42 protein-coding genes, 1 tRNA gene and 1 pseudogene (2 of these 44 running past the window's edge) are annotated in these 57,671 nt (G+C 58.7%); 14 read left to right on the forward strand and 30 right to left on the reverse strand.

The features are described 5' to 3' along the window. Positions 1 to 762: the 5' portion of a PAS domain-containing protein gene (locus tag PSEUDOMOFG3G_RS08885; RefSeq protein ID WP_139049658.1), read on the reverse strand. 1,776 nt of this gene lie to the left of the window's left edge; only the first 762 of its 2,538 coding nucleotides appear in the window; the start codon lies at positions 760 to 762; its stop codon lies beyond the left edge, outside the window. Between the two features lie 134 nt (positions 763 to 896). On the opposite strand from PSEUDOMOFG3G_RS08885, the gene PSEUDOMOFG3G_RS08890 reads away from it, so the two are divergent. Further along, the gene (locus PSEUDOMOFG3G_RS08890; RefSeq protein ID WP_047227842.1) at positions 897 to 2,015 is read left to right on the forward strand and encodes a PilT/PilU family type 4a pilus ATPase; all 1,119 of its coding nucleotides are present in this window, start codon (positions 897 to 899) and stop codon (positions 2,013 to 2,015) included. Between the two features lie 150 nt (positions 2,016 to 2,165). On the opposite strand, the gene PSEUDOMOFG3G_RS08895 is transcribed toward PSEUDOMOFG3G_RS08890, so the two are convergent. The 4 genes from PSEUDOMOFG3G_RS08895 to PSEUDOMOFG3G_RS08910 all read right to left on the reverse strand — a co-directional run bounded on the left by PSEUDOMOFG3G_RS08895 (position 2,166) and on the right by PSEUDOMOFG3G_RS08910 (position 8,218). Then, positions 2,166 to 4,121, reverse strand: coding sequence for an acetoacetate--CoA ligase (locus tag PSEUDOMOFG3G_RS08895; RefSeq protein WP_139049659.1), 1,956 nt, complete (start codon positions 4,119 to 4,121; stop codon positions 2,166 to 2,168). A gap of 203 nt (positions 4,122 to 4,324) precedes the next feature. Then, on the reverse strand, positions 4,325 to 5,101 hold the full coding sequence (gene hbdH, locus PSEUDOMOFG3G_RS08900; RefSeq protein ID WP_076384048.1) for a 3-hydroxybutyrate dehydrogenase: 777 nt from the start codon (positions 5,099 to 5,101) through the stop codon (positions 4,325 to 4,327). Positions 5,102 to 5,109: 8 nt separating this feature from the next. Continuing rightward, entirely contained in the window at positions 5,110 to 6,501 is a 1,392-nt protein-coding gene (locus PSEUDOMOFG3G_RS08905) for a GntP family permease (RefSeq protein WP_047227845.1), read from the reverse strand. A 301-nt stretch (positions 6,502 to 6,802) separates the two neighbouring features. Then, on the reverse strand, positions 6,803 to 8,218 hold the full coding sequence (locus PSEUDOMOFG3G_RS08910; protein WP_139049660.1) for a sigma-54-dependent Fis family transcriptional regulator: 1,416 nt from the start codon (positions 8,216 to 8,218) through the stop codon (positions 6,803 to 6,805). 222 nt (positions 8,219 to 8,440) lie between these two features. On the opposite strand from PSEUDOMOFG3G_RS08910, the gene PSEUDOMOFG3G_RS08915 reads away from it, so the two are divergent. Together PSEUDOMOFG3G_RS08915 and PSEUDOMOFG3G_RS08920 are read left to right on the forward strand one after the other, a co-directional pair. Further along, positions 8,441 to 8,656 carry a TIGR02450 family Trp-rich protein gene (locus tag PSEUDOMOFG3G_RS08915; protein WP_139049661.1) on the forward strand — a complete coding sequence of 72 codons (216 nt, stop codon included), beginning with the start codon at positions 8,441 to 8,443 and terminating at the stop codon, positions 8,654 to 8,656. A gap of 167 nt (positions 8,657 to 8,823) precedes the next feature. Next, positions 8,824 to 10,158, forward strand: a complete 1,335-nt coding sequence (locus tag PSEUDOMOFG3G_RS08920) for a methyl-accepting chemotaxis protein (protein WP_139049662.1) — start codon at positions 8,824 to 8,826, stop codon at positions 10,156 to 10,158. Positions 10,159 to 10,170: 12 nt separating this feature from the next. Here PSEUDOMOFG3G_RS08920 and PSEUDOMOFG3G_RS08925 read toward each other — a convergent pair whose 3' ends face one another. The 6 genes from PSEUDOMOFG3G_RS08925 to PSEUDOMOFG3G_RS08950 all read right to left on the reverse strand — a co-directional run bounded on the left by PSEUDOMOFG3G_RS08925 (position 10,171) and on the right by PSEUDOMOFG3G_RS08950 (position 17,108). After that, positions 10,171 to 11,745: an ABC transporter ATP-binding protein gene (locus PSEUDOMOFG3G_RS08925; RefSeq protein ID WP_139049663.1), complete on the reverse strand. Its 1,575-nt coding sequence runs from the start codon at positions 11,743 to 11,745 to the stop codon at positions 10,171 to 10,173. A gap of 27 nt (positions 11,746 to 11,772) precedes the next feature. After that, positions 11,773 to 12,795: an ABC transporter permease gene (locus PSEUDOMOFG3G_RS08930; RefSeq protein WP_047227850.1), complete on the reverse strand. Its 1,023-nt coding sequence runs from the start codon at positions 12,793 to 12,795 to the stop codon at positions 11,773 to 11,775. Then, the gene (locus PSEUDOMOFG3G_RS08935; RefSeq protein WP_139049664.1) at positions 12,795 to 13,853 is read right to left on the reverse strand and encodes a microcin C ABC transporter permease YejB; all 1,059 of its coding nucleotides are present in this window, start codon (positions 13,851 to 13,853) and stop codon (positions 12,795 to 12,797) included. Before PSEUDOMOFG3G_RS08935 ends, PSEUDOMOFG3G_RS08930 begins: the two co-directional genes overlap by 1 nt. Continuing rightward, entirely contained in the window at positions 13,853 to 15,721 is a 1,869-nt protein-coding gene (locus tag PSEUDOMOFG3G_RS08940) for an extracellular solute-binding protein (RefSeq protein ID WP_139049665.1), read from the reverse strand. The genes PSEUDOMOFG3G_RS08935 and PSEUDOMOFG3G_RS08940 overlap by 1 nt, the downstream gene beginning before the upstream one ends. A 130-nt stretch (positions 15,722 to 15,851) precedes the next feature. Beyond that, positions 15,852 to 16,133, reverse strand: coding sequence for a peptidylprolyl isomerase (locus PSEUDOMOFG3G_RS08945; protein ID WP_007898306.1), 282 nt, complete (start codon positions 16,131 to 16,133; stop codon positions 15,852 to 15,854). A gap of 96 nt (positions 16,134 to 16,229) precedes the next feature. Further along, positions 16,230 to 17,108, reverse strand: coding sequence for a triacylglycerol lipase (locus PSEUDOMOFG3G_RS08950; RefSeq protein WP_047227853.1), 879 nt, complete (start codon positions 17,106 to 17,108; stop codon positions 16,230 to 16,232). Between the two features lie 326 nt (positions 17,109 to 17,434). Here PSEUDOMOFG3G_RS08950 and PSEUDOMOFG3G_RS08955 point away from each other — a divergent pair, with 326 nt between their 5' ends. Continuing rightward, positions 17,435 to 18,496 carry a hypothetical protein gene (locus PSEUDOMOFG3G_RS08955; protein ID WP_257220686.1) on the forward strand — a complete coding sequence of 354 codons (1,062 nt, stop codon included), beginning with the start codon at positions 17,435 to 17,437 and terminating at the stop codon, positions 18,494 to 18,496. A 31-nt stretch (positions 18,497 to 18,527) separates the two neighbouring features. Here PSEUDOMOFG3G_RS08955 and PSEUDOMOFG3G_RS08960 read toward each other — a convergent pair whose 3' ends face one another. Next, positions 18,528 to 19,595, reverse strand: coding sequence for a 3-deoxy-7-phosphoheptulonate synthase (locus PSEUDOMOFG3G_RS08960; protein WP_139049666.1), 1,068 nt, complete (start codon positions 19,593 to 19,595; stop codon positions 18,528 to 18,530). A gap of 692 nt (positions 19,596 to 20,287) precedes the next feature. Between PSEUDOMOFG3G_RS08960 and PSEUDOMOFG3G_RS08965 the strand changes: the two genes are divergently transcribed. The 5 genes from PSEUDOMOFG3G_RS08965 (at position 20,288) to PSEUDOMOFG3G_RS08985 (ending at position 24,049) form a co-directional block, all read left to right on the forward strand. After that, positions 20,288 to 20,722, forward strand: a complete 435-nt coding sequence (locus tag PSEUDOMOFG3G_RS08965; RefSeq protein WP_076384052.1) for an N-acetyltransferase — start codon at positions 20,288 to 20,290, stop codon at positions 20,720 to 20,722. A gap of 127 nt (positions 20,723 to 20,849) precedes the next feature. Further along, entirely contained in the window at positions 20,850 to 21,491 is a 642-nt protein-coding gene (gene uvrY, locus PSEUDOMOFG3G_RS08970) for a UvrY/SirA/GacA family response regulator transcription factor (protein WP_024781217.1), read from the forward strand. 2 nt (positions 21,492 to 21,493) lie between these two features. Further along, positions 21,494 to 23,317: an excinuclease ABC subunit UvrC gene (gene uvrC / locus PSEUDOMOFG3G_RS08975; RefSeq protein ID WP_139049667.1), complete on the forward strand. Its 1,824-nt coding sequence runs from the start codon at positions 21,494 to 21,496 to the stop codon at positions 23,315 to 23,317. Between the two features lie 32 nt (positions 23,318 to 23,349). Then, positions 23,350 to 23,910 (forward strand): CDP-diacylglycerol--glycerol-3-phosphate 3-phosphatidyltransferase, encoded by a 561-nt coding sequence (gene pgsA, locus PSEUDOMOFG3G_RS08980; RefSeq protein WP_047227859.1) that lies wholly within the window; start codon positions 23,350 to 23,352, stop codon positions 23,908 to 23,910. A gap of 63 nt (positions 23,911 to 23,973) precedes the next feature. Beyond that, positions 23,974 to 24,049 (forward strand) — tRNA-Gly (locus PSEUDOMOFG3G_RS08985). A 111-nt stretch (positions 24,050 to 24,160) separates the two neighbouring features. Here PSEUDOMOFG3G_RS08985 and PSEUDOMOFG3G_RS08990 read toward each other — a convergent pair. Both PSEUDOMOFG3G_RS08990 and PSEUDOMOFG3G_RS28330 read right to left on the reverse strand, forming a co-directional pair. Beyond that, a pseudogene (locus PSEUDOMOFG3G_RS08990) lies at positions 24,161 to 24,406 on the reverse strand (type II toxin-antitoxin system RelE/ParE family toxin); the annotation flags it as partial. Between the two features lie 206 nt (positions 24,407 to 24,612). Next, positions 24,613 to 24,732 (reverse strand): helix-turn-helix domain-containing protein, encoded by a 120-nt coding sequence (locus PSEUDOMOFG3G_RS28330; RefSeq protein WP_139049668.1) that lies wholly within the window; start codon positions 24,730 to 24,732, stop codon positions 24,613 to 24,615. Between the two features lie 263 nt (positions 24,733 to 24,995). On the opposite strand from PSEUDOMOFG3G_RS28330, the gene PSEUDOMOFG3G_RS09000 reads away from it, so the two are divergent. Then, positions 24,996 to 25,250: a hypothetical protein gene (locus PSEUDOMOFG3G_RS09000; RefSeq protein WP_218938997.1), complete on the forward strand. Its 255-nt coding sequence runs from the start codon at positions 24,996 to 24,998 to the stop codon at positions 25,248 to 25,250. Between the two features lie 677 nt (positions 25,251 to 25,927). Here the strand turns inward: PSEUDOMOFG3G_RS09000 and PSEUDOMOFG3G_RS09005 are convergent. After that, entirely contained in the window at positions 25,928 to 26,821 is an 894-nt protein-coding gene (locus PSEUDOMOFG3G_RS09005; RefSeq protein WP_139049669.1) for a hypothetical protein, read from the reverse strand. 4 nt (positions 26,822 to 26,825) lie between these two features. Continuing rightward, complete coding sequence (locus PSEUDOMOFG3G_RS09010) at positions 26,826 to 29,018, reverse strand: AAA family ATPase (protein WP_139049670.1); 2,193 nt, start codon at positions 29,016 to 29,018, stop codon at positions 26,826 to 26,828. A 478-nt stretch (positions 29,019 to 29,496) separates the two neighbouring features. Between PSEUDOMOFG3G_RS09010 and PSEUDOMOFG3G_RS09015 the strand changes: the two genes are divergently transcribed. From PSEUDOMOFG3G_RS09015 to PSEUDOMOFG3G_RS09025, 3 genes are all read left to right on the forward strand, one after another. Continuing rightward, positions 29,497 to 32,466 (forward strand): DEAD/DEAH box helicase, encoded by a 2,970-nt coding sequence (locus PSEUDOMOFG3G_RS09015; protein WP_139049671.1) that lies wholly within the window; start codon positions 29,497 to 29,499, stop codon positions 32,464 to 32,466. 497 nt (positions 32,467 to 32,963) lie between these two features. After that, complete coding sequence (locus tag PSEUDOMOFG3G_RS09020; protein ID WP_218938998.1) at positions 32,964 to 33,938, forward strand: hypothetical protein; 975 nt, start codon at positions 32,964 to 32,966, stop codon at positions 33,936 to 33,938. After that, positions 33,910 to 34,203, forward strand: a complete 294-nt coding sequence (locus PSEUDOMOFG3G_RS09025) for a hypothetical protein (protein WP_218938999.1) — start codon at positions 33,910 to 33,912, stop codon at positions 34,201 to 34,203. Before PSEUDOMOFG3G_RS09020 ends, PSEUDOMOFG3G_RS09025 begins: the two co-directional genes overlap by 29 nt. A 116-nt stretch (positions 34,204 to 34,319) precedes the next feature. Here PSEUDOMOFG3G_RS09025 and PSEUDOMOFG3G_RS09030 read toward each other — a convergent pair whose 3' ends face one another. From PSEUDOMOFG3G_RS09030 to PSEUDOMOFG3G_RS09095, 14 genes are all read right to left on the reverse strand, one after another. Then, complete coding sequence (locus tag PSEUDOMOFG3G_RS09030; RefSeq protein ID WP_218939000.1) at positions 34,320 to 35,678, reverse strand: hypothetical protein; 1,359 nt, start codon at positions 35,676 to 35,678, stop codon at positions 34,320 to 34,322. Next, positions 35,675 to 41,983 carry an AAA domain-containing protein gene (locus PSEUDOMOFG3G_RS09035; protein ID WP_139049672.1) on the reverse strand — a complete coding sequence of 2,103 codons (6,309 nt, stop codon included), beginning with the start codon at positions 41,981 to 41,983 and terminating at the stop codon, positions 35,675 to 35,677. The genes PSEUDOMOFG3G_RS09030 and PSEUDOMOFG3G_RS09035 overlap by 4 nt, the downstream gene beginning before the upstream one ends. Before the next feature lie 14 nt (positions 41,984 to 41,997). Further along, positions 41,998 to 42,642, reverse strand: coding sequence for a 4Fe-4S single cluster domain-containing protein (locus PSEUDOMOFG3G_RS09040; RefSeq protein ID WP_139049673.1), 645 nt, complete (start codon positions 42,640 to 42,642; stop codon positions 41,998 to 42,000). A 2-nt stretch (positions 42,643 to 42,644) separates the two neighbouring features. Then, the gene (locus tag PSEUDOMOFG3G_RS09045) at positions 42,645 to 44,477 is read right to left on the reverse strand and encodes an AAA family ATPase (protein WP_139049674.1); all 1,833 of its coding nucleotides are present in this window, start codon (positions 44,475 to 44,477) and stop codon (positions 42,645 to 42,647) included. 845 nt (positions 44,478 to 45,322) lie between these two features. Then, positions 45,323 to 46,159 carry a CmcI family methyltransferase gene (locus PSEUDOMOFG3G_RS09050; RefSeq protein ID WP_257220688.1) on the reverse strand — a complete coding sequence of 279 codons (837 nt, stop codon included), beginning with the start codon at positions 46,157 to 46,159 and terminating at the stop codon, positions 45,323 to 45,325. Positions 46,160 to 46,170: 11 nt separating this feature from the next. Further along, positions 46,171 to 46,923 carry a trans-aconitate 2-methyltransferase gene (locus PSEUDOMOFG3G_RS09055; RefSeq protein WP_139049676.1) on the reverse strand — a complete coding sequence of 251 codons (753 nt, stop codon included), beginning with the start codon at positions 46,921 to 46,923 and terminating at the stop codon, positions 46,171 to 46,173. Beyond that, complete coding sequence (locus PSEUDOMOFG3G_RS09060; RefSeq protein WP_139049677.1) at positions 46,920 to 51,158, reverse strand: ATP-binding cassette domain-containing protein; 4,239 nt, start codon at positions 51,156 to 51,158, stop codon at positions 46,920 to 46,922. Before PSEUDOMOFG3G_RS09060 ends, PSEUDOMOFG3G_RS09055 begins: the two co-directional genes overlap by 4 nt. After that, on the reverse strand, positions 51,146 to 52,024 hold the full coding sequence (locus PSEUDOMOFG3G_RS09065) for a TauD/TfdA family dioxygenase (protein ID WP_139049678.1): 879 nt from the start codon (positions 52,022 to 52,024) through the stop codon (positions 51,146 to 51,148). The genes PSEUDOMOFG3G_RS09060 and PSEUDOMOFG3G_RS09065 overlap by 13 nt, the downstream gene beginning before the upstream one ends. Next, positions 52,021 to 52,719, reverse strand: a complete 699-nt coding sequence (locus tag PSEUDOMOFG3G_RS09070) for a bifunctional 2-polyprenyl-6-hydroxyphenol methylase/3-demethylubiquinol 3-O-methyltransferase UbiG (RefSeq protein WP_139049679.1) — start codon at positions 52,717 to 52,719, stop codon at positions 52,021 to 52,023. Before PSEUDOMOFG3G_RS09070 ends, PSEUDOMOFG3G_RS09065 begins: the two co-directional genes overlap by 4 nt. Beyond that, a complete protein-coding gene (locus PSEUDOMOFG3G_RS09075; RefSeq protein ID WP_139049680.1) occupies positions 52,720 to 53,205 on the reverse strand; it encodes a hypothetical protein in 486 nt (161 codons plus the stop codon). 896 nt (positions 53,206 to 54,101) lie between these two features. After that, the gene (locus PSEUDOMOFG3G_RS09080) at positions 54,102 to 54,506 is read right to left on the reverse strand and encodes a nuclear transport factor 2 family protein (protein WP_139049681.1); all 405 of its coding nucleotides are present in this window, start codon (positions 54,504 to 54,506) and stop codon (positions 54,102 to 54,104) included. Next, a complete protein-coding gene (locus tag PSEUDOMOFG3G_RS09085) occupies positions 54,496 to 54,867 on the reverse strand; it encodes a Rid family hydrolase (protein WP_139049682.1) in 372 nt (123 codons plus the stop codon). The genes PSEUDOMOFG3G_RS09080 and PSEUDOMOFG3G_RS09085 overlap by 11 nt, the downstream gene beginning before the upstream one ends. A 64-nt stretch (positions 54,868 to 54,931) precedes the next feature. Further along, positions 54,932 to 55,543, reverse strand: a complete 612-nt coding sequence (gstA, locus tag PSEUDOMOFG3G_RS09090; RefSeq protein WP_139049683.1) for a glutathione transferase GstA — start codon at positions 55,541 to 55,543, stop codon at positions 54,932 to 54,934. 156 nt (positions 55,544 to 55,699) lie between these two features. Continuing rightward, entirely contained in the window at positions 55,700 to 56,626 is a 927-nt protein-coding gene (locus PSEUDOMOFG3G_RS09095) for a LysR family transcriptional regulator (RefSeq protein WP_171061345.1), read from the reverse strand. Here PSEUDOMOFG3G_RS09095 and PSEUDOMOFG3G_RS09100 point away from each other — a divergent pair. Then, on the forward strand, positions 56,613 to 57,671 hold the 5' portion of the coding sequence (locus PSEUDOMOFG3G_RS09100; protein ID WP_139049684.1) for an MFS transporter. 429 nt of this gene lie beyond the right edge of the window; 1,059 of the gene's 1,488 nt are visible here — the first part of the coding sequence; the start codon lies at positions 56,613 to 56,615; its stop codon lies beyond the right edge, outside the window. The genes PSEUDOMOFG3G_RS09095 and PSEUDOMOFG3G_RS09100 overlap by 14 nt on opposite strands.

The following is a 57,671-nucleotide window of genomic DNA, read 5'->3' on the forward strand; positions in this document are numbered from 1 at the left end:
ACGGTACTCCTCGGCGTATTCAGTGCTGTGGGTGATGCAATGCTTGATGCTGCGGGTGACCATGGCCCGGTCCTGGGGATGCACGCCTTCAAGGTAAGCGCTGATGGGCAACTGGCGCGACAGGTTCGGGTCGACGCCATGCAGCACCGCGAAGTGCTCGTCGGCAACAAAGCGGTCTTCGCTGATGTCCCAATCCCAGGTGCCTAGCGTATCGGCAGCGGCCAGGGCCAGTTGCAGGCGTTCCTCGCTTTCCTGCTGGGCCTTGAGGCTGGCTTCTGAGCGTCGCTCGAACTCCAGGGCCAGGCGTCGTCGTTCACCGGTCTCGATGGCTGTGACCAGAATACCGGCCACGGCGCCGTCTTCATCGCGCACGGGGCTGTAGGTCAGGTCCAGCCAGACATCGCAGAGGCGGCCGGCGAAGGGCACTCGCCATTGCTGATCGCGACAGGTGTGCATGTGGCCTTGCAACACGCGGTGATAAATCGGCCCGCTCAGATCTTCGAGTTCGGGCCATGCTGAATGGGTCGGCTGGCCGAACGCCTGGGGGTGTTTGTCGCCCGTCAGTCGGGTAAAGGCGTCGTTGTAGAAATGAATCAGCTGTGGCCCCCACAGCACGGACATCGGCAGCGGCGAGTGGAGCACGATGTCCAGGGCGGTACGCAGGCTCTGGGGCCAGGTTTGGGCAGTGCCCAGCGGGCTGTTGGCCCAGTCACGTCGGGCCAACAGGCTCTGTACGTCAATGCCGGCGGGTGTTGCGTTCATCACGCTAGCCCTGCAAATCGTGTCGCAGTCACGGTGTCTACTATCCTCTGAAGAAGGTAAGCGCGGGTTGGTCTGAAAGGTTTGCTCATCGGGTCAGCTTGTTTCATTGAAGTCTCGCGGAAGTCAATCAGGCCATGGAAATCGATCCCTTGTTACGCATCCTGGCGAGCCAGGATGGCTCCGACCTCTATATGTCCACCGGTGCGCCGCCGTGCGCGCGTTTCGAGGGGGTGCTCAAACCCTTGAGCAACCAGCCCTTCAAGGTGGGCGACATCGCCGGGCTCGCCGAGTCTTTGATGGACGCCGAACAGCGGCTTGAGTTCGATCGAGAACTGGAAATGAACCTGGCTATCTCCCTGGCTGGGGTCGGGCGGTTTCGCGTCAATATCTTCAAGCAGCGCAATGACGTGTCCATGGTGATCCGCAACGTCAAGCTCGACATCCCGCGGTTCGAGGACCTGAAACTGCCAAATGTGTTGCTGGACACCATCATGCAGAAACAGGGGCTGATGCTGTTCGTCGGCGCGACAGGGTCGGGCAAGTCGACTTCCCTGGCGGCGCTGATCGATTACCGTAATCGCAACAGCAGCGGCCATATCATCACCATCGAAGACCCGGTGGAGTATATCCATCGACACAAGAAATCGATCATCAATCAACGGGAAGTCGGTGTCGACACCCGCAGCTTTCATGCCGCCCTGAAGAACACCTTGCGCCAGGCACCGGACGTGGTGCTGATCGGCGAAATTCGTGATCGCGAAACCATGGAGCATGCCCTGGCATTCGCCGACACCGGGCACCTGGTGATCTCCACCCTGCATGCTCACAATGCCAACCAGGCGCTGGACCGGGTGATCAATTTCTTCCCGGAAGAACGCCGGCCGCAGCTGCTCAATGATCTGGGCAACAACCTCAAGGCGTTCGTGTCGCAACGCCTGGTGCGCACTCGCACCGGCCAGCGCCGGGCCGCGGTGGAGGTCATGCTGGGCTCGCCCACGGTGGCCGACCTGATCCGCCGCAATGAGTTCGGTGAGCTCAAGGGCATCATGGAAAAGTCAGAAGAACTCGGGATGCAAACCTTCGATCACGCCCTGTACAACCTGGTGGTGGAGGGTGCTATCGATGAGGAGGAAGCCCTGAAAAACGCCGACTCGGCGAACAACCTGCGGTTGCGCCTGAAGTTGCATGCCGAGTCGGGGGCAGCGGTGCCCCCGGCCGATCCGGCGGCGGGTGAGTGGGGGTTGATGGATTGATGGTTCTACAGGCTACCGCGTTGTCGTTCATCGCGAGCAGGCTCGCTCCCACAGGGAATCGATGGTGATTGCCAATCCTGTGTTCACCACCGACCAATGTGGGAGCGAGCCCGCTCGCGATGAGGCCAGATGGCCCATAAGGCTTTAACCTCAGGTGGTCAGTTCCAGCCGATCCCTGAACTGCTCCAGCGCTTCGGGATTGGCCAGGGCATCGGTGTTTTTCACCACCTGCCCATGCACCACGTTGCGCACCGCCAGTTCCACCACCTTGCCGCTGATGGTCCGCGGGATGTCGCTGACTGCCAGGATCTTCGCCGGCACATGACGCGGCGTGGTATTGGCGCGGATCACCTGGCGGATCTGTTGCTCCAGGGCCTCATCCAGGGTCACGCCGTCGCGCAGGCGCACAAACAGCACCACGCGCACATCACCCTGCCATTGCTGGCCGATGGCAACGCTGTCCAGCACCTGCTCGACCTTTTCCACCTGCCGATAGATTTCCGCCGTGCCGATGCGCACGCCACCGGGGTTGAGCACTGCATCCGAACGCCCGTGGATCAAGAAACCGCCGTGAGGCAGTTCCTCGGCGTAGTCCCCCTGGGCCCACACACCGGGGAACTGGCTGAAGTAGGAGGCCCTTAGCTTTTCCTGCTGCGGATCATTCCACAGGCCAATGGGCATGGCCGGGAAGTGCCGGGTGCAGACCAGTTCACCCTTCTCACCGATGACCGCCTGGCCTGCCTCGTTCCAGACCTGCACCGCCATGCCCAGGCTCTTGCCCTGCATCTCGCCACGGCGAACGGCGGACAACGGATTGCCATTGACGAAGCACGACACAATGTCGGTGCCACCGGACATCGAGGCCAGGCACACCTGGGTCTTGAAGTCGCGATACACGTAGTCGTAGCTATGGGGCGCCAGGGCCGAGCCGGTGGACAGGATGGTTTTCAGGCTGCCCAGGTCATGGGTCTGTCGCGGTTTCAAACCCTGGCTTTCCAGGGCCGCCAGGTATTTGGGGCTGGTGCCGAATACGCTGATGCGCTGCTGGTCGATCAGGTCCAGCAGGCGCTCGGGACCAGGGTGAAAGGGCGAGCCGTCGTAGAGCACCACCGCACTGCCGACGGCGAGGGCCGACACCAGCCAGTTCCACATCATCCAGCCACACGTGGTGTAGTAGAACAGGCGATCTTCGGGGCCGAGGTCCACATGCAGGCCATGTTCCTTGAGGTGTTGCAACAGCACGCCGCCGGTGCTGTGGACGATGCACTTCGGCACGCCGGTGGTGCCACTGGAATAGAGGATGTACAGCGGATGATCGAACGGCACGTCAACGAACGCCGGTTCGCCGCCACAGCGGTAGAAGTCGCTCCACAACGCGACGCTGGCCGTTGTCTTGAAGTCTTCGGCGCGGGCGTCAGGGCATGCGTAGGGCAGGATGATCAATTGCTGCAGCGAAGGCAGGCGCTCGAGGATTTCGTTGACCTTGGCTCGCTGGTCGATGACCTTCCCGGCGTAGCGGTAACCGGCGCAGGTAATCAGCAACTTGGGCTCGATCTGGCCGAACCGGTCGATGACCCCGTGGGTGCCGAAGTCAGGCGAGGAGCACGACCAGATCGCCCCCAGGCTGGTGGTGGCGAGCATGCCCACCAGGGTCTGCCAGGTGTTGGGCATGCACGCGGCTACCCGGTCGCCCTTGCTCACACCTGCCGCTTGCAGGCTTTTTTGCAGGCCAGCGACGTGGGCGGCAAGTTCGGCCCAGGTCAGTTGTTCTTGCCCGCCACTTTCGTCGAGGGCAACCACGGCCACGGCGTCATCGCGCCGGCGCAGCAGGTGTTCGGCAAAATTCAGTGTCGCCCCGGGAAACCACCGGGCGCTGGGCATTTGCTCACCTTCGACCAGCACATCGCTGGGCGCCTGGTGAAAACGGATCTCGAAGAAGTCGACGATGGCCTGCCAGAAGGCTTCACGCTGGTCGATGCTCCAGGCGTGCAGCGCCGGATAATCGCTCAGTTGCAGCTGATGCCGTTCGTTGATGAACCGGCGAAAGGCGTCCATGCGTGACTGGGCGATGCGATCGGGGGTGGGTTGCCAGAGGATGTCGGACATGGGGTGCCTCTTTTTCTTTTATGTACACACGAACTATAGAGCGACCCAATCATGTGGCGAGGGGATTTATCCCCGACTTGTGGGAGCAAGGCTTGCCTGCGATGAACGAAAACGCGGTTTAGCTGTTAAACCGCGGTGCGGCCATCGCGGGCAAGCCTTGCTCCCACAGATAAGTCCCCTCGCCACAAGGGATCGCAAGCGATTTACTGAGCCAGCCACCCACCATCAATATTCCACGCCGCGCCGCGTACCTGGCTGCCGGCTTCGCTGCACAGAAACAGCACCAGTTCCCCCAGTTGCGGCGGGGTGACGAATTCCAGGGAAGGCTGTTTTTCGGCCAGCAGGTCATGCTGTGCCTGTTGCGGGTCGATGCCCGTGGCAATGCGGTCGTCGATCTGTTTCTGCACCAGCGGTGTCAGCACCCAGCCAGGGCAGATGGCGTTGCACGTCACGTTACTGGTGGCGGTTTCCAGGCCGACCACTTTGGTCAGACCGATCACCCCGTGTTTGGCCGCGACGTAGGCGGCCTTGCCCACCGAGCCGACCTGGCCGTGCACCGAGGCAATGTTGATGATCCGCCCCCAGCCCTTGGCGCGCATGCCCGGCAGGCTCAAGCGCGTGGCATGGAACACCGAGGACAGGTTGATGGCGATGATCGAGTCCCAGCGCTCCACCGGAAAATCTTCCACGGCGGCCACATGCTGGATACCGGCGTTGTTCACCAGAATGTCCACGCCGCCGAACTCCCGTTCGGCGTAAGCGAGCATGTCGGCGATCTGCGCCGGATCACTGACATCGGCCGGATGATGGCCGACCTTGCCGCCGAACTGTTTCACCTCGGCGATCACCGTCGAGGCATCGCCGAAGCCGTTGAGGATCAGGTTGGCGCCGGCCTTGGCAAGGCTCAGGGCGATGCCCAGGCCGATGCCGCTGGTAGAGCCGGTGACCAGGGCGGTCTTGCCCGAAAGAGGGGTTGTCATGGGGAGCCTCACACAATGCCAGTGGCGTAGAACACAGCGATCACGAAGAACACCGCGAGGGTCTTGATCAGCGTAATGCAGAAAATGTCTTTGTAGGCTTCACGGTGGGTCAGACCGGTCACCGCCAGCAGGGTGATCACTGCGCCGTTGTGGGGCAGGGTGTCCATGCCGCCGCTGGCCATGGACGCGACCCGGTGCAGCACTTCCAGGGGAATGTTGGCGGCGTTGGCGGCGCTGATGAACGTTTCGGACATCGCTGCCAGGGCGATGCTCATGCCGCCCGAGGCTGAACCGGTGATGCCCGCCAGCAGCGTCACGGTCACGGCTTCATTGACCAGTGGATTGGGGATGTTTTTGAGCCAGTCGGCCAGCACCAGAAAACCCGGCAAGGACGCGATGACCGCGCCAAAACCGTATTCCGAAGCGGTGTTCATTGCCGCCAGCAGCGCACCGCCCACCGCGCTCTTGCTGCCTTCGGCCAGCTTGCTGCGAATGGTGCTGAAGGCGAACAGCAGCACCAGGACAATGCCCACCAGCAACGCGGCCTGCACGGCCCAGATCGCGGTGAGCTTGGCGATGTCGCTGGTCACCGGTGTGGTCATGCCCGGCAGCGCCAGGCTGTGGGTCTTGCCATACCACTGGGGAATCCACTGGGTGAACAGCAGGTTCATGATCCCGACCGCCAACAGCGGCGAAATGGCGAGCCAGGGATTGGGCAGCTTGATGTCTTCGGCAGTCTCCGGCTCGTTGCGCAGTTCGGTGCCGTAGCCTTCGCCTAGGCGCTGGGCCTTGTTGCGCTGGCGTTGCAGGAACAGCATGCCGAAGCTGAACACGAAGATCGTGCCGATCACACCCAGCCAGGGCGCGGCCCAGGCGGTGGTGTTGAAGAAGGTGCTGGGGATGATGTTCTGGATCTGCGGTGTGCCGGGCAGGGCGTCCATGGTGAACGAGAACGCGCCAAGGGCAATGGTGGCTGGGATCAGCCGCTTGGGAATATTGCTCTGGCGGAACATCTCGGCGGCGAACGGATACACCGCGAACACCACGACGAACAGCGACACGCCGCCATAGGTCAGCAAGGCGCATACCAGCACGATCACCAACATGGCCTGGCGCGTGCCCAGCAGGCGAATCGCCGCCGCGACGATGGAGCGGGAGAAACCCGACAGCTCGATCAGTTTGCCGAACACCGCGCCGAGCAGGAACACCGGGAAATACAGTTTGATGAAGCCGACCATCTTCTCCATGAACACCCCGGTGAAAGCAGGCGCGACGGCGGAAGGGTCAGTGAGCAGGACGGCGCCGAGGGCGGCGATGGGGGCAAAAAGGATAACGCTGTAGCCACGGTAGGCGGCCACCATCAGCAGCGTGAGGGCTGCCAAGGCAATGATCACACTCATGGTGTGTCTCCTGGATTGTTATTTTTGTGGTGAAGCGGTGCGGAGGGCTTTAGCGAGTTTTGTGCCAGGTATGTAATTTATTGAAATATAAGGAAATTATTGATTTTGGTGGGAGTGGTTCGAGGGTTTTGTCTCCGTTTGGAGATTTTTAGGGGCTGTGCTGGCCTCATCGCGAGCAGGCTCGCTCCCACAGGTTGACCGAGTTCGTCAGTAAAGTACGGTCCACTGTGGGAGCTAGCCTGCTCGCGATGAGCGCGAAGCGCTCAAAAGGAGCTGTCTATATCTAGAGATATGCGTCTCTTTATTGAGACTCGGCAATCCCCAGCGCCACCATTTTCTTATACAAGGTCGACCTCCCCAGCCCCAACCGCTCGGCCGCTTCAACTACCTTGCCGCCGCATTGCGCGAGGGTGGTTTCGATCAAGTGGCGGTCGAATCGTGCCCGGGCCTGGCTGAAGGTTTCTTGCGGCAGCGGTTCCTGATGTGGATTCAACGCCCGGGTGACCGGCGTGAAAGTCCCAATGGCCGCTCGAATATCGGCGGCAGTGAGCAGCAGGTCGTCGCTGAGCAGCGCGGTTCGTTCCAGCACATTGCGCAACTCCCGGATGTTGCCCGGCCAGGCGTGTTGCCCCAGCAGGTCGAGTGCGTCGCGGTCCAGTTCGTGCTGGCTGCGCAGTTCTTCGAGGATCGCCTCGCTCAGGGCCGGCAAATCATCCAGGCGTTCGCGCAGCGGAGGGACCTGGATCGGCAACACATTGAGGCGGTAATACAGGTCGGCGCGAAATTCTCCGCGTTTGATCGCCGCTTCCAGATCCATGGACGTGGCAGCGATGATCCGCACGTCGCTTTGCAGCACCTCGTTGGAGCCCACGGGTTCGTATTCTTTTTCCTGCAAGACCCGCAGCAGTTTGCTTTGCAGCGGCAGTGGCATGTCGCCGATTTCGTCCAGGAACAGTGTGCCGCCCTGGGCGATCTGCAGCTTGCCGGCGCGGCCTTTGCGGTCGGCGCCGGTGAAGGCGCCCGGGGCGGTGCCGAAAAACTCGGCTTCCAGCAGGGCCTCCGGGATCGCCGCGCTGTTGATGCTGACGAACGCCTTGTGCGCCCTCGGCGAAGCACCGTGGATTGCCTGGGCCAGCAGTTCCTTGCCGGTCCCGGTTTCGCCGAGCAACAGCACCGGCGAATCGGCGCTGGCGCTGCGCCGGGCACGACGCTTGACCTCCAGGCTGGCGCTGCTGGTGCCGATGAAGTGGGCGAAGTTGTACCGAGTCTGCCGTGCCCGCAACAGCGAGCGGGTGGAGGCCAGTTCCTCCTGCATGCTCAGGTAGCGCTTGAGCATCGGCGACAGACTGCGCAATTCATCGAACAGGGCAAAACCGATGGCGCCGATCACCGCGCCCGCGCTGTCGTGGATCGGCAGGCGCATCACCACCAGCGGCTCCTTGGGCGTGTCCTGCATGTCCAACAGAATCGGTCGGCCAGTACGTACCACTTCGCGCAGCAGGCTGCTGGGGATCACGCTCTCGCACGCCCGGCCGATGGCTTCTTGCGCCGAGTTCAGGCCGAAGCGCCGGGCGTAGCGTTCGTTCATCCAGACGATGTTTGCGTCACGGTCGACAATCACCGTGCCTTCGCTGGACTGTTCGATGATCTCGAACAACGAACGGATCGCCAGCGTGCGCACGCGCTTGTAATCCTTGAGGCTTTCGGTGGGGTTCATCGGGCATTTCCAGAAGGTGGGATTTGCCGGCATCCTCCGATCAAAGGGGTTGCCAAAGAGCGGCATTATGCCGGGAGGGGCCGGCCGAGCACTACTTCGCCCGCATTCTTTGCCGTGGCATATCAATGGCAAGCCCTAAGCCTTAGTGGATCTGCTCAGTGGTGGGCAGTCTGATAAACTTGTACAGTTTTCACTAATATGTACATTTTTCTGAGAGCGCTCATGAATAAATTCAACCCTCGCAAGCTGCAGCTCTCCAAATGGACGGCCTGTGCGCCGACTGATCGGGAAAAGCATTTTCTCGTCACCAAGCTGCTCTGTGATGAGGAGGGGATACCCATTCAGATTGAGCTTGAGGCTGTATACAGCGCTCGTGTGACGTTGCTCGACTGGCGCGAGTTGCGCGACAGCAAGCATTGGAAAATGGGCTGGTGCTGAATGTCTTGGGCTGTGCCATAGAGATCCGTATGACTTCTGATAGTTATACATAATCATAAAGTTGTACAAGTTTTCCTGCGATAGTGGCTTAATGCAGCTATCTAGCGATGGCATCTCTGCCTTCGTGTGGCTACAGCCACGCATTCACGCCTCCGGGAGCGCCACCCATGTTCATTCGTACTCGCAAGCATCAGGACGCCTTGCACGAAATCCAGGCCAGGCAGGCTTTTCTCGAAGCCGAACGGACGGCCTTGCAGCAATGCATGGCGATCATCGAGTTCACCCCGACGGGCGAGGTGCTCGACGTCAGCCCGGCTTTTTTGAAAATGATGGGGTATTCACTCAGCGAAACCCTCGGTCAGCATCATTCGATGTTTTGTGAGCCTGCCTATTCACGCAGCGCCGAGTGCTCAGCGTTATGGCGGCAGTTGGGGCAGGGCTCTTCTGCCGACAGCCAATTCCTGCATTTGCGGCGTGATGGAAGCTGGTTGTGGGTGCAAGCAAACTACGTTCCTGTGCTGGATCACCATGCAAAGGTGCAGCGCATCATCTTGATCGTTCGCGATATCAACGAGCGGGTGTTGCGCGCCCAGGCCGAAACCAGCTTCATGCAAGCGATCGACCGCTCCATGGCGGTTATCGAATTTGATCTGAGCGGTCAGGTCGTGAATGCCAACGAGAATTTCATGAACGTCATGGGGTACCGCCTGCAAGAAATTCGGGGCCAGCATCACCGGATTTTCTGCAAACCCAGCGAGGTCCAGAGTGAGGCTTATCGTGGCTTCTGGGCCGGGCTCAATCGCGGTGAATACAGGACCGGCCTTTTCGAGCGCGTCGACAATCGAGGCGCGACTGTCTGGCTGCAGGCTACCTACAACCCTCTCTACGATGCACGGGGGCGCTTGTATGGCGTGGTCAAGTTCGCCACTGACAGCACTCGCGAAGTCGAGCAGCGCCAAAGTGAATCAAAAGCGGCCGGACTTGCTTTCGAGACGTCCCGGCAGACCGATGAGCAAACCCGGCTCGGCACGTGTGTGGTTCAGCAAACCGTTACGGTGGTGCAAAGTATCGCCGATGAGCTTCAGCAGGTGTCAGCCGGGATAGGTGCCCTTAGCGCGCAGTCAGAGGAAATCGGCAGCATCGTCGATGCCATCCGGGGCATTGCCGAACAGACCAATCTGCTTGCCCTCAATGCCGCCATCGAAGCGGCTCGCGCCGGGGAGCAGGGACGCGGCTTCGCGGTGGTGGCCGATGAGGTGCGCAATCTGGCGCGACGTACAAGTCAGTCAACCGTGGCCATTACTCAGGTCGTCGCCAAGAACCGTGAATTGGCCAGGCAAGCGGTGAGCAGCATGCAATCGAGCACGCTCAAGGCAGAGCAGGGCGTGAAACTGGCTAACCAGGCCGGCACTGTCATTCTGGATATTCATCGAGGCGCGCAGCAGGTTGTGGAGGTGATGGGTGAATTCGCTCAAGCGCTGGATCAACGACGTGGTGCCTGAGCGAGCCCGGGATTACTGCGGTTGAGCCGCCGCCAACAGCTCCTTGGTGTAGGGATGCTGGGGCGAGTCGAACACCTCATGGCTGGCGCCGTGCTCCACCACTTTACCGTCCTTGATCACGATCATGTCGTGGGCCAGGGCGCGGACCACTGCCAGATCATGGCTGATGAACAGGTAAGTCAGGCCATGCTTTTCCTGAAGCTGGCGGAGCAGGGCGACCACTTGCTTTTGCACGGTGCGGTCCAGGGCTGAGGTCGGTTCGTCCAGCAGAATCAGGGCCGGCTTGAGCACCAATGCCCGGGCGATGGCGATGCGTTGGCGCTGGCCACCGGAGAATTCGTGGGGGTAGCGGTGGCGGCTCTGCGGGTCGAGGCCGACTTCCTGCAGCGCCTGGATCACCTGCGCTTCACACTGCTCGGAACTGGACGAGCTGTGGACCTCAAGGCCTTCACTGATGATCTGCTGCACCGACATGCGAGGGCTGAGGCTGCCGAACGGGTCCTGGAACACCACCTGCATCTGCTTGCGCCACGGTCGCAGGTCTTTCTGCGACAGATGATCGAGGGCTTGTCCCTGGAAGTGGATGCTGCCTTCGGATTCGATCAATCGCAGGATCGCCTGGCCGAGGGTGGATTTGCCGGAACCGGATTCACCGACGATGCCCAGGGTCTTGCCGCGCTGGATCGTCAAGCTGATGCCGTCCACGGCGCGCAGGTATTCCTTGCGCCGGAACAGCCCGCCGCCCAAGGCAAAGCTGACGCGCAGATCCTGCACTTGCAAGACGTCTTCGCGTTCGTCACGGGGCAGGGCTTCGCCTTCCGGTTCGGCGTGCAGCAACTCGCAGCTGTAGGGATGCTTCGGCGCGCTGAAGAGCGTTTCGCACGGCGCCTGTTCGACGATTTCCCCGGCCTTCATCACGCACACCCGTTGCGCGATGCTGCGCACCAGGTTCAGGTCGTGGCTGATCAGCAGCAGTGACATGCCGAGTCGTTGCTGCAGGGACTTGAGCAGCAGCAGAATCTTGCGCTGCACCGTCACGTCGAGCGCGGTGGTCGGTTCGTCGGCAATCAACAGTTCCGGTTCGCAGGCCAGGGCCATGGCAATCATCACCCGCTGTCGTTGGCCGCCGGAGAGTTGATGCGGGTAGGCCTTGAGGCGTTCGGTGGGTTTCTGGATGCCCACCAGGGCCAGCAACTCCAGAATGCGCTGGCGCGCGGCCTTGCCGCCCAGGCCCTTGTGCAGCATGAGGGTTTCGCCAATCTGCTTTTCGACGCTGTGCAGCGGGTTCAGCGAGGTCATGGGCTCCTGGAAGATCATCGCGATCCGGTCCCCGCGCAGTTCGCGCAGGACCCTGGCCTCGGCGTCCACCAGTTCCTGGCCGCGATAGCGAATGCTGCCGGTGGTACGGCTGCCGGTTTGCGGCAGCAGTTGCAGGATCGAATGGGCCGTTACCGACTTGCCGGAGCCTGACTCGCCCACCAGGGCCAGGCATTCACCGGGGCGGATATCCAGGCACAGGTTGCGCACCACGGTTTGGTCGTTGAAGGCCACGCTCAAGTCGCGGATTTCGATCAGGTTGTCGCTCATCTCAGGGTTCCGCTTCATGGCCGTGGATCAGGATCGGGGGTCGAATGCATCGCGCAACGCCTCGCCAATGAACACCAGCAGAGAAAGAATCAGCGCCAGGGTGAAGAACGCCGTCAGGCCCAGCCACGGCGCTTGCAGGTTCTGTTTGCCCTGGCCGATCAACTCGCCCAGCGACGCGCTGCCCGCCGGCATGCCGAAGCCGAGGAAGTCCAGGGCGGTGAGGGTGGAAATCGCCCCGGTGAGGATGAACGGCAGATAACTCAGGGTGGCGTTCATCGCGTTGGGCAGGATATGCCGCACAATCACCTTGCGGTCGGACAGGCCCAGGGCTCTGGCGGCTTTGACGTATTCAAGGTTGCGTCCGCGCAGGAACTCGGCGCGCACCACATCCACCAGGGCCAGCCAGGAAAACAGTGCCATGATTCCCAGCAGCCACCAGAAATTCGGCTCGACAAAGCCGGACAGAATGATCAGCAGATAGAGCACCGGCAGCCCGGACCAGACTTCCAGCAGGCGTTGCCCCAGCAGGTCCACCCAGCCGCCGTAATACCCCTGCAAGGCACCGGCGCTGATACCGATCAGCGCGCTGATGGCCGTCAGGGCCAGGGCGAACAGAATCGACACCCGTGCCCCGAAGATCACCCGGGCCAGCACGTCCCGGGCCTGATCATCGGTGCCCAGCCAGTTCACCGACGAGGGCGGGCTTGGGGTCGGCTGGTTCAGGTCGTAGTTGGGTGTGTCGTCGCTGAACGGGATCGGCGGGAACAACAGCCAGCCGCCGTCCTTGTGGATCAGATCCTGCACGTAGCTGCTGCGGTAATCGGCCTGGAACGGCAACTGCCCGCCAAACTCCTGTTCGGTGTAGCGCTTGAACACTGGGAAATACAGCGACCCCTGGTAACTCACCAGCAACGGCTTGTCGTTGGCGATCAATTCGCCGCCCAGGGTCAGCATGAACAGGCCGATGAACAGCCACAGCGACCACCAACCCCGGCGATTCTTCTTGAAACGCTCAAAACGCCGGCGGCCCAAGGGTGACAACTTGAACATCAGGCGTTCCTCGCGGCGAAGTCGATACGCGGGTCCACCAGGGTGTAGCACAGGTCGCCGATGAGTTTGATCAGCAAGCCGAACAGCGTGAAGATGAACAGCGAACCGAACACCACCGGATAGTCCCGGGACACCGCGGCTTCATAGCTCATGCGTCCCAGGCCATCGAGGGAGAAGATCACCTCGATCAGCAAGGAGCCGGCGAAAAACACGCTGATGAACGCCTGGGGAATCCCTGACACCACCAGCAGCATCGCATTGCGGAACACATGGCCATACAGCACGCGTCGTTCGCTCATACCCTTGGCTCGCGCGGTGACCACGTACTGGCGGGTGATTTCGTTGAGGAACGAGTTCTTGGTCAGGATCGTCAAGGTGGCGAAACCGCCAATCACCAGCGAAGTGACCGGCAGGACCAGGTGCCAGAAATAATCGGTGATCTTGCCCAGTGTCGACAGCGACTCGAAGTTGTCCGACACCAGCCCGCGCACCGGAAACCAGTTCAACGACGTGCCGCCGGCAAACATCACGATCAGGAACATGGCGAACAGAAATGCCGGCATGGCGTAGCCGATGATGATCGCCGTGCTGCTCCACACATCGAAGGCCGAGCCATGGCGCACGGCCTTGCGGATGCCCAGGGGAATCGACACCAGGTAGGTGATCAGCGTGGCCCAGAGCCCGAGGGAAATGGTCACCGGCATCTTCTCCAGGATCAGGTCGGTCACCGTGGCGCCGCGAAAGAAACTCTTGCCGAAGTCCAGTCGGGCGTAGCTGCTGAGCATCAACCACAAACGCTCATGGGCCGGTTTGTCGAAGCCGTATTGTTTTTCAATGTACTTGATCAGCTGTGGATCGAGGCCGCGACTGGCTCGCGAACTGCCGGTCATGGCAGTGCCCGAACTGCCGACACTGGCGCCGCCGATGCCTTGCAGGTGAGCGATGGCCTGTTCCACCGGCCCGCCCGGAGCGGCCTGCACGATGACGAAGTTCACCAACAGGATGATGACCAGCGTCGGAATGATCAGCAGCAAGCGCCGCGCGATATAGGCCCACATCAATGCCGCCCTCCAGGGGAGCCGCGTTTGAGGCGTTCGGCGGCCATCTGCTCGTTGGTCAGCGGTGTGGTGCTCATTTCCCACCAGCTTTCGATGGCTTCGTCATTGCTGGCCTGCACTTTGGGTCTGCCAAAGCGGTTCCACCAGACGGTCGAACTGCCCGGCGGGTAGTAGTTGGGGATCCAGTAGTAATTCCATTGCAGCACCCGGTCCAGGGCGTGGGCATGGCGGAGCATGTCGCGCTGGGTGGTGGCTTTGACCAGTCCGTCGATCAGGGCATCGACGGCCGGATTCTGCAAGGCCATGTAATTGTTGGCGCCCGGATCGTTGGCCGCCGCCGAGCCGAAATAGTTATAGAGCTCCATGCCCGGCGAAGTGCTGACGGGATAGCCGGTGATGATCATGTCGTAGTCGCGACTCATCAGGCGATTGACGTATTGGGAGGCGTCGATGCGCCGGATGCTCATGTCGATGCCGATCTGTGCCAGGGTGCGCTTGTAGGGCAGCAATAGCCGGTCGAGGCCGTTCTGGCTGATCAGGAACGTGAAGCTCAGCGCTTCCCCCTCGGCATTGACCAGGCGGTCGCCGTCGGGTTTCCAGCCGGCCTGTTGCAGCAGTGCCAGGGCTTGCAGTTGTTTGTCACGGATCACGCCGCTGCCGTCGGTTTTCGGTGCGTGGAAGACCTGGCTGAAGACTTCCTCTGGGACTTTGCCGCGCAACGGCTCGAGAATCGCCAGTTCGTCGGCATCGGGCAGTTGCCGGGCGGCCAGGTCGGTGTTGGAGAAAAAACTCTGCTGGCGCACATAGAGGTTGCGCATCATCTGGCGGTTGCTCCACTCGAAATCCCAGAGCATGGCCAGGGCTTGGCGGACACGCCGATCCTGGAACTGCGGTTTTTGCAGGTTGAACACGAAGCCTTGGGCCGTTTGGGGAGCCTCGGTGGCCAGGTGGGCCTTTTGCAGGCGACCGTCATGCAGGGCTGGGCTGTCATAGCCGATGGAATAACCGGTGGCGGAGAACTCGCGATTGTAGTCATAAGCGCCGCCACGCAAGACCTGCCGCGCCACATCGGTATCGCCGAAATACTCGATGCTGAAATGGTCGAAATTGTAGAGCCCGCGACTGACCGGCAGGTCCTTGCCCCACCAGTCGGGGTTGCGCTCGAAGGTGATGCTGCGTCCCGAGTCGATCCGGCCCACCCGATAGGGGCCACTGCCCAGCGGGGCTTCGTAGCCACCTCCACTGGCAAAATCGCGGGTTTTCCACCAGTGCTCGGGAAAGACCGGCAGTGTGGCGATGTCCAGAGGCAGGGTACGGTTCTCGTTGTTCTTGAAGTCGAAGCGAACGGTGCGCTCGGATTCCACTTCGACGCCTTTGACGGCGGCGAACTGGGTGCGATACCGCAGGCTGCCCTGGGTCATCAACAGCTCGAAGGTGTAGCGCACGTCCTCGGCGGTGATGGGCCTGCCATCGGCAAACCGGGCCTTGGGATTGAGGTAGAAGCGCAAGGACAGGCCATCGTCGGCGCGTTCCATCTTCTGCGCCACCAGGCCATAGACGGTGTAGGGCTCGTCCAGCGAGCGCTGAGCCAGCGGCGAATACAGCATTCCATCGATCTGGCTGACGCCGATGCCTTTGTCGATGTAGGGCAGGACGTGGTCGAAATGGCCGATCTCGATGGCCGAGCGGCGCATGGTGCCGCCTTTGGGGGCCTGGGGATTGGTATAGGCGAAGTGGCTGAAGCCCTGGGGGTACTTGGCTGGTTCGCCATACACCGTCAGGGCATGTTGCGGTGTGGCATCCACACCGGCGGCACCTGTCAGCAGGACCACGGCAGTGAACAGCAGTGAAGGGAACGCCAGTCGCATTGTCAGCCTTAAAGCCGGGTGATAGATGACCACGATTTGTACGCGAGCTACGCCTTGATCGCTAGCCCCTTGGCCTGACACAAACACAACGGCCCACCGAAGGGCGGGCCGTTATGTCGATAAGCCGGGATCAGTCCTGGCGGCTGGTCACTTCCAGCAGGTGATAGCCGAACTGGGTCTTGACCGGACCCTGCACCACATTGATCGGGGCACTGAATACCACGGTGTCGAATTCCTTGACCATCTGGCCTGGACCGAACGAACCCAGGTCGCCGCCCTGACGGCTGGACGGGCACGAGGAGTTGGCCTTGGCGACTTCAGCGAAATCGGCGCCGGCTTCGATCTGAGCCTTGAGTTCGTTGCACTTCTCTTCGCTGGAAACCAGGATGTGGCGGGCAGTGGCTTTGGCCATGGGTAAAATTCCTTTCAATAGCTTTAAAGGTGTTGAGCCTACCGGAATCACTGACCGGTTGTTGTCAAAAATGCGTCAAAACCTTGAGTCTGTCGATCAAAGGCCGGCTTTGCGCAGGCGTTCGGCGTGGCGCACGTAAAGCTCCACCGGGTCTGTACCCTTGCGGCTGCAACCGGCTGTCTGGTTGATGGCGTCCATGTGGTCCAGTGGATAGTCAGAGCGAATGACCTTGCCCAGGTGCGAGCTGAAGCGTCCCACCAGGCCGTCGTTCTGCCCGGCTTCGGTGATGAAATACTCGGAAAAGGCCCGGCAGAAACCCTGCAGTGGGTCCATCGCATTGCATGCTCCGTTCTCGGAGTCCGGCAACGTGCCGCTCCATGAGTAGTAGCGCACCCCGTTGACCCTTTGTGCTCCGTTGCCGCCCCAGTGTTTGGGCAGGCCTTGGGGGTATTTGTCATTGAACGCGCCTACGCCTTCGGTGGTCAGCGCCGCCAGTGCTGCGATGGCCGCGTGTGGCAGTTGCGCCTGGCCGCCCAGCAGCGAGATGAAGTCAGCAAAAAGCGTGGCGACTTTATCCGCCACATGCTCTGGTAGGCGCCCCGGGGTCAGGGCTTTGTAGAGGAAATCTATCAGTTCGGAGCCATGATTGGGGCCGCTGACCGAGGTCACCGAGGCCACCCTGTCGGGGGCAACAGCGCCGGCGTATCGGGCGGCCAGCGCGCCCTGGCTGTGACCGATCAGGTTGACCCTGGTGGCGCCGGTGCCGCTCAGAATCCGATCGATCTGTGCCAGCAGTTGTTCACCACGGGCTTCATTGGAATGTGTCGCTGACAAATAGGGGATGAACACCCGGGCACCGGCGGCGCGTAATGCCTGTTTGATCCCGTGGAAGAGTTCGAAGCCGCCGACCCTGTCAAACCCGAACAACCCATGGACCAGCAGGATGGGAAATTGAGTGGTTGCATTCCGTTGCATGTTCGTACCTTTTTCGAAGAGGTTCCTGTTGAATTCGCGACGTCACTCTAATGCAGGCTTGTGCTGGACGGTGTAGGAAGAAACCGCAGTGCTCTGCTGAAAACGGAATAGAAGAAGTGGGAAGGGTCGGACTGGAGCCGGACGGATCTGAGCGTATCGGGATACTTCCGATTGCCCTTGGCGCTTGCGGCTACAACTTCACCGGCACCAGGCCACTCCCGTGGTCGTCTTGTCTGACTGTGGGTTTGGGACGGTCGAGGTTTAATGGCTTCATCGGGTGCCGCGATATGAACGCGGTGCCTTTATCCAAGGACTGGAGCCTATGTATGACCACTTACCCATCTGCCCCGCGAGCCCGGCTCGCACCCCTGACGAAATTGCCGGCCCCGTTTCTGGCAGCGGCCACGGCAGGGGTGATCAACCCCGCTTGGCGCAAGGTCGTCATCACCGTCAAGCCATATCCAATGATGACGTGCGGAGATGAAGTGCTGCTGTTCTGGCACGGACTCAATTCAGACGCCGAACCCTATCGGCATGAAGTGCGAAGGTTCATCACTGAGCGGCATGTGGGGCGAGATGTCGTTTTTGTTGTGCGCGAGCCGCATATCGCCGAGCTGGACGGCGGCTCGCTGGAGATCAGCTACCAGGTGACGAGCAAACGGCTGCCGGCCACGCTGGTTTCCCAGCCTTTGCAACTGGATATCGGCGATGTTTCCTTGCAACTGCCGGCCGCCGTTGTCAACGATGCCGTGGGCGGCAGCCTGGACCCGGCGCGGGTGCCCGAAGGAACGTGCGTGACCATCAAACCCTATTCCAGAATGGCCGTCGGCGACCGGTTGATCCTGATTGCCAGCAACGATTCCAGGGCCGTTTGGCGCGATGTGCTGGATATCGAGGCTCATGCCGTCGGCCGCGAGGTAGCGTTCTGGGTCGATCATGCGCTGATTGCCCCTCATGAGGGTCAAAGCCTGAGCCTGACCTATGTCGTCCGGCGCGGACATTCGGTGCGTCGCGCCGAGCCCCTGTCGTTGCACTTGGGGCCTTTGCGACGTCCTGCTCTGAAGGCGCCGCGGATTGCGGGATTGAACGCGGGCGGGCTGGATGTCGACGGGTTACAGGAGGGGGTGAGTGTCGTCATCGACGGTGCCGGGCTTGAGGCTGACGAGCTGGTCTGGCTGCAGTGCAACGGCAGTTACGCGCATGTCGCCGAGCGCGAAATCACCGCGGCGACGGCAGGTCAAGCGCTGACCTTTGTAGTGCCTGCGGCGTTCTGGCAGGACCAGCGCGGCAGATCGGTGCATTTGTTTTATCAGGTCGAGCGCCTGGACGATGTGAGCCAGCATTCGGAGTGGGTCACCGTCCAGGTTCGTTCCGCGGCGAAAAGCTGAGCGTCCTCGCTGGGGAGGGCGCTTTCAGGATTCAGGCCGACACCAGTTGACGATGGGCCTGACGCAGCAGTTGCTCGGTGGTCGCCCAACCCAGGCAGCCATCGGTCACCGATACGCCGTAACGCAGCGACGGGCCCAACGACTGGCAACCTTCGAACAGGTGGCTTTCCAGCATCATGCCGATGAGGGAGTGGTTTCCTTGCAGGCGCTGTTCCAGGACGTCGTTGAACACCTGAGGCTGGCGCAACGGGTCTTTGCCACTGTTGGCGTGGCTGCAATCCACCATGATCCGGGCCGGTATTTTCAGGCGGGTCAGGTCATTGTGTATCTGTGTGACGCTCTGGCGGTCATAGTTCGGCCCGCGATGGCCGCCGCGCAGCACCAGATGAGTGTCGGGGTTGCCCTGGGTCTGGATGATCGCCGGATGCCCCTGGCTGTCGACGCCGAAATGCCGATGAGGATGGGCTGCCGAGCGCATGGCATCGCAGGCGATGCCAACACCGCCGTCCGTGCCGTTCTTGAAACCGACCGGCATGCCCAGGCCGCTGGCCATTTCCCGGTGGATCTGCGATTCGGTGGTACGCGCGCCGATGGCGACCCAACTGAGCAGGTCATCGAAGTAGTTGGCGGCCATGGGTTGCAGCAGTTCGGTGGCCACAGGCAGGCCCAACTGGAGCATTTCGCGCATCAGTTCCCGGGACAGCGTCAGGCCGCCGGCCATGTCATCGCTGCCATCCAGGCCAGGGTCGTAAGCGAGGCCTTTCCAGCCTACCGTCGTGCGGGGTTTTTCCACGTAGGCGCGCATCACCAGCAGCATGCTGTCGCTGACTTCATGGGCCACGCGCGCCAGGTTGGCAGCGTATTCGAGGGCCGATTTCGGATCGTGGATGGAGCAGGGGCCGACAATGACCAGCAGGCGGGAGTCCTCGCCGTCGAGGATCGAGCGGATTGCCTGGCGATGGGCATTGACCTGTTGGCTCAGCGCCGAGCTGAGGGGCAATTGTTGCTTGAGTTGCAATGAGCTGGGCAGACGCAGGGTCAGGGCTTCATTGGCGGGGTTTAGAGTGGACAGCGGCAAAGCAGAGACGGACGAATTCATGATCTGGTTTCCTGGGCGGGCAGCGGGTTCATTCCCGCGCGCCGGCCCTATTGGGGTGTTCGACAATTGGCCGTATTGGCCCGCAACTGAGGCTTGCCACCGGTAGGTGACCGATCGGAGGCGGCAGGCTGTCCCGAGCGGTGGCTGGTAAATCGCCAGGCGGAAAAACTGTCGTAACGGTAATAAGTGGCGTAGTTCATGGCTCAATCCTCAAGTTTGTCTGGTGTCGCAAAAATGTGTGGGGCTGAAAAAACAAAACCCCCGGTCGGGAGGCCGACCGGGGGTTAGAAAACTCTGGAAGGCGACCCGTTTAAATTGGGCGCCGGTTGGGTATCAGGCGCGCCAGTGGCTAAACCAATACCCAAAATAAAAGCTGACCGGAGTCTGAACACTGTTCTCCCAGGCAGCCGCAACCGAGCGCGGGGCGCTGGCGGTTTGAAGCGATGCGAGGGCGTTGAACATGGTCTGTCTCCGATGAATGGCCCTGAGCTTACTAGAGCAGGGCGGGCCGGTTCAATCAGAAAATTCTATCGTGGGCATGTGATTGTTCATCCTGGCTTGAGTCCGGCGGGCTTTATGACAAACTTTGGGTTTGCACCTTCTCTCGATCTGGCTTTCGGCCTGAGCGAGTTGTGGTGCCCGACGGTTATCGGGCCCAGTCGTATGGGTGACCATTCTTTGAAGAGGTACACATGAGTTTCCAGTGGCGTGCGGCAACGGCCGAGGACATCGCCTTTGCCCGGCAACTGACGTGCATCAACATGCTTCCCTATTACTTGCACCATGATTTGTTATGGCAGGACGAAGCATTCGATCTGGCCTGGATCATTCGTCAGAACTGGATCATCTGCCGCGAGGGGCAAGCGTTGGGTTTTGTGAGTCTGAGTCGTGATGCCCGGGCGTTGTATATCCGGGAGCTACAGATTGCCGAGGCGTTTCGGGGGCAGGGCGCCGGCACCTGGGCGATCGGTCAGGTTTGGGACATGATGATGCAGGAGCGTCGCCCGGCGTTACGCCTGACGGTTTTCAAGAACAATCCGGCCAGGGTGCTCTACGAGCGCATGGGGCTGCAGGTGGTCGGCGAGGATGAATGTTTCCTGAGGATGGAACGGGCCGCCAGGGCTTGAGGCCTCGGATTGCGTGCCTGTGAAAGACGCGTTGTAACTTTTATATGTCCCTTTGCGCTAGGTCTGCCGGATGGTTTTTGCTAAGGTGTTGGGCAACCCAAATAAGACCAAATCGTGAGGTGTCTGCTTGATTAGGGTGTTAGTGGTCGACGACCATGATCTCGTCCGTACGGGCATTACACGAATGCTGGCTGATATCGACGGTCTGCAGGTGGTTGGTCAGGCTGAATCCGGGGAAGAGTCCCTTATCAAGGCGCGTGAACTGAAACCCGACGTGGTACTGATGGACGTCAAGATGCCAGGCATCGGCGGTCTTGAAGCCACGCGTAAACTGCTGCGCAGCCACCCGGACATCAAGGTGGTCGCGGTGACCGTGTGTGAAGAAGATCCGTTCCCGACCCGGTTGTTGCAGGCGGGTGCTGCGGGTTACCTCACCAAGGGCGCCGGCTTGAACGAGATGGTCCAGGCCATTCGCCTGGTATTTGCCGGTCAGCGTTACATCAGCCCGCAAATTGCCCAGCAGCTGGCAATCAAGTCGTTCCAGCCGACCAATGAATCGCCCTTCGATGCGCTGTCGGAACGGGAAATCCAGATTGCCCTGATGATTGTCGGTTGCCAAAAGGTGCAGATCATCTCCGATAAGCTGTGCTTGTCGCCTAAAACCGTCAACACCTACCGTTACCGAATCTTCGAGAAGCTGTCGATCAGCAGCGATGTCGAGTTGACGCTGCTGGCGGTGCGCCACGGCATGGTCGATGCCAGCGCCTGATAATGACTGAACTGTTTGATCCAAGTGCTTTCCTGTCCACATGCAGCGGTCGCCCAGGCGTCTATCGCATGTTCGACAGCGATGCGCGTCTGCTTTACGTCGGTAAGGCCAAGAACCTCAAGAAGCGTCTGGCCAGCTACTTTCGTAAAACCGGCCTCGCGCCAAAGACCGCCGCCCTGGTGGGGCGCATCGCGCAAGTCGAAACCACCATCACCGCCAATGAAACCGAGGCCTTGCTGCTCGAGCAGACGCTGATCAAGGAATGGCGGCCGCCGTACAATATTCTGCTGCGTGACGATAAGTCCTACCCGTACGTGTTCCTGTCCGACGGGGCATTTCCGCGTCTGAGCATCCACCGCGGGGCCAAGAAGGCCAAGGGCCGGTATTTCGGTCCTTACCCCAGCGCTGGGGCGATCCGTGAAAGCCTGAGTCTGTTGCAGAAGACCTTCTTCGTTCGCCAATGCGAAGACAGCTATTACAAGAACCGTACCCGACCATGCCTGCAATATCAGATCAAACGCTGCAAAGCGCCTTGCGTCGGGTTCGTCGAACCCCACGTCTACGCCGAAGACGTGCGCCACTCGGTGATGTTTCTTGAAGGTCGCAGCAATGCGTTGACCGACGAACTGTCGGCGGCGATGGAGGACGCGGCGGTCAATCTTGAGTTTGAGCGGGCTGCCGAGCTGCGTGACCAGATCGGGCTGCTTCGCCGCGTGCAGGATCAGCAGAGCATGGAAGGCGGCAGCGGCGACGTTGACGTGATCGCCGCGTTCATCAACCCGGGTGGCGCCTGCGTTCACCTGATCAGCGTGCGCGGCGGTCGGGTGCTGGGCAGCAAGAACTTCTTTCCCCAGGTGGGTATCGAGGAAGACGTGGCCGAAGTCATGGCGGCGTTTTTGGGCCAGTACTACATCAGCAGCCCGGAGCGCGACCTGCCTGCCGAGTTGATCGTCAATGTGGTCCACGAAGACTTCCCAGCCCTGGTCGAGGCCATTGACAAGCTTCGTGGTCGTGAACTGACCATCAGCCATCGCGTGCGTGGCACCCGGGCGCGCTGGCAGCAACTGGCCGTGACCAACGCCGAACAGGCCCTTGGCGCACGCTTGGCCAACCGCCAGCATGTGGCTGCACGGTTCGATGCCTTGGCCGATGTCCTTAACCTGGACGAGCCGCCGCAGCGGCTGGAGTGCTACGACATCAGTCACTCCAGTGGCGAAGCGACCGTGGCATCTTGTGTGGTGTTTGGTCCGGAGGGCCCGATCAAGTCCGATTACCGGCGCTACAACATTGAGGGCGTTACCCCGGGCGATGATTATGCGGCGATGCATCAGGCGCTGATGCGCCGGTTCGGCAAGCTCAAGGACGGGGAGGGCAAGCTGCCGGACATCCTGCTGGTGGACGGCGGCAAAGGCCAGCTGTCCATGGCCCGCGACGTATTGAACGAGCTGATGGTCCCCGACCTGATCCTGCTGGGCGTGGCCAAGGGCGCCACCCGCAAGGCCGGTTTCGAGACCTTGTACCTGAACGATGCGGCCCATGAGTTCACCCTGAAAGGGGATTCGCCGGCGCTGCACCTGATCCAGCAGATCCGTGACGAAGCACACCGTTTCGCCATTACCGGACACCGCGCCCGCCGGGGCAAGACCCGCCGTACATCGACGCTGGAAGGTGTGGCAGGGGTTGGCCCGACGCGACGTCGCGATCTATTGAAACATTTTGGTGGATTGCAGGAGCTGTCTCGTGCCAGCATCGAAGAGATAGCCAAAGCTCCCGGTATCAGTAAAAAGCTCGCTGAGTCGATTTATGCAAGCCTGCATAGCGAGTAGAATGCCCGTCAACCTCGCAGCCAGTTGTGCCGATGAATATCCCAAATCTGATTACCGTACTCCGCGTCCTGCTCATCCCGATCTTCATTTTGCTGTTCTATTTGCCGTACCACTGGAGCTATGTGGCCTCCGCCTCGGTCTTTGCCTTCGCCGCCGCCACCGACTGGCTGGACGGCTACCTGGCCCGACGCCTGGAGCAGAGCACGCCTTTCGGCGCCTTCCTGGACCCTGTGGCCGACAAGCTGATGGTCGCGGTCGCCTTGGTTCTGCTGGTGCAGGAGCACGGCAACCTCTGGCTGACCCTGCCGGCGGCGGTGATCATCGGCCGCGAAATCGTCGTATCAGCACTGCGCGAATGGATGGCCGAACTGGGCGCCCGTGCCCAGGTGGCAGTATCGAACCTGGGCAAATGGAAAACCGCCGCGCAGATGCTGGCGCTGGTGATCCTGCTGGGCAACCCGGCTAACTTCAATTTCTGGGTGCTGTTGGGCTACGCGCTGCTGCTGATCTCCGCAGGCCTGACATTGTGGTCGATGGTTCAGTACCTGCGCGCCGCCTGGCCGCATCTGCGCACTGACGTAGACCCGAAATAAAAGTTTTTTGAATCAAAGGGTTGACGGCGTAATCTGAATCTATAGAATGCGCCACACCAAGACGCGGGAATAGCTCAGTTGGTAGAGCACGACCTTGCCAAGGTCGGGGTCGCGAGTTCGAGTCTCGTTTCCCGCTCCAATATTCAGAAAAAAGCCACTCAGATGAGTGGCTTTTTTTTGTCTGAAATTTGAGCGTTGAGGCGTCAGCCTTTAGCATTTGTGGTCAATCTTTGGGCAGATGCAACTGTACCTACATGGCGTCATGGAGGAGTCGGACGAACTCAATCACGTCGTCTCCCACACGATAGAACACGATATGTCGCGGACTTTTGACTACGCCATGAGTTTGTTTGGCCTGCTGGCGTGAATTGATGAGGTGAAAGCTGCGAAGGTCCGGTGCAAGCTCATCGTGGTGGTGGCTGCCAATGCGATAAGACGTGTCGGAAATCGCTTGCAGTGCCGCGAGGATCAGTGCCTGGTAGCGCTTGGCGGCCTTGATGACGCTGTAGGTTGGCGTTGGTTAGGCTGGGGGGGCGCGGGAGCGGCTGACGGTACTCCACCAAGACGGCATGTTAACCGCTCCGTGTGTCCAGAGGTTCCTCTCGATGGACTACCCCCTTTCGGAATCCGGCCACGACATACAGCTTCTATTTATTGGGCGGAGCTTCGTCGCAAGTTCGATGGTCGGTGGGAGATTTGTGCTTACCGCTTTGAGACTTTCCGATACTCGTTCGGCGACTGTCTAAACCAGCGCCGGAACACACGAGCGAAGGCTGTAGAATCAACGTAGCCAAGCTGGAACGCTAGATATTCCAACTCCACTCAGTATTTCCAACAGTTGCCCAGCAGCCGATAAGGGAGTCGACGGTGGCCGCAGGCTTCTCCAATCATTTATAGAAATAATCTTGGCGACTTTCCGAAACGACAGAGCTGCGAATAATGGTGCTTTGTGTCATGAAGGTCGCGATGCTGCTTGTATTTTCGTCGGCGGGTTCCCTGGCAATACTCTGAGGTTTCACTTAACACACTGAGACGAAACAGGCTTCATGTAATGATGGCTATCTGATATAGGGTGCGGGTCACGTTTGAATAATTTAACTGATGATCCGCTGTCAGACGGAGCGGTGCGACCACAAGGAGTCCGAAAACTGGGTGAAGCTAAAAATCTCGGAACCAAGGAGCAGCGTGTTGCGCAGGCCAAGGAGAGCAATAAGGAAGCTGCAAAGACGGGAACTAAAATTCCTCCAAATATGAAGCCTGCCGAAATGATGCGATTAATGGAGAAGGTGCAGCGAGCCGAGGTATTGTTTGCAGGGCTCACAACCCCAAAAAATAAATGAACAAGTTATCCAGTTTGCTCATTACCTGAATGGTAAACCCCCTATATTCTTGGGCTGTCAGCCAGAGCCATGGAGTCGGCAGAGTTGCTGCGACTTGAATGTTTCAAAATATATTGAATTGTATGGTGGTAAAATGGTTAGTGGTTACCGCGTTGGTATAACGAACCGCGATACATTGAAGGAGAGCGTCATGTCGTGTGGACCGACGGAAAGGTAATCCGCGATGTCTCATTTGTTGATACTGGCGAGACAACCACCGTTTTTATCCCTGACGATATCGGTTTTGACGATGCACCGGGCAAAATGCGGTTCGCCTTTGAGGAGACGGACAAAGCTATGCTTGCTGATTACGAAGCCATCATGATCAGATGCCACTTACGAAAATGTCTGATGCAGAGGCTTGGGCGACCTACACGACGTATGAAGAGTGGCTCGCCGGTAAGCGCATGCCTAACATAATTCCAAGTTTCTCAAATTAATCATCAATTACTGCAAGAGGGATGCCGTGCAGGTCATCCCTCCTGTGGGCTTCGTAACTAAACGTTGCGCTGAGCATTAGAAATGCAATCGACGTGATTCAGGGAGGCCTTTCCCGAAAATCAGCGCCCAGCCCACCGCCGCCATCAGTAAAGCCGAGTCACTCTTCAATCAATCTTAGGTTAGGGCTCTACCAGTCTTTACAACCGAGCCAATAGCTCCGCCTGGAACTCGTCGACGAAAGCTTTGACCATTGCTGAGTACGGTTTGCCCTCGCCATGGAGCTCTCGCAGCGCTCTCACTTTTAGGAGCGCTTTGTCGAGGTGATCAGTATGGCCAGGCATTGCTGCATCTTTCTCAAGGGCATCTAAAATTTGGTGTCTCTGGACACGGAGTTCATTTAGTCGATTTGTTCGACTTTGGACGAGCCAGAGTCGATTGAGGGCGAATACGCTGATGCTGCTTAGGGCTCGAGCGGCATCTAAAGCATCGGTTGGTTTTGCCAGAATAATGCTATAGAGGCCTTCCGATGACCATTTGAAAAATGGCTCTGGATCTTCATCCGTAGGATTGATCAGGCGCGGTCTCTCGATGGTGATGTCTTGGGCAGTGTAAGTCGCTCGCACACCATCAATGGGAAACTGATTCATTTTTCCGTATGAGGTCTTCGGTTCCTTGGCTTGGAGAGCAAGAAATTGCTCCTCCGTCATAGCCTCGGTGACGAGGTGCTGACGTCTTTTCTGATTGCAATGGCTACACGAGGCCAGCAGGTTGCTCCAAGTGTGAGCTAACCACCAATATCCATGATGGTTAGGATCCTCCGTTACTGCGCCTTTTGGGCGGAAATGCTCAACATCCATATCATCGAGAATCTCCGCCTCGCAATAAGCGCATTTATTGTGGAATAAAATCCTTAGCCGAGACTGCACCTCAAAAGGTTTGTATTCTTTGAATTCGAATGCCTTGGCACCCGGGGCGGTCGGGTCGTAGGTTTGGTAGAAAATTTCGGCCGCATCCATCTCTGCCTTAACATTGTCGCTTGGGTTGCAGAGCGACTCAGGTGCAACAACGGATAATCGATCCACGTAGCGCATAGCGTCAGTTGCCCTCACCCGATAAAGCTTTGAGTACGGCTTCTACCGCTTCCGCCCTGAGCTTCGGACGAGGTTGCCCATTTCTGGATTCACGCTGCTCCAGATACATCGTCAAGGCGTTCTGAATAACTTGCTGTGTTGGTGTGTCTCCAATAGTCAAGCGCCCCACGAGCTCCGTGGTGGAAGCGGCCAATGCTATTTCTACCTTCCCTTCGTCACGTGAGCGCCTTGCGACGTCGCCCGCGATGGTAGCGAGAGCGATTTCGGTCGATGGGTCGGATGTACTGGCTAACCCGAAGTAATCGGATGTCAGCAATTGCTCCGCAGTCATACCGCTTACCTGCGGTAGGTCCTCAAGCGCACGGATCTGGTTTTGCTGATCACGCTGTAGCACAACTACCTCGCCATCATCCATTCCGCGAATACAGAGTGGATCGTGTGTCGTGACAATAAATTGAACACGGGGCAGGACTTTGCGTAGTGATGTCATCACCTGCATTTTCCAGCGTGGGTGCAGATGGGTTTCAAGCTCATCGATTAGCACGACAGCCTGGGCTTCTTCAAGATGTTCCCAGTGATTCAGAAGCTCGCGAATGATGTCTACTGTCATGACAAATACCGACCGGTAGCCTTCGCTTAAAGCATCAATAGGTGTGACCCTCCCGTTCGCACGCACAGCTAATCGATCGGGTTCGACAATGAGCTCATCGTCATCATTCAGCGCTAGAACGACGCGCAGTGCCGCTGAAACAGTATCGAAACGCCTGCCCGTTTGCGCCCTGAGCCAGTCACCGGGGAAAGGGATAGTAGCCAAGGGGTCGAATAAGGTTTTGACGCGTGCAGCTGCGCCCGCAGCATGTTCCTTGACTCTCTGGTCGAAAAAGCGTCGCGCGCCGTAGCCCAGAACGATCATTGCTGGGTCTTCGGTGCCGCTCACTGCTCGGCTTGTCGGGTCATACTTGAAAGTCGCCGGTTTTTTTTCGAAGAAGAAATTTATCTCCACAACCACTTCGTGTTCGTCCAGTTGATCAAAGCTGTCGGTGTCGGGGCTTTGGACCAGGCCTGGTAGAATTTTTTTCAGCTTTTCGGCTTCACGACGCCCGATGAGTGCCAGGGCAATAGCAGCTAAAATACTGGACTTACCTGTCGAGTTTTCTCCAAGGATCATCATCGCCGGCATGCCTGCCTTCGAAGCGCGAGTACTCGCGAACTCTAGATGCAAATCGTCAATTGCTTTGAAGTGGGAGAGGCTGATGGTGGCAAGCTCCCGAGCGATTGGCCTAATGGGGGAGGATAATGCCGTTCTGCGAAACATGATGAGATCATCGTTACTGGAAGAATCGGCCTGCTCTGCTCTGCGCTCGGTTTGGATCGCTGCTTGAAGCCTACCTAAGTCGTCGTTGTCTGCGAGATTCAGCCGTTCTGTGAAGTTACTGACAAAAGTATCGCCGCTTCCTTTGATCGAAGATCGATTGGGAAACCAGGATTTCGCAATTCGTTTTAACACCTGCAGAGCAGCGCCAAAATGTGGGCGGCTAGAATTCACCCAAATGTCGAGCTGTCTATAGGCTGATGCCCTTGATTCTAAGATTGCGATCATCTCGTCGATGATTTTATTTCGCTCAGATTTAAGCTCTGGGCGGTTCAGCGAGAAGATCGAAATAGTTTCGAAGCCTTTTGGTGATAGGGCAGTCACCGAGCCATTGATTAAAAAGCTCAGATGTTTACCAGGATCTTCCGCAGTAGGGTCAATGAGTAAAGCTGATTCTTGTTTAACCACCTCATCAAACGTAGCCCTGAAATCCCCCCGGTTTCCTTCTACTGGAAAATGATTGCCTTTGGCTTTTGCGCAGTAGTCGCAGGCGTAGAATAAATTCCTCCATTCAAATGCGAGCCAGAGGTAATAGTCCAGCTCATGTTGTTCACCACCCTGTACAAAGCGCAGCGGTCTCAAATGAAGTGTAAGGCCCCGCGCTCCTAAGCCGGTCTCGCAGAAGGCACATTTACCTTTGAATGTGTTTTCCAGTTCGAATCGCAACTCCGAATCAAAGAAAAGGTCTTCATTGAGGCCATCGCGGCGCTCTCTGCGCTCTGATTCTCCACGCCTGAGATAGTTAAGAATTTGCAGACGCTGCTCATGAACCTGCTGCGATCTCAGGAAAGCTGGAGGTTTCTTTGCTCTTGAAGTCCTTATCACTGGATGTTCCTTCGCATGAAATTTTTATGGATGCTATCAGGGCATGACGATGCCATTGGTTGAGATTCTATCAACGAGACACCTCTGGCTCACAGGCTGCACATGATGTTCATATCGCAGCCTATCGTCTCCTTGAGGTAATCCACGGCTGCCGCAAGCATCGACTCTGATCAGCTGTACGGCTTTTTACTGTCAGTCCTGGCTGGGCGACCATGATCCTGCTTCGATGGGTTTGAATCGTGCCCCGCGGATTATTTCGTCGAGTCTTAAGCCGTTGCCAAGCAAGGTGGATCGGGTAAAAAAGGCACATGGTGTCTATAGGGGCAGCAGCGTGGGGGAATATTGTAGCTGCTATAAAAACTTGAGAAGACTACCCCTACCTTCAATTGGATTGTGGTCTCAGCTACGTAGCGGCCCTTTGCCTTCAGCCTCCCTGCGATTAGGATTAGGACTTCTTAATTTCCATGGAGGGATTGGTATGGCGTTTTTCCAGGAGCAGGCGAGCGCGCTGAATCTCTTCCAACAGCATCGTGAACCCAACCGAGGTTTCAGGCCTGGCCAGTTGGGGGCCTTACATGCGGTATTGGCGCACTTTTCGGCGCAAGACGATCCCGCATTGGTGTGCTTGCCTACAGGATACGGGAAGACGTCACTGATGATGGCGCTTCCATATTTGTTAAAGGCCAGACGTGTCCTGATCGTAGAGCCAAATGACGCTTTGAGGAAGCAGGTCTCCTCGCATCTTTCCGAGCTTTCCACGCTACGACGCATTGGTGCTCTTCCAGATGATTGCATGTTGCCAGAAGTCCTTCTACACGTCGGCAGAGTTGGGTCAGTCGCAGAATGGCGATCGCTTGAGCGCTATGACGTTGTGGTTTCGACGCCAAGTAGCTCATCACCCATTTACGATTATCCCCCGCCTGCAGACCTATTTGATCTGGTGATTTTCGACGAGGCACATCACGCCCCAGCCAACTCATGGATCGCCTACCTCCAACACCTGACGGCATCCAAATTCGTATTCTTGACTGCAACTCCATTTCGTAGCGACCACCGCGTTATTCCAGGCAAACTCATCTACCGATACCCCGTCATGCGGGCGATTGATGAAGGTGCATTTGATCCGGTGACGTTCCGCGCTGTTCCTGTTGATGACGAACTGAACGACGCCGAGGTAGACCGAGCTATAGCACGGGTTGCGGTGGAGCAGTTCACCGAAGACAGAGCTAATGGCTACGATCATCGAATATTCGTCAGAGCTTCCAGCATCCAAGCGGCCAAGGATCTTGTGCCGCTCTATCATGGGTTGGGCCTTGCTGTAGAGGCAATCAATAGTCGATTGACGAAGCGAAGGCAGGATCAGGTTGAGGCGAAACTTAGATCGGGAGAACTGGATGGCATCGTGTGCGTGGACATGTTTGGCGAAGGGTATGACTTCCCTAAACTCAAGGTCGCGGCACTACATGCTCCGCACAAATCACTGGTGCCAACCATCCAGTTTATCGGGCGTTTTGCGCGCATGGATGCAGCGACGGGAAGGCCCACACTCATTGCGCCGACCTCCAGGGTTCAGGAGGCCACCGCTTCTCTGCTCAAGGAGGGGGTGAACTTGGCGCAAATGATTGACGAGGCGGCGCATGATCAAATCCAAGCCAACGTTCTAGATCAAGAGTTCATTGATAGCCTGCCTGTCCGCAGACAAGCCGAGTCAGACTACGATGCGGTCTCACCGTTGTCCCTCAATCTGTACGCGCACGTCCGGATTTTTCATTGCGAAGAGGCTCCAGACTTTCTTCGTCTGGACTCAACGGTCGGTCGTAACCTGCGGATTGCGAAACAATGGGCGACAGCTGACGGAAGCATTTCGCTGGTACTGACGGCTGACGAAACGCCACCACAGTGGATTTTCTCTGATGCGGTTATGGATGTACGCCACGATGCATTCCTGCTGATGTACTTCCCGGATTCTAAATTTTGCTTTATCGGCTCTACCCTCAGGACAGAGAAGCTCTACCTCTCCATCATGGATGACGTTTGTCTTGGCCATTGCCGCCCATTGAGCTACGAGGAGACTAGCCGGGCTAGGGCCGGGCTGGAAGCGGTGCATTTCTTCAACCTCGGCTTCAAGAGTCAAGCGCTTAACTCCCAAGGTGAGACTTATCGTGTGATGACTGGGCCGCAAGCCGAGCGAGCTGTAACGTCGGGTGATAGCAGGGCGTTTTCACAGGGCCACTATTTTGGCAGCGGTCATAACGGGCACATTCGTGAAACCGTGGGAGCGAGTAGCAGCTCGCGTATCTGGAGTAACCAGCGCCTTTCCACTCCGGACTTCGTCGAGTGGGTTCAAACATTGAATGCGCGGATTTCCGGCGATGCTCCCATCACCGCAACGCAATTGGATCAAGTGCGAATTGCTACCAAGTTACTCCGCCTGCCCGATGTCGTCATTGCAGCCAACTGGCCGCGACAAGGGTTCAAAACTAACCCTAGGCTTCGATACCGTGCTACGCCCCAAGGTCGTGACCGTTACTCCCGGCTGACTGAATGGGAGCTATTGGGCTTTCAGGTCGAGCCTGGCATAGGGCGCATGGCTTTTTCCGTTGTACACCTCGATGGTGCTGTGGAAATGTGTTTCCACCTCGGTGTGACAAGAATGATTACATGTGCTACTGCCGGAGCCTCTCTTGAGGTTGAGTCTGCTCACGACAGCTGGATGCCACTTGATAAGTGGCTGTCAGAGTACAGCCCGGTTTTTTATGCCGCTGACAGGTCGTCCTTCGAGGGCATGAATTTGATGGCGCCGCCACTCCTGCAGACACAGGGTTTGGCCCCTGGTGACGCAGCATCTATCGATTGGACGGGATGTGAGATTCGCGTCGAGTTTCTCCCGAACGACAATTCTGCGAAGACAGTCGCTCGTCGCGCAGAGTTGGGTGGACTCGTCACGGTTCAGGAGCATCTGGCTCAACATTTGCTCAACCTGCCGGATGTACAAGCTATTTTTTATGATCACCGGACTGGCGAAGCGGCTGACTATATCTGCATTACTCGCGATGCGAAGGGCGAAGTGAGTGTCGACTTCTATCACTGTAAAGGTGCTGGAGGGCCAGCAAACGGGGGGCGAGTAGGGGACGTGTATGAGGTTGCTGGGCAATTAGTGAAGTGCGCTTACTACTGCGATGTATCCACATTGCTGCAACACATGGCGGACAGAATGAATCCGGCACGCCATAGCGCTCCTTCATCATTTGTCATAGGCACCCTGAGAGATGTAGAAGAATTACTCAACGCAACCTTGGCAACAAGGCTAAGTTTTTGCGTGATTGGAGTCCAGCCAGGGATCCGTAGGACAATGGTTGATCAGCGTCTAAGTGATCTGATGTCGTTCTGTATCGACTACGCGAGAGGAGGAGGGACGGCCAAGGCTTATTGGTTAGTAAGCGAGTAAAACACGACTATTCCCATGATCTTGAGTGGCCCATAGTTCGATCTTTAGACGGACTGTGGAGGGGGCGAGGTCTTTATACTTGCCCCTCCGCCGAGCTTCACGCATTTGAGAATTTCGCAGCCAGGGCGCGCCAGTGTTGAGCGATGCCACTTCTGCCGGATATCCCGGTTGGTGAAAGCCGGCGTTCCAGGAATAGGGTTGAGGCTGATTTCTCCTATCCATGAGTGCTTAGTGAGGCCCACTGAATCGCTCTGATGTTCCCATGCAACTGAATGATGCAGAGTTTAAGTTGATGATGCGAGAGTTCGACTCTGGATGCAGGAACAGCGTGCGCTGGAGCGTCCGGTTCATGGCGAGGATCTTCACATCTGTCAGCGATGACACTGGTTCGTCGATTGAGGAGGAGCGGGCGTGAATGTCGGGCCTGGGGTCGCGAGTCACGAATTATTCGGAATTAGGGCTCAGTAATAATTTCTCTGGGGGACATGGTGGCCAAGGTGCATCTGAACGATGAATCAAATGAGCGAGAGCCTGCGATGACGTCAGACGTGCAAGACGACGGGAACGGAAGTCCCCATCTGTTGCCCGGGACGATTGCAGGTAATATCGGCGACCCGATCAGGTTTGAGCAGGTTGAGGATATCATCGGGTTCAGTGCTTCCGCTGCGATGAAAGGGGAGGACGTCAAAGTCATCACGTGCTGGGGAATTATCTCAGACGAGCCAGGTTTCCACCGTTTGGCCGAGTCGGTCGGTAGCATGATCCGAGCATGGTCCGAGCGTGTGCAGATGGCCATCGACGTCAGCAGTTACAAAACTGTCTTGCTGGTGATCCGGCCCGACAAGACTGCTGATCTGTGGTTGGATACAGCAGCCATGTCCATGAAGTGCATCGTCACTCGCAACGTCGAAGCCGGGACAGCTGTTTTCCTGAGCGACATCGGTGACGTGATGGCGATGCAGTTTCCCTGCGTAGAGTTCGGCAAGCAGGACAAGGTACTTTGCTTGATGCGCGAGGCTTGGGGATACGCCTTGGCGTTCGACATGAACCCGTCAGGTCAGTTGGACATGGATGCCTTCGAACGCGAGTTGGGCAGGCTGTACAGGCAGCTCAAGTACAGGCACTTGTATGAGGTCGTCGCTAATAGTGAAAGCCTGGATCGGTTGATTGCCCAAGGTTGGTTTCCTTTTGTGGAAGTCCTGCATAAAGAATTCAGCGGGATTTTGGGACTTCACGAGGGAGGCCTCGACCTCACTGACCTTGAGACGGAGATTGTCGCCAGCTTTGACCAGAAACGCCTTGATCATATGCCGTCTCGTTGGTTTGCGAAGCCTCACTTCGCCGCTAAAGAGGCGCTGCTTCGAGAAGGTGTGGAGGCGTTCGCTCTGGGTAGGCCCATCACCGCCATCAAGATCCTAGTCACCGAAATTGAAGGGATCTTGAATGTCGCTTACCAGTGCACATACTGGTAGGGCAGGGAAGACCAAGGCGCTGCTGGCATTCGCCATCGAGAGCGCGGAAAAGCGTACCGGTGGCCCAGGCACCTTGTTCCTCACCGCTGAATCCAACCGTTATCTTCTGAACTACATGTTCGCCAGCTACGATCCGGAAAATCTCACAGAAGGGGCTGTTTCCAGGCATCTCGTAGGGCACGGAGATGCTGGCAGCTCGAGCTACACGATGGTCAAGGCTCTCCAGGTGATCCTGACGCTAGACCAACTTGTCTTCTACACCTGACGCTGGATTGGGCCTTAAGGTGGTGGCTACAAGACCCGATGCAAGCTCGTCGCGGGTCTGAGTGCCAGGCGGCAGAACATGTTAGCAACATCTTGCGGTGGGATGGAGTTAGCGGTTCATTTATGAAGTGTCTTTTGCTGACCAGCGATTGTTTCTACGCCCGACTCGGAGACGTTCGTTTCTTTAAGTGGAACCTCACCTACCGAAAGCGCACGCTCGATGAGTAACTCGCTGCCCTTGTCTTTCAATAAGGCCTGCAGCCGCTGGAATTCGCCGCACCAGATGGTTTCAATGTCGCGATCCCGCGCCTTGTCGCGATCGCTGCTCAGGGCTATGGCGCGAACCTGCAGACGGCCATTGTCGGCTTTGCCACCCACTTCCACTCCGTAGCCGGGGGTAGCGGCTTTGCGCAGCACGACCTTGCCGTTTTCTGCCCAGCCAGTCGCCATGCCTTCGCGCACTTCGTAGCCAAGGCTGGCTAAGCCGTCGAGCACAGCTTCGCGGCGGGCGAGGGCGGCCTGGTCCTGTAAGTGGGAAGCGATAAGCGTTTTGCACTGCTCGATCAGTCCGGTGGTTACCGAGAGTTCGGTGTCGGTTGTACAAGCGCCAATATGACCGAGCAACGTCGCGTGTTCGATGCCTGTGTAGGTTTTGACTTCGCTGGCCAGATCCTGCAGTTGTTCGAGACATTCGCGTTGGCGTCGGAAGTTTCGGGTGGCCGCGGCGAGGTCGAGTACTAGGCTGTCGAGCAGCAGGTTGCGCCGCTTGGCATCGGTTTCCGTTTCAGCGCTTTCCAGTGCCAGGAGGAACGGTGCGGCACGCTCAGTGCCTTGCAGCAGTTGCAGTTCTACGATGTGGCGGTCAATGCGTAGCAGCCGTACGTCGCGCGTTGCATCCGGTTCCCGGGCCGCAATCCATTCGCGCAGGGAAACCTCGGGTTCGTCGACCTTGAGTTGCTGCGCCAGGGCGCGTTGGGTATCGCTCAGGGTTGGCTCCTCGTTTGCCTTGCTCAAGTGGGCGAAACCCTCGGCCAGCAGACGTTCGGCATCTTCCCGACTGACACCGCTGGCCAATCGTGAGAGAAACTCCAGCAAGGCCTGATCGACGTTTTCGGGGTTGGCTTGCAAAGCGTCAAGCAGGGCTTTTGCGTTTTCCTGGACGCGTCGGTCGCGTTGACGTCGTTCGGCGGCACGAATGATCGCGCGTTCTTCGCGGTCCTCCAAGTCACGGCGCAGGTGCTCGATCTCCACTGGCACGGCCTTCTGCAGCTCCGCCAATCGGTCTTCTGCCAGCAGGGCGCGAAGGCGAGCGTGTCGCCCCAGGGCGGCGGAACGCTCCTGTTCACTGAACTCGCCAAGCCTTGTAGCCTGTGTCTGCCAGCGGTCCACAGCGCGCTCCAGGCGTTGCAGGTGGCCTTCACAAATAGCGATGATTTCTTCGCGGGTAACAATGCGAACGACCTTGGGACCACTCATTGGCAGATTTCCGTATCAACTGAAGTAGGGCGGGGTTGCAGCGGCTGCTCGACTTGCATGGCGAGTTCGATTGCTTCACGCAGCCGTGAACGTTCACTGTCGCCACTGTGATACCAGGCTTGCGACGACACACGATGAATGTGCGGGATGGCGCGGTGCAGCACGGACGGGCGCCAAATTTCCCGGGCGCGGGCACGTTCCAGCAGATTATGGCAAGGCGCATCGCACTCGATGCCTATTGCGTACAGGCCCGTGCCTGGATTCTCGATGGCGAAGTCGAGACCGAAAGCGTCGCCTTCACTGGCGGGAGCGGCCTGCCATCCCAGGGAATGAATGAATTCACCGACCAGCCTGACAAAGCCATCACTTTGCTGACCTTGCTCACGATGCTGGCTGCTGCGGTCGGTCTGCAGGCGCTCCAGCAACTTGGTGCTGTTGCTGAACTCGCCCGAAGAGAGCGCGCGAGCATATTCCAGATAGCCTTGCAGATAGTCTCGCGGGCTGTTGGGGGCACGGTGCGTGTTGAGCATGTCGGAGATATCGGCGATCGGCATCGACGTGATCATTACCACCTTGCGCCGCGCGCGGGTCACCGCCACGTTCAGGCGTCGTTCGCCACCCGTCTGCCCCAGTACGCCGAAACTTCGGCGGAATGTGCCTTGGCTGTTGCGACCGAAGGTGGAGGAGAAGACGATGATGTCGCGTTCATCTCCCTGCACGTTCTCCACGTTCTTGACGAACACCGACATGTCCTCGCCGTCTTCGCTGCGCTCGCGCTCCTGGGTGTAGGCGGCGCGGAACAGTTCATCCTGCTCAGCCCGCTGCTCCAAGTGCTCCTCGATGAGGTCGGCCTGCTTGCGGTTGAAGGTGACGACACCCACCGAGGGTCGCTGGTCGTAAGGCTGCTGCCACAATTCGTTCAGGTACTCGACGACCCGTTCGGCTTCTTGGGCGTTACTCTGGTTCTGATACAGCCCACCGACCTGGATCAGCTCCAGCGGCTTGATGCGCTGGATGCTCGCTAGCGGGTGACGGACCGGAACGTTCAGGCGATTGCCATAGAACGAGGCGTTGGAAAATCCGATCAGTTCACGGTAGGCCGAACGGTAGTGGATTTGCAATGTGGTGCTGGGCAGGGCGTTGCGCGCCAGCTGCAGCAGGTCGGGGCAATCCTTGATCTCACGACGGTTCCAAGTATCTTCGAACGCTTCGCGCTGTTCCTCATCCGCATCTTCATCAGGTTCGTCGCCGTCAAACACTTCGGCTTCGTCGCTTTCGATGCGACTGGAAAAGAATGCCGTCGGCGGCATTTGCTTCTCGTCGCCGCTGACAACAGTGACCTGGCCGCGGAACAGGGTTGGCAGGGCGAACTCAACCGGCATCTGTGAGGCTTCGTCGTAGATAACGGTATCGAACAGGCCTGCCTTGAGCGGTAGCACACGGCTGGCGACGTCCGGGTTCATCAACCACACCGGGCGTAGGCTCATCAGGCCTAAGTTACTGCCCAGTTCAATGAATTCGCGCAGTCGTCGTGAGCGTTTGCCAGTCAGGCGAGTGACATCCTCCCATTGTTTGCGGTTACCCAGGTGATCAAGGTTGATGGCTTTGGCCAGCAGCTCGCGATTGAGCAGCCGCATCTGCGCATCGGCTTGCGCGAGGCTGGCGACTTTGGCACGGGCTTCGTCCTGGCTGAACAGCAGTTCGGGATTGGTTTGCTCGACGCGGTGTTTCCAACCCAGTCGAGCTTCGCGGTTGAGTAGGCGCCGCACCGCGGCTTCAAGCTGCTCGGGCGCAATGTTGTCCAACTGTTCTTGGCGTTGGCGCAGCAATGCGAGCAGCTCCAGGTCGGCTGCTGTCAACTGAGTGGCGCGCCTGCGGAATGCCTGGTAGGCGGCCAGGAAGGGCAGCGCTTCATGCAGCCGATCAAGAGACAGTTGATTGCTCAGATTGTGCTCGATGGCGTGCTGCAGTTGCTGCACCAGCTCATCGCCCAGCCAGTCGCCGAGGATCTTGAGTTGCTCGAGGCTGGATTGGCGAACGCCATGGCGCATCAGCGAAGCATCGAGATCGCTGAGCAACGCCTCGAGATGTTGTTTGTCGCCGGCGAGGGCGGCCTCGTCGGCCTGCCGGGCGCGAGGCGATTGCGCCAACGCCATGGCCAGCGCCTGGATTTCCAGCAGGTGACGGATGTCGCTCTTCACGAAGCTGATCAATTCCAGGCAGGCTTGCCGACTCACAGCTTCCAGTTCCAACGCCTGGTGCAGGGTGCCCAGCTCGGCGCGCAATGGTCGCCACTGGCTTTCAAGGCGGATGGCTGCCTGTAGGGTTGGTAGCGCTTCACTAACACGGCTTTCCCCCTGATCCTGAAGAAAGTTGCGCAGTCGCTTGCGCCGCAGCAGATGCAGCGGATTGATGTTCGCCAACCAGGACCGGGCAGCCATAACCTTGGTACAGTCTTGATCCAGGTGCCTGAGGGCCTTGTTTTCGAGCAGGCAGAGGGCCGGTGACAAGGCGGGGGCGTAGTGGTCCTGATCCAGTTGGCCGAGTTGCTGGTCCAGTTGCTGTAGTTCGCCGAGAATCGACTCTCCCCGTGGGGGTTGGCCCGCTTCGCGGCTGCGGAAAAGCGGTAGCCACCGCGCAAGGCGCAGACGTTGCTCTTGCTTCAGGTCGAGCAGGGCTGCGACATGGGCCGCTATCCAGTTACGGTATGGCGCCGGGTCGTCGATTTCGAAGCTGGCAGGGTGTGCTTGCAGCGTGGCCTGACGGTTGTGTTCGGCTTGGGTGAAGCTGTGCAGATTGTCGGTGAAAGCCTGCAAAGTCGCCCGGTCGGCGGCGAACGACTGCAACTGGGCCAATGGACTGCCTTCATAGCGTGCGGGTAACCACAGGCGAATCAGAGGGGCGCAGCTTTCTTCCAAACGGGTCAGGCTAGCGAGGTCCAGGGAGGCCAGGCGTTGGCGCAGGGCCGGAAACTCGAGCGGGGCCGGGCCGGATTCCAATTCAATCAACTCGCCGAGCAGCCTGCGATAACTGAGGCCGGTATTTTCATCCAGGCGATGCAGACTCTGGTGGAAGCGGTCGAGCTCGCCCTCCAGGGCCTCGATGCGGGCCGCGACCTGTTCGCGCTGGCGCTGCCAGCCCTGCGGCTGGCTGCCGTTCGTGAACAGGCTTTCCAGTTGTTCGCGAATATTGCGAATGACGGGTTCGCGGTCGCGGTTGACGTCATTGAGCATGACGATGCGTTGGCCAAGGCCTTCGGCGACCAGGCGTTTGTACACGACCTCCAGCGCAGCATGCTTCTGACAGACGATGAGTAAGCTGCGCTGGCGGCCGATGGCGTCGGCGACCATGTTCACGATGGTCTGGCTCTTGCCGGTTCCGGGCGGCCCCTCGACCAGCAGTCCCGGGCTTTGTCGGGCCTGGATCACGGCCGCTTCCTGGGAGGGATCGCTGGCCACGGTGAAGTAGCGTTGCAGCTCGCCTGGTGGTGCCGCGTGCGCGGTTTCATCGGCGGTCTTGAGGCGCAACGCCGTTTCCAGGCCGGTACCGGCGGGCGACAGGGTTTTCAGTTGGCGCAGGTCTTCACCAATGGCTTGCCCCATGAAGGTCACGTGAAACAGCACCGCCGCGCAGTCCAGCTCGTCTTGGTAGGGCGCGATCTCCACGGTGCTCGCGGGCAGGTTGCCAAGGGTGCGTGAGCGGATGGTGGCGAGCATGCCGAAGGCGTCCATCACATCCGCCGCACGAATTGACGAGCGGCCGAGCAGTTCATCGGCGGTCTTGCGCCAGCGTTTGCAGGTTTCGGCGCCGAGCACGCTTTCCAACGCCGGGTTGAGTCGCACTTCTTCACGCTCACTGTCAAACGCCAAGGCGGCGTGACCACGAGAGCCCAGCTCCAGCAGTAGTTTCACTGGCCACAGTAGGAGCGGGATGATCCGCGTACGCGTGGTGCCGCGAGGGTCGCGATTGAGCAGGAAAGGGAAGCCCAGGTACAGGCCGTCGATACCGGTGTCGCGTTTGTACAGCGCGCTTTGCCGGTACAGGGCATGCAGGCGCGATTCCAGCTGGCCGTTGAGCTGAAAACTCTCCGGGTCAAGGTTCACTGCCCGGGCATTACGTTGCAACAGGTGATCAAGCAAAGCCGCAGCCGGACTGCGCTCGCTGTTCAGTTCATTGATGTCGACCCGTGCGGTAGTCTTGCCGATGCTCATACGTACCAGTGGTCCGCGCATCACTGCGGTCACCACCTTCTTCTCGAAGAAGTCGAGGATCTGTGAGACGTACTGCTGTTTTTGTGGTTCCAGCCAATGACTGGGAGGAATGGACAGCAACACCAGTGCCTGGGCCAACGGTATACGTCGCTCCAGGCGGAACTGTTCGGCCCACTCGTCCACTACCGGCACGCCGCAACGGGCAAAGCCTTGGATGCGCTCATCGACACTGCGGTACAGCTCAAGTCGCGAATGCAACAGCAGTTGGGTCGCCGCTTCGGAGTCGAACCAACCGACATCGGCAGCCCTGGCCAGCTCGGCGGCGGATTCTACTATCGAGGCCCCCGAACGGAACTGACTGATCGCCGCGCTGAGCAGCACGATCAGATCTTCTTCGGCGATCACTCGGCGCTCCGACAGTGAGGACAGTCCCGGATGGTCGGTGTCTGGAAACAGGCGTTGGCGCTCTTGCCATTGCGTGGACAGCTTGGCGCGCGAGGTCGATAGCAGGAATATCCGCAGTTGCTCTTCGACCAACTCGATGTGTTGGTGCAGGGCACGCTGACGTACGTTTTCGGCGCGGGATTTGAGACGCGACAGCCAGTTGTCGGTCTGCAATTGCTCAAGCAGGTCCGGGACCGACCCGCTGATCAGGCGATAGCCTTCCAGTGGGTGCTCCAGTAGCCATCCTGGTGTGACGATGTCACCACGATGAATCAACGGGATTTCCGGATTGAGGATTCTCAGCGCCAGCATTAAACGGAAGTCGTCCTCAATCCCTTCGTGCTGAACGACCTGACGCAAGCCAGCGACCAGAGAAGGGGCGAGACCGACCTGCTCGGCCCAGGTCACGATCACACCGCGCAGCAAATGGTCCAAGGCCTGTTGCCAGTTATCCGCCTGGGCTGCCGCCAGGGCGAATACGCCGGGCTTGTGGAAGCGGCGCTCGCCCAGCAGTAGGGTCGCGCCTTCACCATCGTCCGTTTGCTGGACGGAAGAGGCTGGAGCCTCGACCATAATACCGTTGAGCCAGCCTTCGACCTGCGGCCATTGCCAGCGCTGATGACGGTCGCGTGCCAACAGACCTCGCAGCAGCAGGTTCAGGCGCGGGTCGATGTTGTCGGGGATCGGTACTCCGTTGGCCAGCACGTGAATAAGAAATGCATTGGCATTGATGCCGTCGAAGCAAGCGCCCTGGGTCAGTTGCTCGAGCAGGATCATACCCAGGCTCCACCAGTCCGAGGCAGCCGCAACACCGCCTGCGATGGCTTCGGGTGCCATGTAGCGGCTGGTTTCCAGTGGCGATACGATGTCCAGGTCGAACTCGGACAGGCGTGCCGAGCCGAAGCCGCTGATGACCAGGTCCAGCGGTTCGCGGGAACGCACCAGCAGGCTGGCTGGGCGCAGGTCACGATGGCGCAGGCCAGCCTCGTTGAAAGCATGCAGCGCCAGGCCCAGTTCGTTGACCACATGGTGCACGCTGTCGCTGTCGCGGATCACGCTGCCAAGTTCTGCCAGGGTCCCGCCGGTGAGTTCTTCAATGACCTCATAGGCACGGTCATCCCAGCGGCCGGTGGCAATGATTTCGGGTACGTGCTCGCGTGGCAGTCGGCGGATCACATCATAGATCGCCGGGTCCGGTTCGGCGCCGGGTCGATACAGGGTCAGGACCGCCTGTTGCGCGGTTTCCTCGTGCTCGGCGAGGTAGCGTTCTCGCACACCGTCGGTGCTGCTGATCTGACGGATCAGGCGCCAACCATCGATCAGGGTCTGGGGGATACCCTCTGGTTCGCTGCTGTCTGGCCGGGCGTCGTAGGACGTTGCTTGCGCAGGTGAGCTGCCACATTCAAGGCACATCAGGTCGCCATCGACCATCGGGTGCCCATTTTCGCAGAGCAGGTCAGGGGCATTCCCCTGAGTCGGACTGACCGGCGGGAGGGTTTGCTCAGTGACGGCGGCTTGCGGCCGCCAGCCGGCGGCATGAATGGGTTCGCCAGCGAGGTCCCAGCCGCAGGGTTGTTCCTGAATGAGCCCTTCGCAGAACATTTCCTGGAGGGCGCGCTCGGTTTTGCAGTTGGGGCAGAAACGTATCATGGGGTGTGCTCCACTCAGCGGCGTCGCGACGCGTGTGCGCTGATCTGTAAATGATGGCCTTGTTCATGCAGCAGATCGCGTAAGCGCAATAGGTCGTCACGTCGTGGGATGCCGGCCATCCAAACGCTGCCACTTTCGTCAAACATCAGGTCCAGCGCCTTGTCGGTGGGTTCGAGCAGGCGTTCGTAATGACCCAGGCGTGCCCGGCCCAGTGGCGTGAGCAGGCTCAGACGTTGATTGTCACTGCCGCGCAAGGCCATGGTCTGACTGAGTGCTTCGATATACGGGTCGCTGATCAAGGCATCTATCAAGCCCTTGGTCTGGAACAATGGCTCGTCGAGTTGCTCCAGGGAGTAGCCACTGTAGACCAGGATGTCGAGCTCGCTGAGCCGACGCAGGCCTTCGAGCAGCGATCGCAGGGCGTCGAACTGGTCGAACGGTTCCCCTCCGGAAATGGTGATTCCTTCGGCCTCGTGCAGCCAGGGGGTTATCTGTTCAAGCAGTTGCTCCAGCGACAAACGTCGGTGCGCGGGGCCCCAGGTATCGGCAGAGATGCAGCCTGGACAGCGGATGCTGCAGCCCTGGAACCAGATACCAATACGCCGCCCTGGGCCGAGGGTAGTGACAGGAAAATGCATGCGCGACAGGCTAAGGTCCATGTTCAGCGACGTTCCATCTTCAGTCCGGTGATGTCCAACTCGGTGATCGTGAAGTGCTCGCCCGGTTGCGCGTCCTGATCGAACAGCGCCCGCGACAGGGGATTGAGCAGGCGTGCCTCTAACTGGTTACGAATGCCCCGGCCACCGTTGGACAGGTCCTGCAGACAGAGGTTATGCAGTGTCTGGCGTGCCTGGGGGGCCAATTCGATAAACAGATTCTGTCCCTGTAGGTCGTCGAAGGTGGCGTTGACCATCTGTTCGAAGATCTGCACTGCAACGCCTTCGCGAATGAAGTCGAAGACGATGATGTTCTCACCGATTCGATTGAGGATTTCCGGTCGGTTGAGCACGAGCTTGAAATACCGGTCGATCTCGCTATGCACCTTGTCCTGGACTTGCTCGAAGGCTTCGCCCGGCAGGACGTTGGCAACGCGTTCGCCATTGTCACCCTGGCGATAGATTCCCAGGTTGGAAGTGAATACGATCAGGGCCTCCGAAAAGTACACCCGATCACCGCGGCCTGAAGTCAGCACTCCGTCGTCGAGTATTTGCAGGAACTTGTCGAGAATCCGTGGGTGGGCCTTTTCGATTTCATCGAATAACACCACGCTGAATGGCTTCTCGCGGATAGCATTGGTCAGCTCACCGCCGACGTCATAGCCGACGTAGCCGGGCGGTGCGCCGATGAGGCGTTGATCGGCATGCTCGGCGCTGAATTCCGACATGTCGAAGCGGATATACGCACTTTCGTCGCCGAACAGCAGGCTGGTAATCGTTTTGGCGAGTTCGGTCTTACCCACGCCGGTCGGTCCCGCGAGAAAGGCTACGCCCCGTGGACGGTTGCCCTTGCGACTGGCACCGACGCCTGTCATCGCACGCTTGACGATGTCGAGCATGTGCGTCACCGCATGCTCCTGGCCTTTGACCCGCTGGTGGACGAGCGCGTCCGCATGTCGGATACGCTGACGGTCGATCTTCAGCCACGGGTCCTCGGTGACACCGATCTTGTAGCGGCGCACCGCATCGGCAATCTGCACCATGGCCACACCCTCGACCCGCGCCAGTTGCGCAATGGCGCTGAGATCAAGCAGCAGCAATCCCTCGGTGTTCTGGACGAAGGCTTCCACAGCCTGATGCATGACCACTTCGCTGGCGCCCTGGCTGCCACTGAGCCCTTTGAGCAACGCCGGTGCCAATGCACGGCGGGACAATTGATCGGGTTTGGACACGGGAATGTGGCGCAGGCGCGGGTTTTCGACCAGCAACCAGTCGGGCAAATCACCTTCTTTTTCCACCAGCCATAGCAGGGTATTGAAGAACGGTTTGCGCAGCTCTGTGGCTGGACGGCTGCGAGCCTGATGGGATTGTACCAGGGCTTGGGTGAAGAGCTGGTGTTCAGCAGCACTGAGGGAGTCGTTGCGAACGACCAAGCGTGAGGCGAAATCGATGATCAGCGCGATAGGTTCGCCAGCACGACCCACCAGTCGTGGCAGGGTGGCGCCCAGCAGATCGATACCTGCGGGGGCTGCGCCATTTACCGGAGTCAGGCCAAGTTCCTGAAGCAACGTCTGGCCGGCTTCAGGGGCGGAGCCGGGTTTGTCGATTGTCCGGAAACCGGACACGGGATCCCAGGCGATTACCTGGGTGTAGCCGGCATCGAGTAGGGCATTACAGAGGGTTTGGTTGAAGCTCTGCGCGGTCACCGTGCCGGGCGCCACTTCACTGGCCTGCAGGTCGCGGATGTTGCCTGACAGGACGAATTGGCTCTTCAGCGGCAAGAAGCGGAGAAGATCTCGTAGCCAACGTGGGCTTTCAAATATGGCAATCCCTGACATGTTTCAGCTCGTAACGTTGGGGCGGTACGGGCAGGGTATTGCTCAATGCGCCCATTTGCCAGTGCGCTGCTACGAAAAGTTGTATTGAGAGAGTGCTTCTGAGGGGGCGCTTGTTTCACAGGGGCGTCTCCACCTCGGTAGGTACGCCTGAGGCGGCTCGGGCTAGCTTGAGCTGCTCGCACGCGGATCGAGTGCTTGTCGTATTGAAGCATCGGCGGAAAACTTTGCCCATGTGGCGTCCTCGATGTATGAGGCTGCAAGAGCACTAGGACCCGAAAGCACTGGAGCGTCTGGCCGAGGCGTTTGTGACGCGCAAGCCACCTTCACCTCGCTTGCTCAAGGAAGCGGCGATTTTGGTAAAAGTCCGCAAGGCAGTATTGGAAAACTGTGACTGGTTGACCGCTGTAGACATCGCGCAGATGGTCCAGTTGAGTACCCGAAACCCAGTGCTCAGCCTAACAAGTGGAAGAGGCAAGGGCAGATCTTTGCCATCAGCTACGGTGGGGGCGACTATTTCCCTGGCTACGGCTTGGATCTGGACGCGGGCTATCGGCCGTTCAAGGCCCTAGCCAAAGTCGTTGAGGCTTTTGGTGGCCACAACGACTGCGGGGGTATGGCTTAATGGTTCCGGTCAGATAACAGTTTTCTGGGCAGTAAAAGGCCCCAGGACCTGCTGGCATCGGCGCTTGGATGAAATCCTTGATGGAGGCTGTCTTTCACGACGTTCCCCCAACCCAGCGGGTGGGTTTTTGCCAATCCCCCACGCAGCCTTGTTCAACAACTTTTGTTTCAGCGGGCGTTCTCCGAGGTGTGGATTGACGTAAGGTTGAGCACCCCCGTCGCTGTCAGGCTTTTCTCAACCCGATACCTTTCAACAGCGGATGCCGGAGGGCCCAAGGGCATAATGAAAATTGCCGGTTATCCAGTAGGAAACGGTCAAGCTCGCGTATTGTGCCTGCGTCATCGCTGCCCCACAGATCTTCGATCACTACGGTCCCTCCGTCGGCTAGCAGATCAGCCCAGAGCCGCAAAGCACGCAGATTTCGTTGCGGGTCTCCACCCAGGTCGATGACAATCAACTCGAATGTTGAGCAAGTTCCGCGCACTCGGTCGATGGTTTCTCGGTTCATTGCATCGCCGACGAAATCATGTTGTTCGACTTCGGTCCAGCGGGACCCATCGATGGCGGATGTTAAGGGATCAATGTCCAGCGACACCACCATGCCCCCTCCCTGCATCTGCAGGATGCTAGAGAGAAACCAGGCACCACCGCCACGTCCCTTGCCGAGTTCGAGCACGCGTTGAACGTGCGTGCCAGTGAGGAGTTCCTGGAGGTAGAACAGGTCGCTAGGCATCTTAAGGACGACTTCGCCGAACCAACGATAATCCCGCTCACTTTCGATCTCGTGTATCCAATACCAGCGGTGATAATCCGTCGCCAAGGCAGTTTCCGAGCCCGGGATAGCATCTTCCGACAGAAGCGTGTCAGTGAATGGTGCGACCAGTACTCCGCGTTCGACCCATTGCGCAACGGCAAGCGACGCGGAACGAAACTTGGCATAGCCAAGCAGCTCTTCGTAGATCGCACGATCAATGCGGTGCCGTGTCCCGCGCGCCGCATGCTGTACCTCGACGAAGTCGGTGTAGTCTACGAAGACGATGAATCGGCTCAGTCGCAGCATCGGGCCCATCATCAAGGCCTGCGTCGAGCGGTGACAAATGGGCTGATGCCACGCTCGAAGGGTTCGCCCCGCCAGCTGTCGAGTACCTCGACTTCGATGAAGTCGAGGTCGCTCAGAAGTGATGTGAACAGCTGTACGTTTGCCACGTTTAGTTCATGGCGCTCCTCGAAGTGCTCCGCGGTAGAGAGGCATTCGAATTGGTAGTCGGCGAGCATCTTTTCGGCACCGTCCGACCAGAAGCAGTAGCTGAGTATGATATCGTCTGGCCCGCCAGGCCCCGGCTCTCGATCAACGGTGAACGGCGGTTTTTCTGGCCGAGCGTTAGGGGCATGGGCCACTTGCAGGATCAAGCCGCCACCTGGGCGCAGCAAGTGGTGGCAGCGCAAGAGAATATCTCGGAGTTCGGCAACGTCCTGGCTGTAATTGAGCGACCAGGAGAGTGACACGATGCAATCGAATCGTTGATCGAGGTCCAGCTCCTGCATACGTCTCAGTTGTGCGCGCTCCGTACCGACGCGTGCTTGCGCCAGTTTGAGCATATGTGGCGCCGAATCGATACCCACCGGATCCAGGTCGGCTTGCAGCGCTTTTTCGAGCAATATGCCGGTCCCGCAGCCGAGGTCGAGCAGTCGTGCTCGTTCCTTCAGGCCACGCGCCCGCTTGATCACGAAGTCATGATCATCGGCGTAGTGATGTGGTGGCGTATGGAGGTCGTAGCGATCCCCAAACTCCCCGTAGAGTTTGTAGGCCCGATCTTCGCTCATAGATCCTCCTTAGTGAGCACCGGCATGCTGGTAAAGGCTCGCGCGACAGCAGGCCAGAGCAGGTTATAGGGACCTTCTGCCGCCACACTGCACAACCTAGTAGCGCCGAAACGTTCGTTGTCGAGGGGGGTGAGTGCCTCGATCAGGCGAGTCTGTCGGTGACTACTGCGAGCATTGGGGGAGGGCATATGCTTCAACGCCTGACAGAGCTCGGTAACGGTCCCTGTTTTCACCCAGTCCGCGTAGCTGCGACCGGCGAGTTTGAATAAGAGGACGTGCTGTCGCAAGCCTGATCCGTTACACAGAGGGCAGCGGACCATGACCCGGGACGCCAATACGCTGTCGCGCCAGGGCCGGGAGCCGCGCGAAAGATTGTCACGTACATGGGCGAACAATCCGTCCCAGCGTAACCAGCTCGCGACTTCTTTTGGATTGCTAGTAGGGGTGCGCAGAAAGGTGCCCGCGCCGGAGGGGACCCAGAAGCCATGGAGGAGCACGTTGCGTTCCTGGGCCGAAAGTCGTTCGATGGGACGCTCGGCCGGCCATAGTTGTTCCTTTATCAGTCGTTTGAAGAACGGCACCAGTGCATTACGGTGTACGCCCTTGAGCACGTCTAGCGCCCCCGGCTGCAGGAAGCTGTTCTGCTCCACGGCTTTCGTTTCGTCGTTGATCAACAAGTCCGGATCGTAACTGACGACCTGTCCGCGACCCAGGCAGCATGGACACTGCCCGCGTGCGGTGTGTCGATCGAAATCGTAGGCGGATATCACGCGGGGGCCAATCAGGGAACGATCGAGATCCATCGCTCGTTCGCTGCAGGTCGCTATCACTTGCTGGCCTCTGACCAGCTCGACATAGCCGCCACCGAGCAGCAGCGCCAGTTTCACTGCACGCGTCCGTGCACTGCGAGCACTGGCAGCGTCGCAGGAAAGAGGGCCATCGAATGCGCGGACGCGGGATGCGATGTCGTGCTCTATCCATCGTAGCCCCTGCATTCGCTGCCGTTTACGCAGGTCCTGAACGACGCTCACGGGAACCTGTGTGCCCCAGGTGTGGATAGCCTGGAGCAGAGGGCAGATCATCAGTTCGGCATCTGCAGCGATCTCCCAGACATCCACCAGTGCGATGACATTGGCTTCCTGCTGGTTCTCGACTTCGAGCATGAGCAAAGCCAGCTCATGGTCGAGCGCTCCAAACTCAAGCAGGCGAAGATCTTTCAGGTAGTGTACGTCTAGCACGACTGCCGGTTGCCCGCCTTCATGCTCGAGTTCCTGCTCCAGCGGCGGCAGGTCGTGACCGAGCAGTCTTCTCAACCAGCGCAGCGCACTACTGGCCTCGGCTAGGCTGGAAGGAATGTGGTGTCGATAGCGTTCCAGATGCTGGGCATTCTCGTCCGGTTTCGACGCTGCCCGGAGCATTCTACCGCTAGGGGTATCCTGTTCGCGCACGTGGTTCGGAGGGCCTTCGGCGATCAGTTGGCCTCCATGTGGACCACAGCCTGGGCCGAATTCGATGATCCAGTCGGTTGCCGCTACGAGTTCGAGATTGTGTTCAACCAGTAGGACGGTGTGGCCCTGTCTGACAATCCGATCAAGCGTTTCGAGCAGCCGCGCGACGTCGTTTCGATGTAGGCCTGCCGCAGGTTCATCGAGAATGAACATCAACTTTTGCGAGGTGTGGTCACTCAGCTCTCGGGCAATGCGAAGGCGTTGGAGCTCGCCGCCACTGAGGGTATCGAGTCGTCTGCCTAGAGACAGATGTCCGACCCCCATTTCATCCAAGGTGTCCAGAAGCGACAGTTGTTGGTCGAATGCGGCGAACGGTGCGCTGCGCAGCGAGGTGATCGAACGATCGAGTACCTGCGCGATGTCGTGCCCTTCGTCGAGAACGGTCAGTACGGTGGATCCGTATCGGCTTCCCGCGCAGCTCGGGCAGACGACCCAATGGCCCGCTTCTTCTATTTCTCCGATGCCTAGGCACTGATCGCAGCGGCCTTGTCCAGCGTTGAGCCCGAAATCGCTGGCTGCGAGGCCGGCGGCGGCAGCGGCCGGTAGCCTGGCGAAGTGGTTTCGCAGTTGTTCAGCGAGCCCCAGGAAGGTCGCGACCGTGCTTCGTCTGTTTGGTATTGGCGTTCGCTGGCCCAATGCAACGAACCCGTTGAGATGTTCGGTACCCGATAGCGATGCCCAGCGCCCACGACGAACATCCACTTCTAGGGCGTCGCGTGCGGTTTGGAATGCGCCTGCGAGAGCGGGTACGAGTGCTCCGAGAACAAAACTGGATTTCCCGGATCCCGAAACACCCACCACGCTGACCAGGTGACCTAGTGGAATGGCCACATCGACACCCGACACATTGTGAATGTGGATGTCCTTTAACCGAAGCCTTGGCGTCTGCGCCTGCACAAGAGCTGTGCTGCGCTTAAGTCGGGTATCCGGCAGCCACCAGCGCTCCGGGACTTTCCCTGAATAGGTGACACGACCACCTTCGGGACCGGCGCCGGGACCGATCTCGACGAAGAAGCTGGCGGCCGCCGCCAATCGCCTACGATGATCGTTGACGATCAGGCTGTGGGTTCCACGCAATTCGGCCAACGTTGCTGCCAACCGGTCGACGTCCTCGTCGTGCAAACCGCGCGCTGGCTCGTCCAACAACAGGCAAAGGCCCGAGTGGTGGCCGTCCAGGGCCGCTGCCAAGCGCAAGCGGCGTGACTCTCCCTCACTGATTTCCAGCATCCCGCGGTCGCCACTGAGGTGGCCAAGGCCTGCGCCGATAAAACTTCTGGTCAGCCGGTGCAGCTGTTTCAGATACGGCATAGCCTGCTCAGGCAGCTTTCTAGAAAAATCGGACCCTGGGCTGCAAAGCGAGGACAGTGCTTCGAACGGCAATGCCAGAAGTTGATCGATCGAGTAACCAGCGAGGCGCAAGGCACGCGCTTGGGCGGACCAGCGGCTACCAAGGCAGTCGGGGCACGCGCCATTGCTCACTAAGTAGGTCAGTCGTTCGGCTGATACGCCACGCTTGTTCACCCGTTCGATGATCGCCGATTGAAACCCTTCGAAACGGCGTGGTGTACTTGTCTTGCGCCCGCTGTCCAAATCTCGGTCGGCAACCAGTGTTTCACCCGCTCCTTCGATGATCAGGCGACGAGCCTGCGTGTCGAGCTCCGACCAGGGGCGATCAGGATCGAAGCCGCAGAGACCGCGCAGCCCTTCGATCGTCTCATGTTGAATGTTGACATACTTGTAGTTCTTCTCTGTCCAGAGGGAGAAGGCACCTTGGTGCAGAGGGCGATCAGGATGCACTACCAGGGCGTCTAGATTTAGAACTGTACTTTCGCCGAGTCCGCGGCAGGTTGGGCAGGCACCCGAAGCCTCGTGGTCCGGAGCGTTGAACGAGAGCAGGTGCTCGCTCGCGGGTCGGTAGCGGCAAGGATCTTCTGGCGTAACCCAATGGTAGCGAGAGTCCAGCACAACGCCCCTAGGGGAGTCGATCAGGACGCGCCCTTCGCCAGCTTCAAAGGCGAGTGTCAGTAGCTGCTCCAATTGTTGTGCCGTGGTCTTCTCTGCGTTGAGTTGTATGCTTGCAACCTGGGTCTCCACAATATGCCGGGTGCGCGTGGCAAGTGGTTTGAACCGATCTAGTTTGAGAGTGCGGCCTTTTTCCCACTCCTTGGGTGAGTCGGTCTCGCTGCGCACGATGACGCTGGAAAAGCCCAAGGCGCGTAGGCGCTCCGCCATGGCCATCCCGTCGCTGGCCTCGAATGAAATTGGGATTGCCCAGATATCGAGCGGGCCTTGCTGATGCTGTAGCAACCACGCGGCATAGCTGCCAATCCCAGGAGGGGGAACGGAGACACCGCTATGTTCGGAAACGGGGCTGGACCATTTGATGAAGATGCGCCGAAGCAGGGGGAGGAGACTGCTCGAGGTTCCAACCGTCGTGCGTGAGGAGGCCCGGAAGGCGCGCTGGCCGATATGCAGGGTAGGCGGCATTCGACCTACGAATGCAAGGCCGATGGGTGGGGCGAGATGATCCTGGCTGACCCCCAAGAAGGACTTCAAACGCTTGCCCCCTTGGCGCGCGAGGATGTTCAGGAGTAGGGAGGACTTTCCCGATCCTGATACCCCTACGACCATTGACAGCTCCCCGACAGGGAAGCTGATGTCGATATCGCGTAGGTTGTTGGCGTCCGCACCTATGACATCAATGGTCTCGTTTTTTATTTTGGCCATGAAGGTTCATCGACCAAGTGAAGTACGTGTATCTGCCGAGCCTGGAAGTGCCGAGGGAAGTCGAGGTACTGAACTGTGCATTCGCCGCGATAGTGGAGCGCGCGAACGTTTGATACCAATAAGGTGTCCCCCATGCCAAGCTCGATGGGGTGGGACACCGCCAGTGCCGCCTCATGTATCGTATCCAGCTGTTCCTCGAGTGGGTCGATGAAACTCGCCCCTCGGCGTTGCGCCGCCTTCAAAGTTTCGGGGTGAAAGCGAATGGCCGACTCGCTGGCCATAGTGCCTGACCAGGATCCTTGTGCTCGATCGTCTACAATAGCGACGGTGTCGCGCAGAAGAAACCTTAGGGCCTTGTCTGCACCGCGTCGGCGAAGTTCGGCGAGCAGGTCACGAACCCGGGCGACGCGCAGAACGCCATAGCCTGGAGTAGGGTCGGGAATTCGGCAATGGATCAAGGTGATGCGTGGAGGTTCGCTCGCAGTGTTCAGGTCAGTATGAAAGTGGCCGTCGCGCAGGGTTTGAGATAGTTCGGTGGTCCAGGGCGACATCTTGAAGTGTTTGACGATCTTGCTTCCGCGGTAGGGCTTGAACCTAGAATCAAGCGCCAATGCTAGCAGCAGGGCGATACGCTCGTCGCTCAACAAGGGAGTGCCGCGTATCACTGCATGATCAAAGCGGTTCCAAACGTGTGAAAGCTCGACAAGAAAGGCTTTCCATTCGGGGGATGACAGCTCTTCGGCGAGAGCTCGTCGCAATGACGGGTCGAGTGCGCGCGTTTCCAGTGATTCGAGCGCCTCACGCCCGGTTACGGCCAACAGAGCGTCGTTTACGCTGGTGGGCAGGGTCAGTTCTGGAAGGCTCATGTGTGGCACTCGAAACGAAAAAGCAACTTGTGGCGAAATTGGTGCTCAAGCAGCGCAGCGACCGAGGGATAGGAGAATGACCCCGAGACGCTAGGATCATGGTAGACCCAGCCTGTGTCTCTCAAGGGGCGTACCGATGGCGCGAATCCGGCGCGTGCTCCTGCCGCCATTATTTGCAAAGGGGAATGGTCATGCACACCGTGCCCCAGTGCTTCCAGCTCATGCTTCCAAGTGGCCCATAGAGGGTTTTCCGTGTGACAGCCCAAGGCGAGGTACACGAAACCGCCAGGTCTGATGACGCGGCGTATGTTACCCATCAGTAGCGACAGGTCGCTGATGTACTGCAGTACTTCATGGCCCACGACCAAATCTACTCTGGAATCCGGAATGCGCGACCAACCCTCTGCGCCAAGCAGCTGGGTATGCGCTGCAAACCGGGCCAGACGCCGCTCAGCCACCCGCCGTGCACTCAGGAGCGGCTCAATGCCCACAAGTCTTGCCGGTTTGAACCGCTCGTGCAGTAACTCGAGAAGGCCGCCACGGTGGCAGCCGATGTCGAGCACCGTGGCATCAGACGGTACGCTTCGGTCGGCCTGTACGTGGCCCGCGAGCGCACGCCAGAAATGGATGTTGCGTGCTTCCAGCAACTGGTCTTCTTCATTATCGAAGAAGTAGGTGCGGATGATCTCCGACACTCAAGGGCACCGCTGCGGTTTGCAGCTTCGCGCTTCAGTATCGCCTGCGGTGGGATCCACGCCAAAGTGCAGTACGAACAGGTTCAGCGATTCTTCGAAAGCGGCTTCCAGGTTTGCTCGATCCTCTTTACCTCGCATACCGAAGTACGGGAAGTGGTGAAGATATTCACCGAATAGGAACTCGCAGTTCGCAAAGTATGCGTTTGTGTCGAGTATGTGCGCGTGCCAGAAATCATCGATAGGTCCTGACGGGCAGATTTTCTTACCCGGGTAGCGAACATTGAGCGCCAGAAACTTTCGGTACAGGCTTTCGACGTCATCGCAGTATTCACGAGTCCAGCCGCGCTCCTCCATCAGCTTGCGCCCCAGCATGGAAAAATCCAACTGGGCCACCTTGTCCAGTGCGGCCAGCATTTGTTCATCCGACTGGAGAAGTTGGTGCGACTCCTCAAACGTGAGGGGGCGGCAGATAGTGTTCTGTTCCATACAGGTCCCTGAATAGTCGTTGGCGGGAAATTGGATCCTAAGACTATAATATCAAGTGGCTATTAGGGAAGCAGTGGAGCGTGCTAGTCGTCTGCGAGACGTGACTGTCGTGTGGATAGCCGCAAACTAGGAGCTGACCAGGGGCGTGCCTTGAGGGTTTCTGGCGCTTCTTCAATGGCGTTGCGTGCCCTCAACACTACTCAGACTCACCGAATAACATTTTGGTCTCAAGCGCGGTCGTTTCAGAGCAAAAAGCTCCGAAATACTCCAAATGTCCTCCAGTAGTCTTTGATGGGGGTAGGGGCTCGAAAGGTGATTTTTCGCCTGATAAGCCGCATGGTGAGCGGCCGCTTATGGCCGATACTTACCCGTCCGGCATGTTGTTGACCTGCTCTCGACTTGGCTGGCGGTGAGGTTGCTGCTCACAGCAGGAGCAGCTTCACGACCCCATTTAGTTATCCAAGAAGTCCGTGAGTAACTGTCCAGACCGGACGCTTTCCGCCCGACTGGCTATAGGTAGAAAGAAATGGCACAGCCCGGAATCCCGCCTTCTTAGTCCTTGAAACACCCCAAAAACAAGTCCAGAATTAAGTCTTTTCCTGCCCCGGAAAGAAAAGAAACCCGTTAGATTTCAATGGGTCGGACGCCCGATACGAGTCTCGTTTCCCGCTCCAAGATTCAGAAAAAAGCCACTCAGATGAGTGGCTTTTTTTTTGTGCGCTGAGAATGCCTTAGCGCTGGATACACTGACTGCTGAATGTTCGGACATTTCAGTGGGGGGGCATTCATTAAGTTCATTGGTTGGCTCAACGCCATGAGACTTGACCCCGCTCGCGCACCGATCTCGCGGGGGCACGATTAAGGGCTATTCGACCTATGGGCGTGCGTCGGATCGCTCACGATGTCTCGAGTACCACGGCCGGCTTGAGCGGTGTCGCCTGGTAGACCAGTAGTTGCCATTGCTCACCGGTTTTCTGCCACGCCGTGAGCGTTCGATTGTGCAGATGTTTTCTTATTCCTCCGGAGGTGACTATGGTGACCATTTCACCTAACGCGATCGCTAGATCACCCACCCGCGTCACCTTGTCGATCTGATGATTGAGGGTGTGATAGATGAACTCCCGAGAACGGCATTTCTCAAGATAACTCTTGAGATCGTCCACCACACCAGTGGCGTGGATGTAGGTCAGGTCTGGGTGGAACAAGTAGCTGAAGATATCCAGGTGCCCGCCGAGCATGGCGGCACTGCGTTGAGCCTCACAAGTCCGAATGACCAGGTCGATCTGATCGTTATGCGTCATTAGCCGTTCCTCGCGCCGCAGTGACGATGATTTCAATCAGAAGTTTGCCGCCTAGATCGACACCGTAGCAGGCACGCTGGGGCCAGTGCTGGGGGTTGTCGCCGATCCATCCGGCCCAGATTTCATCGACTGTGGATTTGCTGCCCATGTCTGCCAGCAGCACCTGAGCCGATAGCATGCGCGAAGCGTGAGAGCCAAGGCCTTTGAGGCTGATGCTCAACGCGGCGAGGGCTTGGTGAGTCTGGCCGACGATGTCCAGTGAGGTGTCCGCGGAAGTTGCCACGGTGTAAACGATATCTGCGTAGGCGCAGGAACGGCTACGTCCTGCGTGGCCGCTTGGGACGCGTTCAATTGTCTGCATAGGGGACTTCATCCAAGTTGAAGTAAGGCAGAAGCTAGCATCGACCAGCTTCTGTCATCCGTGATTAAACCGGCTGCGTTGCTTCTTCTGCGGCAATGGCGGCCTGCACGCTTGGACGTGCTTCCATACGCGCCATGAACGACGCCAGTTCAGGCCAGTTCTTGATGTCGATATTGAAGAACGGCAGCCACTTCAGCACCGTGAACAGGTAGGCATCGGCCAGGCCGAAGGCGCTCAGCAGGTAGTCTTTGTTCACCAGGCTCTTGTTCAGGTAGTCCAGGCGCTTAAACAGTTTCTGGCGGAAGATTTCTTTGGTGGGCTCAGGGATATCGGCATTGAACAGCGGTGCGCTACCGCCATGGATTTCTGAGGTGATGAAGTTCAGCAGTTCCTGCAAACGCGTGCGCTCCCAGGTGCCGTTGGCCGGTGCCAGTGAGTTGCCCGGAACCTGATCGACCAGGTATTGCACGATGGCCGGACCTTCGGTCAACACTTGGCCATTATCCAGCATCAGTGCGGCGACGTATCCCTTTGGGTTGATGTCGCGAAAGTCACGCCCGTCTGCCGTTGCTTTGGTCTTGTTGTTGACTCGGATCAGTTCGAAAGGCAGGCCCAGCTCACGCATCACGATGTGTGGCGACAGGGAACAGGTCATAGGGGCAAAGTACAGTTTCATGTGTATCTCCTTGTTAAGCGGGCGACGCGTGCCCGAACGTGTTGCCGTTCCAGGTCTGAAACGGCTGCGAGCCTCGTTCCAGACATATTGGTGCCATGTCATCGAACGGTAAAATTACGATTTTATGCACCCATCATTAGGTGCTCTTATGTCGATTCAGGCGACTTTCGCTTCAGTACTGCGAACCGTCATCGGGATGTCGCTGCCGAGGGTCGATTTGCGAATTTCATTGAGAAACGCCTGGGCAGAAGGCGTGTTTTCGCCGGCGGGTGAGCAAACCAGGCCGAACTCGCGATAGATCGGTTTGCTCAATTCGAAGACCCGCATTCCCCGGCGATCAACCGGCAGTGTCGAAGCCGGTACGATCGAAATCCCCATGCCTTCACTGATCAACGCAAACGCGGTGGTCCAGTCGCGTACTGTGATCTTGACGTCCTTCAGCTTGAGTCCTTCACGTTCTACCAGCGACTGACCATTAAGGTAGCAGCCGCCGGTGGCGAGGATGAACGGCTCTTCCACCAGATCCTTGAGCGCGACGGTGCTGTGTGAGGATTTGCGCGCCAGGTCATGGGTCGCGGGTATTGCCGCCACCCATGAATCGCGGCCCAGCAACAGCGCACCACGGGAAGGGCAGGGATTCATCACGACGCCAAGATCGATACTGCTGTTGGCCAGCCATTGCTCAACTTCTTCGTCGGTGCCTTCGAGCGAAACGATTTCTATGCCTGGATGCAGCCGACTGAAGCCTTGCAGCAACGGCGGCAGCAGGTTGGCAAATACGGAAGGAAAACTTGCGAGTTTGATTCGTCCCAGGTGACACCCGCGCGACGCATCTACCAGATTCTGGATCGATTCGAATTCGCTGAGCATGCGGCGCGCGCGGTCGATGATCTGCTGCCCGATGGCTGTCGCGGTGGTCTGACGACGGTCGCGCACGAACACTTTTACGCCCAACGCTTCCTCCATCTGCGTCAGGGCTTGGCTTGCGCCCGACTGGGTAATGCCATAGCGCTCAGCGGCGCGAGAAACATTTTCGGCGTCAGCCACGGCGACCAACAGGCGCCAATGCATGAGGTTCATCATTTCAGTAGTTCCTCTTATGTTCGGGTATTCGAGATTTAATTTTACGAAGTGCGCTCACCGCCTCAGGATCGCTCCTGAATACACAGTGAGGTGTTGGAAAGTGGGCAAAACCCTATCAATGGATCTGGTGGCCAGACCCGCCTCGGCGGCGCCTGTTCTGGTGAGCGTGGCGTTGAGTTCATTCATGGTTGCGCTGGATGCCACAGCGCTGAATGTCGCACTGCCGAGCATTGGGCGTGACCTGGCAACGGGGATGGATCGGCTGCAATGGATCGCCGGCGCCTACACTTTGGTATTTGCCAGTCTGCTGTTGTCTGCCGGTGCGTTGAGCGATCGGCTGGGGGCGAGGAAAGTTTTTCTGTTTGCCCTGTTGGTGTTCACGGGTGCATCGATTGCCTGCGGATCGGCCCACGGCGTTGTCGAGCTGATTGCCGCGCGGGCGGTGCAAGGTGTCGGTGCGGCGCTTATGCTACCCAGTTCTATGGCATTACTGGTCGAGGCGTATCCTGATCCCAAGGCGCGGGCCAAAGCTGTTGCCTTGTGGGGCGGGATTTCAGCGCTTGCGCTGGTGAGCGGTCCGTTATTGGGCGGTGTGCTGGTGGAGCTGGTCGACTGGCGCTCGATTTTTTATCTGAACGTGCCGTTCTGCCTGATTGCCCTGGTGTGCTGTGCGCTACGCAGCAGTGTCATTGCCATTCAGCCGTGTTCGATTGACTGGACGGGGCAAGTGCTTTCGGCACTGGCGCTGGTGTCGCTAATCTTCGCGTTGATTGAAGGGCCGGTATGGGGCTGGGAACATGCGTGGGTCATCGCGACATTGCTGCTAGCGCTGATCTCGGGCGTGGCGTTTATCTATTCGCAGCGGAGACGGCGCGAACCGATGTTGCCGTTGCACCTGTTTGAGTCGAGAACTTTTTCTGCCGCGATAGGCGCCGGATTTCTGCAAACGCTGGCGTACTACGGCAGCCTGTTTGTGCTGCCATTCGCGCTGCAGGGGCAGGGCCGAACACCTGTGGAAATCGGCGTGGCGATGATCCCGATGACA

The organism is Pseudomonas sp. FG-3G (genome assembly GCF_901007645.1).
Lineage (GTDB): Bacteria > Pseudomonadota > Gammaproteobacteria > Pseudomonadales > Pseudomonadaceae > Aquipseudomonas > Aquipseudomonas rhizophila.

Bases quoted from the DNA above. Each gene is read 5' to 3' on its own strand.
- PSEUDOMOFG3G_RS08890 (WP_047227842.1), top strand. From the start codon at position 897: ATGGAAATCGATCCCTTGTTACGCATCCTGGCGAGCCAGGATGGCTCC.
- PSEUDOMOFG3G_RS08895 (WP_139049659.1), bottom strand. From the start codon at position 4,121: ATGTCCGACATCCTCTGGCAACCCACCCCCGATCGCATCGCCCAGTCA.
- hbdH (WP_076384048.1), bottom strand. From the start codon at position 5,101: ATGACAACCCCTCTTTCGGGCAAGACCGCCCTGGTCACCGGCTCTACC.
- PSEUDOMOFG3G_RS08905 (WP_047227845.1), bottom strand. From the start codon at position 6,501: ATGAGTGTGATCATTGCCTTGGCAGCCCTCACGCTGCTGATGGTGGCC.
- PSEUDOMOFG3G_RS08910 (WP_139049660.1), bottom strand. From the start codon at position 8,218: ATGAACCCCACCGAAAGCCTCAAGGATTACAAGCGCGTGCGCACGCTG.
- PSEUDOMOFG3G_RS08915 (WP_139049661.1), top strand. From the start codon at position 8,441: ATGAATAAATTCAACCCTCGCAAGCTGCAGCTCTCCAAATGGACGGCC.
- PSEUDOMOFG3G_RS08920 (WP_139049662.1), top strand. From the start codon at position 8,824: ATGTTCATTCGTACTCGCAAGCATCAGGACGCCTTGCACGAAATCCAG.
- PSEUDOMOFG3G_RS08925 (WP_139049663.1), bottom strand. From the start codon at position 11,745: ATGAGCGACAACCTGATCGAAATCCGCGACTTGAGCGTGGCCTTCAAC.
- PSEUDOMOFG3G_RS08930 (WP_047227850.1), bottom strand. From the start codon at position 12,795: ATGTTCAAGTTGTCACCCTTGGGCCGCCGGCGTTTTGAGCGTTTCAAG.
- PSEUDOMOFG3G_RS08935 (WP_139049664.1), bottom strand. From the start codon at position 13,853: ATGTGGGCCTATATCGCGCGGCGCTTGCTGCTGATCATTCCGACGCTG.
- PSEUDOMOFG3G_RS08940 (WP_139049665.1), bottom strand. From the start codon at position 15,721: ATGCGACTGGCGTTCCCTTCACTGCTGTTCACTGCCGTGGTCCTGCTG.
- PSEUDOMOFG3G_RS08945 (WP_007898306.1), bottom strand. From the start codon at position 16,133: ATGGCCAAAGCCACTGCCCGCCACATCCTGGTTTCCAGCGAAGAGAAG.
- PSEUDOMOFG3G_RS08950 (WP_047227853.1), bottom strand. From the start codon at position 17,108: ATGCAACGGAATGCAACCACTCAATTTCCCATCCTGCTGGTCCATGGG.
- PSEUDOMOFG3G_RS08955 (WP_257220686.1), top strand. From the start codon at position 17,435: ATGACCACTTACCCATCTGCCCCGCGAGCCCGGCTCGCACCCCTGACG.
- PSEUDOMOFG3G_RS08960 (WP_139049666.1), bottom strand. From the start codon at position 19,595: ATGAATTCGTCCGTCTCTGCTTTGCCGCTGTCCACTCTAAACCCCGCC.
- PSEUDOMOFG3G_RS08965 (WP_076384052.1), top strand. From the start codon at position 20,288: ATGAGTTTCCAGTGGCGTGCGGCAACGGCCGAGGACATCGCCTTTGCC.
- uvrC (WP_139049667.1), top strand. From the start codon at position 21,494: ATGACTGAACTGTTTGATCCAAGTGCTTTCCTGTCCACATGCAGCGGT.
- pgsA (WP_047227859.1), top strand. From the start codon at position 23,350: ATGAATATCCCAAATCTGATTACCGTACTCCGCGTCCTGCTCATCCCG.
- PSEUDOMOFG3G_RS09005 (WP_139049669.1), bottom strand. From the start codon at position 26,821: ATGCGCTACGTGGATCGATTATCCGTTGTTGCACCTGAGTCGCTCTGC.
- PSEUDOMOFG3G_RS09015 (WP_139049671.1), top strand. From the start codon at position 29,497: ATGGCGTTTTTCCAGGAGCAGGCGAGCGCGCTGAATCTCTTCCAACAG.
- PSEUDOMOFG3G_RS09025 (WP_218938999.1), top strand. From the start codon at position 33,910: ATGTCGCTTACCAGTGCACATACTGGTAGGGCAGGGAAGACCAAGGCG.
- PSEUDOMOFG3G_RS09030 (WP_218939000.1), bottom strand. From the start codon at position 35,678: ATGAGTGGTCCCAAGGTCGTTCGCATTGTTACCCGCGAAGAAATCATC.
- PSEUDOMOFG3G_RS09035 (WP_139049672.1), bottom strand. From the start codon at position 41,983: ATGATACGTTTCTGCCCCAACTGCAAAACCGAGCGCGCCCTCCAGGAA.
- PSEUDOMOFG3G_RS09040 (WP_139049673.1), bottom strand. From the start codon at position 42,642: ATGGACCTTAGCCTGTCGCGCATGCATTTTCCTGTCACTACCCTCGGC.
- PSEUDOMOFG3G_RS09045 (WP_139049674.1), bottom strand. From the start codon at position 44,477: ATGTCAGGGATTGCCATATTTGAAAGCCCACGTTGGCTACGAGATCTT.
- PSEUDOMOFG3G_RS09050 (WP_257220688.1), bottom strand. From the start codon at position 46,159: ATGCTGCGACTGAGCCGATTCATCGTCTTCGTAGACTACACCGACTTC.
- PSEUDOMOFG3G_RS09055 (WP_139049676.1), bottom strand. From the start codon at position 46,923: ATGAGCGAAGATCGGGCCTACAAACTCTACGGGGAGTTTGGGGATCGC.
- PSEUDOMOFG3G_RS09060 (WP_139049677.1), bottom strand. From the start codon at position 51,158: ATGGCCAAAATAAAAAACGAGACCATTGATGTCATAGGTGCGGACGCC.
- PSEUDOMOFG3G_RS09065 (WP_139049678.1), bottom strand. From the start codon at position 52,024: ATGAGCCTTCCAGAACTGACCCTGCCCACCAGCGTAAACGACGCTCTG.
- PSEUDOMOFG3G_RS09075 (WP_139049680.1), bottom strand. From the start codon at position 53,205: ATGGAACAGAACACTATCTGCCGCCCCCTCACGTTTGAGGAGTCGCAC.
- PSEUDOMOFG3G_RS09080 (WP_139049681.1), bottom strand. From the start codon at position 54,506: ATGACGCATAACGATCAGATCGACCTGGTCATTCGGACTTGTGAGGCT.
- PSEUDOMOFG3G_RS09085 (WP_139049682.1), bottom strand. From the start codon at position 54,867: ATGCAGACAATTGAACGCGTCCCAAGCGGCCACGCAGGACGTAGCCGT.
- gstA (WP_139049683.1), bottom strand. From the start codon at position 55,543: ATGAAACTGTACTTTGCCCCTATGACCTGTTCCCTGTCGCCACACATC.
- PSEUDOMOFG3G_RS09095 (WP_171061345.1), bottom strand. From the start codon at position 56,626: ATGATGAACCTCATGCATTGGCGCCTGTTGGTCGCCGTGGCTGACGCC.